At 66.9% G+C, this 55975-nt stretch carries 56 protein-coding genes and 4 pseudogenes (1 of these 60 cut by a window edge); 16 read left to right on the forward strand and 44 right to left on the reverse strand.

The window, feature by feature from the left end:
- The 7 genes from FV233_RS04245 to FV233_RS04275 form a co-directional block, all read right to left on the reverse strand.
- On the reverse strand, positions 1 to 708 hold a 708-nt coding region (locus FV233_RS04245; RefSeq protein WP_147896692.1), incomplete at its 3' end, for a 3-deoxy-7-phosphoheptulonate synthase.
- A gap of 448 nt (positions 709 to 1156) precedes the next feature.
- Positions 1157 to 1477: an RNA polymerase sigma factor region1.1 domain-containing protein gene (locus FV233_RS04250; protein WP_147854254.1), complete on the reverse strand. Its 321-nt coding sequence runs from the start codon at positions 1475 to 1477 to the stop codon at positions 1157 to 1159.
- Positions 1478 to 1531: 54 nt separating this feature from the next.
- Positions 1532 to 2914, reverse strand: coding sequence for a glutathione-disulfide reductase (gene gor, locus FV233_RS04255; RefSeq protein ID WP_147896693.1), 1383 nt, complete (start codon positions 2912 to 2914; stop codon positions 1532 to 1534).
- Entirely contained in the window at positions 2911 to 4197 is a 1287-nt protein-coding gene (locus FV233_RS04260) for an O-antigen ligase family protein (protein WP_147896694.1), read from the reverse strand. The genes gor and FV233_RS04260 overlap by 4 nt, the downstream gene beginning before the upstream one ends.
- A gap of 342 nt (positions 4198 to 4539) precedes the next feature.
- Positions 4540 to 5103 carry a DUF2059 domain-containing protein gene (locus tag FV233_RS04265; RefSeq protein WP_147854258.1) on the reverse strand — a complete coding sequence of 188 codons (564 nt, stop codon included), beginning with the start codon at positions 5101 to 5103 and terminating at the stop codon, positions 4540 to 4542.
- Positions 5104 to 5134: 31 nt separating this feature from the next.
- Positions 5135 to 5848, reverse strand: a complete 714-nt coding sequence (rpiA, locus tag FV233_RS04270) for a ribose-5-phosphate isomerase RpiA (protein WP_147896695.1) — start codon at positions 5846 to 5848, stop codon at positions 5135 to 5137.
- Positions 5849 to 5978: 130 nt separating this feature from the next.
- The gene (locus tag FV233_RS04275; protein WP_147896696.1) at positions 5979 to 6443 is read right to left on the reverse strand and encodes a hypothetical protein; all 465 of its coding nucleotides are present in this window, start codon (positions 6441 to 6443) and stop codon (positions 5979 to 5981) included.
- Between the two features lie 128 nt (positions 6444 to 6571).
- On the opposite strand from FV233_RS04275, the gene gph reads away from it, so the two are divergent.
- Positions 6572 to 7270: a phosphoglycolate phosphatase gene (gene gph / locus FV233_RS04280; protein ID WP_147896697.1), complete on the forward strand. Its 699-nt coding sequence runs from the start codon at positions 6572 to 6574 to the stop codon at positions 7268 to 7270.
- Positions 7271 to 7274: 4 nt separating this feature from the next.
- On the opposite strand, the gene FV233_RS04285 is transcribed toward gph, so the two are convergent.
- Complete coding sequence (locus tag FV233_RS04285; protein WP_147896698.1) at positions 7275 to 8429, reverse strand: aminotransferase class I/II-fold pyridoxal phosphate-dependent enzyme; 1155 nt, start codon at positions 8427 to 8429, stop codon at positions 7275 to 7277.
- A 78-nt stretch (positions 8430 to 8507) separates the two neighbouring features.
- The gene (locus FV233_RS04290) at positions 8508 to 9167 is read right to left on the reverse strand and encodes a DUF1345 domain-containing protein (RefSeq protein WP_147857419.1); all 660 of its coding nucleotides are present in this window, start codon (positions 9165 to 9167) and stop codon (positions 8508 to 8510) included.
- A 135-nt stretch (positions 9168 to 9302) separates the two neighbouring features.
- On the opposite strand from FV233_RS04290, the gene FV233_RS04295 reads away from it, so the two are divergent.
- From FV233_RS04295 to aat, 4 genes are all read left to right on the forward strand, one after another.
- Positions 9303 to 10097, forward strand: coding sequence for a DsbA family protein (locus FV233_RS04295; protein WP_147896699.1), 795 nt, complete (start codon positions 9303 to 9305; stop codon positions 10095 to 10097).
- Positions 10098 to 10256: 159 nt separating this feature from the next.
- Positions 10257 to 10724: an acetyl-CoA carboxylase biotin carboxyl carrier protein gene (gene accB / locus FV233_RS04300; RefSeq protein ID WP_147896700.1), complete on the forward strand. Its 468-nt coding sequence runs from the start codon at positions 10257 to 10259 to the stop codon at positions 10722 to 10724.
- 196 nt (positions 10725 to 10920) lie between these two features.
- Entirely contained in the window at positions 10921 to 12273 is a 1353-nt protein-coding gene (gene accC, locus FV233_RS04305; protein ID WP_147855417.1) for an acetyl-CoA carboxylase biotin carboxylase subunit, read from the forward strand.
- Between the two features lie 289 nt (positions 12274 to 12562).
- On the forward strand, positions 12563 to 13246 hold the full coding sequence (gene aat, locus FV233_RS04310; protein ID WP_147896701.1) for a leucyl/phenylalanyl-tRNA--protein transferase: 684 nt from the start codon (positions 12563 to 12565) through the stop codon (positions 13244 to 13246).
- 3 nt (positions 13247 to 13249) lie between these two features.
- Here the strand turns inward: aat and FV233_RS04315 are convergent, their stop codons facing one another.
- Positions 13250 to 13906, reverse strand: coding sequence for a DUF2155 domain-containing protein (locus FV233_RS04315; protein ID WP_147855415.1), 657 nt, complete (start codon positions 13904 to 13906; stop codon positions 13250 to 13252).
- A 209-nt stretch (positions 13907 to 14115) separates the two neighbouring features.
- On the reverse strand, positions 14116 to 14532 hold the full coding sequence (locus FV233_RS04320; protein WP_147855414.1) for an NADH:ubiquinone oxidoreductase subunit NDUFA12: 417 nt from the start codon (positions 14530 to 14532) through the stop codon (positions 14116 to 14118).
- Between the two features lie 515 nt (positions 14533 to 15047).
- Between FV233_RS04320 and FV233_RS04325 the strand changes: the two genes are divergently transcribed.
- Positions 15048 to 18779, forward strand: a complete 3732-nt coding sequence (locus FV233_RS04325; RefSeq protein ID WP_147896702.1) for a vitamin B12-dependent ribonucleotide reductase — start codon at positions 15048 to 15050, stop codon at positions 18777 to 18779.
- Positions 18780 to 19188: 409 nt separating this feature from the next.
- Here the strand turns inward: FV233_RS04325 and FV233_RS30860 are convergent.
- Positions 19189 to 19380 (reverse strand): annotated as a pseudogene (locus FV233_RS30860) (transposase); the annotation flags it as partial.
- 49 nt (positions 19381 to 19429) lie between these two features.
- Between FV233_RS30860 and FV233_RS04335 the strand changes: the two are divergent.
- Positions 19430 to 20655: pseudogene (locus FV233_RS04335) on the forward strand (IS701 family transposase).
- A 507-nt stretch (positions 20656 to 21162) separates the two neighbouring features.
- On the opposite strand, the gene FV233_RS04340 reads toward FV233_RS04335, so the two are convergent.
- Positions 21163 to 21633: a regulator gene (locus FV233_RS04340; RefSeq protein ID WP_147896703.1), complete on the reverse strand. Its 471-nt coding sequence runs from the start codon at positions 21631 to 21633 to the stop codon at positions 21163 to 21165.
- A gap of 495 nt (positions 21634 to 22128) precedes the next feature.
- Here FV233_RS04340 and FV233_RS04350 point away from each other — a divergent pair, with 495 nt between their 5' ends.
- On the forward strand, positions 22129 to 22419 hold the full coding sequence (locus FV233_RS04350) for a LysR substrate-binding domain-containing protein (RefSeq protein WP_147855753.1): 291 nt from the start codon (positions 22129 to 22131) through the stop codon (positions 22417 to 22419).
- Between the two features lie 30 nt (positions 22420 to 22449).
- Here the strand turns inward: FV233_RS04350 and FV233_RS04355 are convergent.
- The 3 genes and pseudogenes from FV233_RS04355 to FV233_RS04365 all read right to left on the reverse strand — a co-directional run bounded on the left by FV233_RS04355 (position 22450) and on the right by FV233_RS04365 (position 24484).
- Positions 22450 to 23591: pseudogene (locus FV233_RS04355) on the reverse strand (IS3 family transposase).
- A 58-nt stretch (positions 23592 to 23649) separates the two neighbouring features.
- On the reverse strand, positions 23650 to 23871 hold the full coding sequence (locus FV233_RS04360; protein ID WP_147896704.1) for a hypothetical protein: 222 nt from the start codon (positions 23869 to 23871) through the stop codon (positions 23650 to 23652).
- 1 nt (position 23872) lies between these two features.
- Complete coding sequence (locus tag FV233_RS04365; protein WP_147854759.1) at positions 23873 to 24484, reverse strand: heme-binding protein; 612 nt, start codon at positions 24482 to 24484, stop codon at positions 23873 to 23875.
- Between the two features lie 1131 nt (positions 24485 to 25615).
- On the opposite strand from FV233_RS04365, the gene FV233_RS04370 reads away from it, so the two are divergent.
- Positions 25616 to 26251: an NAD(P)H-binding protein gene (locus FV233_RS04370; protein WP_147896705.1), complete on the forward strand. Its 636-nt coding sequence runs from the start codon at positions 25616 to 25618 to the stop codon at positions 26249 to 26251.
- Positions 26252 to 26391: 140 nt separating this feature from the next.
- Positions 26392 to 27594 (forward strand): annotated as a pseudogene (locus tag FV233_RS04375) (IS3 family transposase).
- A gap of 409 nt (positions 27595 to 28003) precedes the next feature.
- On the opposite strand, the gene FV233_RS04380 reads toward FV233_RS04375, so the two are convergent.
- From FV233_RS04380 to FV233_RS04435, 12 genes are all read right to left on the reverse strand, one after another.
- Positions 28004 to 29764: a LysM peptidoglycan-binding domain-containing protein gene (locus FV233_RS04380; protein ID WP_147896706.1), complete on the reverse strand. Its 1761-nt coding sequence runs from the start codon at positions 29762 to 29764 to the stop codon at positions 28004 to 28006.
- 154 nt (positions 29765 to 29918) lie between these two features.
- Positions 29919 to 30194 (reverse strand): hypothetical protein, encoded by a 276-nt coding sequence (locus tag FV233_RS04385; protein WP_147896707.1) that lies wholly within the window; start codon positions 30192 to 30194, stop codon positions 29919 to 29921.
- A gap of 75 nt (positions 30195 to 30269) precedes the next feature.
- On the reverse strand, positions 30270 to 31403 hold the full coding sequence (locus FV233_RS04390) for a chromosome partitioning protein ParA (RefSeq protein WP_147896708.1): 1134 nt from the start codon (positions 31401 to 31403) through the stop codon (positions 30270 to 30272).
- Between the two features lie 104 nt (positions 31404 to 31507).
- A complete protein-coding gene (locus FV233_RS04395) occupies positions 31508 to 32008 on the reverse strand; it encodes a YidB family protein (protein WP_147896709.1) in 501 nt (166 codons plus the stop codon).
- Between the two features lie 118 nt (positions 32009 to 32126).
- Complete coding sequence (gene aqpZ / locus FV233_RS04400; protein WP_147896710.1) at positions 32127 to 32900, reverse strand: aquaporin Z; 774 nt, start codon at positions 32898 to 32900, stop codon at positions 32127 to 32129.
- A gap of 142 nt (positions 32901 to 33042) precedes the next feature.
- A complete protein-coding gene (locus tag FV233_RS04405) occupies positions 33043 to 33489 on the reverse strand; it encodes a BA14K family protein (protein WP_147896711.1) in 447 nt (148 codons plus the stop codon).
- Positions 33490 to 33662: 173 nt separating this feature from the next.
- Complete coding sequence (locus FV233_RS04410) at positions 33663 to 34100, reverse strand: CsbD family protein (RefSeq protein WP_147896712.1); 438 nt, start codon at positions 34098 to 34100, stop codon at positions 33663 to 33665.
- A 65-nt stretch (positions 34101 to 34165) separates the two neighbouring features.
- Positions 34166 to 34369, reverse strand: a complete 204-nt coding sequence (locus FV233_RS04415; protein ID WP_147830027.1) for a CsbD family protein — start codon at positions 34367 to 34369, stop codon at positions 34166 to 34168.
- 76 nt (positions 34370 to 34445) lie between these two features.
- Positions 34446 to 35366 carry a PhnA-like protein gene (locus FV233_RS04420; protein ID WP_147852828.1) on the reverse strand — a complete coding sequence of 307 codons (921 nt, stop codon included), beginning with the start codon at positions 35364 to 35366 and terminating at the stop codon, positions 34446 to 34448.
- 129 nt (positions 35367 to 35495) lie between these two features.
- Positions 35496 to 35999, reverse strand: coding sequence for a CsbD family protein (locus tag FV233_RS04425; RefSeq protein WP_147896713.1), 504 nt, complete (start codon positions 35997 to 35999; stop codon positions 35496 to 35498).
- Positions 36000 to 36056: 57 nt separating this feature from the next.
- On the reverse strand, positions 36057 to 36218 hold the full coding sequence (locus tag FV233_RS04430; protein ID WP_238259566.1) for a CsbD family protein: 162 nt from the start codon (positions 36216 to 36218) through the stop codon (positions 36057 to 36059).
- A 92-nt stretch (positions 36219 to 36310) separates the two neighbouring features.
- Complete coding sequence (locus FV233_RS04435) at positions 36311 to 37771, reverse strand: helix-turn-helix transcriptional regulator (protein ID WP_147852829.1); 1461 nt, start codon at positions 37769 to 37771, stop codon at positions 36311 to 36313.
- Between the two features lie 205 nt (positions 37772 to 37976).
- Here FV233_RS04435 and FV233_RS04440 point away from each other — a divergent pair, with 205 nt between their 5' ends.
- Positions 37977 to 38648: a sigma-70 family RNA polymerase sigma factor gene (locus tag FV233_RS04440; RefSeq protein ID WP_147896714.1), complete on the forward strand. Its 672-nt coding sequence runs from the start codon at positions 37977 to 37979 to the stop codon at positions 38646 to 38648.
- 41 nt (positions 38649 to 38689) lie between these two features.
- On the opposite strand, the gene FV233_RS04445 is transcribed toward FV233_RS04440, so the two are convergent.
- On the reverse strand, positions 38690 to 38947 hold the full coding sequence (locus FV233_RS04445) for a hypothetical protein (protein WP_147896715.1): 258 nt from the start codon (positions 38945 to 38947) through the stop codon (positions 38690 to 38692).
- 201 nt (positions 38948 to 39148) lie between these two features.
- Between FV233_RS04445 and FV233_RS04450 the strand changes: the two genes are divergently transcribed.
- Positions 39149 to 39355, forward strand: coding sequence for a hypothetical protein (locus FV233_RS04450; protein ID WP_147896716.1), 207 nt, complete (start codon positions 39149 to 39151; stop codon positions 39353 to 39355).
- A gap of 1059 nt (positions 39356 to 40414) precedes the next feature.
- On the opposite strand, the gene FV233_RS04460 is transcribed toward FV233_RS04450, so the two are convergent.
- Together FV233_RS04460 and FV233_RS04465 are read right to left on the reverse strand one after the other, a co-directional pair.
- The gene (locus tag FV233_RS04460) at positions 40415 to 40717 is read right to left on the reverse strand and encodes a DUF3862 domain-containing protein (protein ID WP_147896717.1); all 303 of its coding nucleotides are present in this window, start codon (positions 40715 to 40717) and stop codon (positions 40415 to 40417) included.
- Positions 40718 to 40782: 65 nt separating this feature from the next.
- Positions 40783 to 41994: an efflux RND transporter periplasmic adaptor subunit gene (locus FV233_RS04465; RefSeq protein ID WP_238259564.1), complete on the reverse strand. Its 1212-nt coding sequence runs from the start codon at positions 41992 to 41994 to the stop codon at positions 40783 to 40785.
- A 136-nt stretch (positions 41995 to 42130) separates the two neighbouring features.
- Between FV233_RS04465 and FV233_RS04470 the strand changes: the two genes are divergently transcribed.
- On the forward strand, positions 42131 to 45280 hold the full coding sequence (locus FV233_RS04470) for an efflux RND transporter permease subunit (protein ID WP_147896719.1): 3150 nt from the start codon (positions 42131 to 42133) through the stop codon (positions 45278 to 45280).
- Positions 45281 to 45535: 255 nt separating this feature from the next.
- On the forward strand, positions 45536 to 46522 hold the full coding sequence (locus tag FV233_RS04475) for a DUF808 domain-containing protein (RefSeq protein WP_147896720.1): 987 nt from the start codon (positions 45536 to 45538) through the stop codon (positions 46520 to 46522).
- A 247-nt stretch (positions 46523 to 46769) separates the two neighbouring features.
- On the opposite strand, the gene FV233_RS04480 is transcribed toward FV233_RS04475, so the two are convergent.
- From FV233_RS04480 to FV233_RS04510, 6 genes are all read right to left on the reverse strand, one after another.
- Entirely contained in the window at positions 46770 to 47498 is a 729-nt protein-coding gene (locus FV233_RS04480) for an SDR family NAD(P)-dependent oxidoreductase (RefSeq protein ID WP_147896721.1), read from the reverse strand.
- Positions 47495 to 48130, reverse strand: a complete 636-nt coding sequence (locus FV233_RS04485) for a DUF938 domain-containing protein (RefSeq protein ID WP_147896746.1) — start codon at positions 48128 to 48130, stop codon at positions 47495 to 47497. Before FV233_RS04485 ends, FV233_RS04480 begins: the two co-directional genes overlap by 4 nt.
- 591 nt (positions 48131 to 48721) lie before the next feature.
- Entirely contained in the window at positions 48722 to 49012 is a 291-nt protein-coding gene (locus FV233_RS04495) for a hypothetical protein (RefSeq protein WP_147896722.1), read from the reverse strand.
- Between the two features lie 188 nt (positions 49013 to 49200).
- Positions 49201 to 49452: a PilZ domain-containing protein gene (locus tag FV233_RS04500; RefSeq protein WP_147852864.1), complete on the reverse strand. Its 252-nt coding sequence runs from the start codon at positions 49450 to 49452 to the stop codon at positions 49201 to 49203.
- Between the two features lie 236 nt (positions 49453 to 49688).
- A complete protein-coding gene (locus FV233_RS04505; protein ID WP_147896723.1) occupies positions 49689 to 49904 on the reverse strand; it encodes a hypothetical protein in 216 nt (71 codons plus the stop codon).
- A gap of 267 nt (positions 49905 to 50171) precedes the next feature.
- Positions 50172 to 50396, reverse strand: a complete 225-nt coding sequence (locus FV233_RS04510) for a hypothetical protein (protein ID WP_147852839.1) — start codon at positions 50394 to 50396, stop codon at positions 50172 to 50174.
- 628 nt (positions 50397 to 51024) lie between these two features.
- Between FV233_RS04510 and FV233_RS04515 the strand changes: the two genes are divergently transcribed.
- Entirely contained in the window at positions 51025 to 51261 is a 237-nt protein-coding gene (locus FV233_RS04515) for a hypothetical protein (protein ID WP_147896724.1), read from the forward strand.
- Positions 51262 to 51826: 565 nt separating this feature from the next.
- On the opposite strand, the gene FV233_RS04520 is transcribed toward FV233_RS04515, so the two are convergent.
- The 4 genes from FV233_RS04520 to FV233_RS04535 all read right to left on the reverse strand — a co-directional run bounded on the left by FV233_RS04520 (position 51827) and on the right by FV233_RS04535 (position 53165).
- Positions 51827 to 52123 carry a hypothetical protein gene (locus FV233_RS04520; protein ID WP_147852841.1) on the reverse strand — a complete coding sequence of 99 codons (297 nt, stop codon included), beginning with the start codon at positions 52121 to 52123 and terminating at the stop codon, positions 51827 to 51829.
- A 61-nt stretch (positions 52124 to 52184) separates the two neighbouring features.
- Positions 52185 to 52397, reverse strand: a complete 213-nt coding sequence (locus FV233_RS04525; RefSeq protein ID WP_147896725.1) for a hypothetical protein — start codon at positions 52395 to 52397, stop codon at positions 52185 to 52187.
- Positions 52398 to 52495: 98 nt separating this feature from the next.
- Positions 52496 to 52879 carry a VOC family protein gene (locus FV233_RS04530; RefSeq protein WP_147896726.1) on the reverse strand — a complete coding sequence of 128 codons (384 nt, stop codon included), beginning with the start codon at positions 52877 to 52879 and terminating at the stop codon, positions 52496 to 52498.
- A 46-nt stretch (positions 52880 to 52925) separates the two neighbouring features.
- Complete coding sequence (locus FV233_RS04535; protein ID WP_147852843.1) at positions 52926 to 53165, reverse strand: 3',5'-cyclic-nucleotide phosphodiesterase; 240 nt, start codon at positions 53163 to 53165, stop codon at positions 52926 to 52928.
- A 1195-nt stretch (positions 53166 to 54360) separates the two neighbouring features.
- Here FV233_RS04535 and wrbA point away from each other — a divergent pair.
- Positions 54361 to 55002, forward strand: a complete 642-nt coding sequence (wrbA, locus tag FV233_RS04545) for an NAD(P)H:quinone oxidoreductase (RefSeq protein ID WP_147896727.1) — start codon at positions 54361 to 54363, stop codon at positions 55000 to 55002.
- Here the strand turns inward: wrbA and FV233_RS30155 are convergent.
- From FV233_RS30155 to FV233_RS04560, 3 genes are all read right to left on the reverse strand, one after another.
- Complete coding sequence (locus FV233_RS30155) at positions 54999 to 55175, reverse strand: hypothetical protein (protein ID WP_187278048.1); 177 nt, start codon at positions 55173 to 55175, stop codon at positions 54999 to 55001. The two genes, wrbA and FV233_RS30155, sit on opposite strands and share 4 nt — an antisense overlap.
- 302 nt (positions 55176 to 55477) lie before the next feature.
- Entirely contained in the window at positions 55478 to 55744 is a 267-nt protein-coding gene (locus FV233_RS04555) for a hypothetical protein (protein ID WP_147896728.1), read from the reverse strand.
- On the reverse strand, positions 55701 to 55975 hold the 3' portion of the coding sequence (locus tag FV233_RS04560) for an ATP-binding protein (protein ID WP_147896729.1). Its footprint extends 1771 nt past the window's final position; 275 of the gene's 2046 nt are visible here — the last part of the coding sequence; its start codon lies off the right edge, out of view; its stop codon occupies positions 55701 to 55703. The genes FV233_RS04555 and FV233_RS04560 overlap by 44 nt, the downstream gene beginning before the upstream one ends.

The raw sequence follows: 55975 nt of genomic DNA on the forward strand, positions 1-55975 counted from the left end.
CTCGTGGCTGGTGTAGAAGTCGGTGGTCCGCACCTCCGGATGGGTCTCCGGATTGATGCCGATCGCCCGCATGAAATCGAGCGCGTCGGTCATGCGACCGGCGACATCCTGGTAGCGCGAGGATTGCGGCGAATCCTTCACGAAGCCCAGCATCCAGCGATGCGCGTTCTCCAGGTTGGCGTAGCCGCCGGTGGCGAAGGCGCGCAGCAGGTTCAGGGTCGCGGCCGATTGCCGGTAGGCCTCGACCTGACGGCGCGGATCCGGCGTGCGGGCCTCCTCCGTGAAGCCGATGCCGTTGACGATGTCGCCCCGGTAGCTCGGCAGGCTCACGCCATCGAGGGTCTCGGTGGGCGAGGAGCGCGGCTTGGCGAACTGCCCGGCGATGCGCCCGACCTTCACCACGGGCGAGCCGCCCGCGAAGGTCAGCACCATCGCCATCTGCAGGAACACCCGGAAGAAGTCGCGGATGTTGTCGGCCGAATGCTCGTCGAAGCTCTCGGCGCAGTCGCCGCCCTGGAGAAGGAAGGCCTCGCCCGCCGCGACGCGCCCGAGCGCCGTCTTTAGCTTGCGCGCCTCACCGGCGAAAACCAGCGGGGGAAAGCTCGCGATCTGGGTCTCGACCGCCTGCAGCGCCGCCGAATCCGGATAGGCGGGGACCTGCTGGATCGGCAGGTTCCGCCAGTTCTTCGGTGTCCAACGCTCGGCCATGACCTCTCTCCGCGCACGTCCTTCGTGCGATCGCGCATGACGCGCGAAGCGCGGCTTATAGAGGGGTTCCCGAACGCATGCGAGGGGCGGATTCCTGAGGGCTGGCAGGAGCCTGAAGCAGAGTTGGGGCGCGGGCGATCGGGTGATGCGCTTGCAGCGGGTGGTTCGGGCGTCCCGCGATCCAATCAGAAAATCCGAGCCCCGACGGGATTGGGGTTTCTCCGAGCCCAAAGATTTCGCTCCGTCATCCCGGGGCCGCACAGCAGAGCCCGGGAGCGAGAAACAGAGGTGGAGCAAGATCTTGCGCCGTCGGCGGTTCGAGATTCCGGGCTCGCCTGCGGCGCCACGGAATGACGGGGTGGTTTAGCCTGCGGCGTCAATGAGTGTCGAAAAGGCAACCGCCACGTTCGCGGATGCATCAAGGCGACTGCCTACGGCCCGCGCTCGATCAGGCTTCGCCGTCCTCGACCTCGATCCCGTGCTCGGCCAGGATCCAGAAGATCGCCTCCAGATCCTCCGCGGAGACGTCCCGCGGCGGAAGCGCCTCCTCGAGGTCGTCGTAGGTCAGGCAGCGGCTGCGCTGAGTCTCGGCCTTGGCGAGCAGCCGGTCGATCGCCCGGCGGATATCGGCGGGCAGCGCGTCGTGGCTCGGTACCCGATAGCTGAAGGCCGGCCGAAGGGCGTCGGCCAGGAGGCCGTCGATGATCGCCTGACGGCGCGCGTGCGCGTCGTCCTCGCGATTGCCCTTGCCTGCGTCCTGCTTGCCCATGACCCTGATATGGCTCGGCCGCGCACCGCGTCGAGACCCCGCGACGCGGGGAACTTACCCGACGCCGACCGGATGCTTGGTCACCTCCGGCACCCGCATGGTGACGAGCTCCTCGGCGGCGGTGGGATGGACCGCGATGGTGCGGTCGAAATCGGCCTTGGTGGCGCCCATGGTGACGGCGATGCCGATGGCCTGGATCACCTCGCCGGCATCGTGGCCGAAGATGTGGACGCCCACCACCCGGTCGCTGGCGCAATCGACCAGCACCTTCATGAGGATCCGCTCCTCGCGGCCCGAGAGCGTCGCCTTCATGGGCCGGAAGCGCGCCTTGTAGACGTCGATCTTGCCGTAGATCTCCCGGGCGGCGGCCTCGGTATGGCCGACGATGCCGATCTCGGGGGTCGAGAACACCGCGGTCGGGATCAGCCGGTGATCGACGCAGGACGGCTTGCCGCCGTAGACCGTGTCAGCGAAGGCATGGCCCTCCCGGATCGCCACGGGGGTCAGGTTGGCGCGGTTGGTGACGTCGCCCACCGCGTAGATCGACGGGATTGCAGTCTGTGAATAGGCATCCACCGGGATCGCGCCGGCGGCGTCGGTCTCGATCCCGACCTTCTCCAGGCCGAGCCCGGCGACGTTCGGGCGCCGGCCGGTGGCCACCAGCACCTGATCGACCAGGATCTCGGTGCCGTCGTCGAGCTGCGCGCACAGGCCGGCATCGCGCCGGTCGATCCGGATCAGCGTACGGCCGAGCCGCAGGTCCATGCGCTGGCGATAGGCCTCGGCGAGGGCGTCGCGGACCTCGTCGTCGAAGCCGCGCAGCAGCCGGTCGCCCCGGTGGAGCAGGGTCGTTCGGCTGCCGAGCGCTGCGAAGACGCCGGCGAACTCCACCGCGATGTAGCCGCCGCCGATCACGAGGATGCGCTCGGGCAAGTCTTCCAGCTCGAACACCTCATTCGAGGTGATTGCCAGCTCGATCCCCGGCACCGCCGGCTCCTTCACCGGATGGGCGCCGACCGCGACCAGGATCCTCTCGGCCCGCACCGTCCTGTCCGAACCGATCAGGCGGATCGTGTGCGGGTCCTCGATCACCGCGCGCTCGGGCACGATCTCGACGCCGGCGCGCAGCAGGTTGGTGTCGTAGATCCCTTCGAGCCGGGTCACCTCTGCGTCGCGGCGCCGCTTGAGGACGCTCCAGTCGAAGCGCGGGCGCTCGACCGTCCAGCCGAAGCCCGCGGCATCCTCGAACTCGTCGGCGAAGCGGCCGGCGTAGACTATCAGCTTCTTGGGCACGCAGCCGCGGATCACGCAGGTGCCGCCAACCCGGTACTCCTCGGCCAGCATGACCTTGGCGCCGTAGCCGGCCGCGATCCGGGCGGCCCGGACGCCCCCGGAGCCGGCGCCGATGACGAAGAGGTCGACGTCGAAAGCGCTCATGCGGGGCCGTCCATCTCGCGTCTCGTATCCGTGCGGGACGTCGCCGCCTCACGCATCCAAGTGGCTTCGCGCATCCACGTGATGGCAGCGCCGAGCCCGGCCGTCCACCACGCCGCCCAGCCATTGTGCTCGACGAACGCGATGGCAGCCGCGCAGGCGACGAGACCCAGTGCCGCGGCGCGGTCGGGCTGCCGCATCCCGGCGATGCGGCCGAGCATCAGCATCAGGACTAGCGCGGCCAGGAGCGCACCGGGCAATCCCAGTTCGGCCCAGACCTGCAGGAAGCTGTTATGCGGGTGGCCGACTCCGAGGAGGACCCGCATCTCGGGCGCGACCGCCCCGGCCACGGGAGCCTCTGCGAAGCGCGCGCTGGTGCCGAATCCCGCCCCGCGCCACGGATCGGCCGCCACGGCCGCGCCGAAGCTGCGGGCGATGGCGACTCGGGCCCGGGAGGAGGATTGCACCAGGCGCTCATGCGCGGCCTCCGGCATGACCCGGGCGAGCAGGTCGCCCTCCACGGGGGCGAGTGCGACGGCAAGGCCGAGCCCGAGGCCGGCAAGCGCGATCCCGACCCGCATCGGCAGCAGCCGGGCCAGGCCGAACAGCCCGGCCCCGGCGAGAAGTCCCAGCTGAGCGGCGCCGCTGATCGAGCGCAGCACGCCGAAAGCCGCGAAGACGAGGCCGGCCACGGCGAGGCTCCGGGAGCGGGCGCGCCACAGCACCAGAGCGACGGGGCCGGCAAGGAGGTCCAGCGTCAGCGCCGGGCGATTGTGCACGAAGGCGGCGACCCGGCGTCCGAGCGCCCGTTCGAGGGCGAGGTCCGAAGCGAGGTCGACCGCGATGACGAGGCCTGCCAGCACAATCGCGGCCGCACCGAGGCGGGGCGCGAAGGCCGGGATCCGCCCGGGGGCGAGGCAGATGATCAGGTAGGCGGCGGCCAGGGTCGGCAAGAATTCGCCGAGCACCTTCAGCGACGAGCCCGGGAACGGCGCCCAGGCGAAGGAGACGAGGCACCATCCCAGGAAGGCGAGCGCCGCGACGCCGAGCGGCTTGCTGAGAGGGATGAGGAGGCAGGCTCGCAGCGCGCGAGGATCTTCGACCCAGCGCCCGGCGAAGAAAGCTAACGCTGCGAGGCCGAGGACGGCCGGGCTCGACCGGTTGGCGAGCACCATCGCCAGCGGCAGGACGGCGAGCAGGGCCGCCCCCGCCGCGTAGAGGCGGTCGGTCGTCCGCGCGGAACGTGTCTGACCGAGCGTGATCGCCGGCCTGGGATTCAACGGCATCGGATGTCCAAAGCATCCCCATCCTGCGGCGGAGACGATCACACATCTCCGGTCGTGACGCTGGTCCCCTCTCCCGTACGGGAGAGGGACCGGGTGAGGGATGCGCCCTCTCCGGAAAACCCCGATCCCTCATCCCGACCTCTTCCCGCACAGGAGAGGGGGCGCGTCCCGGCTTACGTGATTCGAGGTGTCAGCTCAGCGAGCCTCGTGGGAGCCCTCGAGTCGGCTACGGGATCCCTGGAGGGCTCCCACGAGGGCTCCGCTTCGCTCCGTCGACTCGGGATGATGGCATGGGTGGGGCAGTCGGAGCCGAAAACGACCTCACGACCACCCGCGCCCCTCTCACTGCATCTGGTGGCCGCGCTTGCCCATCTCGGCCCGCACCCGGACCATGACGTACTCGGACACTTCCTGCGTCCAGTCCTGCATTTCCTGCACCATCTCGTCGAGGAGCTGCGGCTGGGCCTCGACGTAGTGCTTGCCGGCCGGCGAGCGGAAGAAGGTCGCGATCTCCTTCAGCTCGGGCTCCGGGAATTTCGCCGCGTAGGTGCGGGCGGCGATGTCGATCATGCGCTGCTTCTGCAGCTCCATCTCGGGCTGGAGGGCGGTCAGGACCTCGTCGAGATCCTTGGCGAGTTCGGGCCGCGTCACCGTCTGCTTCCGGATCTGGTCTGCGAAGGCCGGCAGGACCGAATCGAACGAGCGGGCGATGCCGGAGCTGAGCATCACCTCGCGGGCGAGGGCGAGGTGGCTCGCCGTGTAGGTCGGCGTCGCGGCGGCCGGCGTGTTCGGCTGCGCCGCCGGCTTGGCCGGGGCCGGCTTGTTCGCCTGGGCCGAAGCCGCATGCGGGAGAATCGTGGCCGCGGCGAGCGCGAGGCCGAGCGCGGCTTTGAGGCGTCGGGACATGCTGAATGATCCTGCGAAAGGGTTTGGCGCTTCAGACCAAGCTGCCGAGAATGGTGACCTCGGCCTGGCCGTCGCGGTCCGCCGCCAGGATCGCGGCGTCGGCGATGCCGAGGAACAGGCCGTGCTCGACGACGCCCGGCACCGACCAGAGGGCGGCCCCGAGGGCGTCTGGATCCGGGATGGCGCCGAGATGGGCGTCGAGGATGTAATGGCCGCCATCGGTGAGGAGCGGCTTGCCGGCCGGATCGCGGCGTAGCCGCACCGGGCCGGTACAGCCGACCCGGGCGATAGCCGCCTCGACCGCGCCGTGCGTGGCGGTGAGGCCGAACAGGTTCACCTCGATCGGCAGCGGGAAGGCGCCGAGCCGGGCGACGTGCTTGGCCGCGTCGGCGATCACCACCATGCGGCGGCTGGCGCAGGCGACGATCTTCTCCCGCAGCAGCGCGGCGCCGCCGCCCTTGATCAGGCGCAGCTGGTCGTCCACCTCGTCGGCGCCGTCGATGGTCAAGTCGAGCTCGGGCTGCTCGTCGAGCGTCGCGAGGCGGATGCCGAGGCCCTCGGCCTGCACCCGCGTCGCCTCCGAGGTCGGCACGCCGACGATGTCGAGCCCGTCGCGGACGCGTTCGCCGAGCAGGGCCACGAAGGCCGCCGCGGTCGAGCCGGTGCCGAGGCCCAGCCGCATGCCGGGCTCGACCAGGTCGAGGGCGCGCGCCGCCGCCGCCCGGCGCAGGTCCGGTCCGCTCACCGCGGGGGCGCCCGGTCGGCGGGGTGGAACGAGATGTCGCGCATGCGGAGCAGCCGGGCTTCCTGGGTCGGTCGCGCGGCCCCTAGCATGCCGCAGGGCGGACCGGAACGGCTCCGCGGAGCTGCTGGCTTCAAAAGCGGCCGCCCTGTGCGGGCGTGGCGCTGGCCCCGGCCCGGCCGGGTGCGGGCCCGGTCAGCGGTGCGTCCGATGCGCCCTCGGCGCCGGGCTTGGCCTGCTGGGTGCAGACCACCTGCTCCTTCTTCACCAGCACGAAGCAGATGCTCATCTCGCCGGTCCGGTAATTGACCCGGAACACGCCGGCCTCGCGGGTGTGGCGGCTGGCGACCAAGCCGTATTCCGAGGGCGCCTGTGCGCCGGCGCCCTCCCCGGGGCCGAAGCACACGGTTTGGCCGATGCCGCCGGCCGATTCCTGCAGCCCGTACTGGCAGGAGGTCACCTCGCCGGTGACCTTGTCGACTCGGTACATCCGGTTCAGGTCGGTCTGCGGCGCGGGCACGAATTCGAACGAGGTCGCGGCGGCCGGCACGCTGGCGAGTGCAAGGCAGGTGGCAAGCAGGGGCAGGGACGGTTTCATCGCGGGATCCGGGAGCTGACGCGCTCCGCCTTTCGCTGGGCTTTCGGGCGAGTGTGGGGCGCCGCGTCGCCTTGCCGCCGACGCCGGCCGGCTTTAGCGAGGCCGTATCCCAGCTGGAGTTCGACCCGATGCCGCCCGAATCGACCGCTCGTCCGCCGATCGCCGTGTTCGACCTGGACGGGACCCTGGCCGAGACCGCGGGTGACCTGATCGGCACGCTCAACGTGCTGATGAAGCGCGAAGGCCTGGCCGAGCTGCCCCTGTCCCAGGCCCGCGGCCTGATCGGAGCCGGCGCCAAGGCGCTGATCCGGCGGGGCTTCGAAGCGGAGGGCCGCGCGCTCACGGCGGAAGACCACGAGCGGCTGTTCGAGGCCTTCATCGCCCATTACGGAAAACACCTAGCCGACACGTCGCACCTTTATCCCGGCGTGGTGGAGGCGCTGGACACGCTGGAGGCGGCGGGGTTCCGGCTGGCGGTCTGCACCAACAAGTTCGAGGGCCAGTCGGTGGAGCTGCTGCGCCTGCTCGGGATCGGTCACCGCTTCGCGGCGATCTGCGGGCGCGACACCTTCCCGGCCTACAAGCCCGATCCGAGCCACCTCACCGGCACGATCGAACGCGCCGGGGGCGACCCGGCCCGGGCCGTAATGGTCGGCGATTCGCGCACCGACATCGACACCGCCAAGGCCGCCGGCATCCCGGTGGTGGCGGTGACCTTCGGCTACACCGACGTGCCGGTGACCGAACTCGGGCCCGACCGGGTGATCGAGCATTTTTCGGATCTGGCCGAGGCGGTCCGCGCCCTGGTGCCGGTGGAGGCCGCCTAGGGGGTCAGCGCAGCCAGGTCCTTAACCGCGCCACCGCCTCCCGGCATTCCGCCTCGGAGCCGGCGAACGAAAACCGGACGTGGTGGTGGCCGAGATCCGGATCGAAATCGAGCCCTGGGGTCGCCGCGACGTTGGCTTCGTCGAGCATGCGCCGGCAGAAACCGGTGGCTTCGTTCGTGAGATTCGCCACGTCCGCGTAGAGGTAGAAGGCGCCGTCGGCCGGGTGCACGCGCCCGAGGCCGAAGCCGGGCAGCGCGTCGAGGAGGATCGCCCGGTTGCGGGCGTAGCCGTCGCGCACCGCGTCGAGTTCGTCTGCGGCGTCCAGCGCGGCGAGCGCGCCGACCTGCGAGAGGTAAGGCGCCGAGATGTAGAGGTTTTGCGCCAGCCGCTCGATCGGGCGGACCAGGACCTCCGGCACCACCATCCAGCCGACCCGCCAGCCGGTCATGCAGTGGTATTTCGAGAACGAGTTGATCACCACCGCGTCGGAATCGAATTGCAGGGCGGTGACGGTCGGCACGCCGTAGCTGAGGCCGTGATAGATCTCGTCGGAGATCAGCGGCAGGCCCAGCTCGCGAGTGGCCGCGCAGAGGTCGCGCAACGCGTCTTGCGTGATCACCGTGCCGGAGGGGTTGGCCGGGCTCATCACTAGGGCGCCGGCCAGCGACGCGCGGGCATGGGTCTCGCGCAGGAGCGCGGCCGTGGGGGCGAACCGGTCCTCGGCGCGCAGCACCATCGGGGCCGGCACGAGGTCGAGGGCGGCTAGGATGCTGCGATAGGCCGGGTAGCCGGGCTGCGGTACCGCCACCCGGGAGCCGGCATCGAACAGGCTCATGAAGGCGAGTACGAATCCGGCCGACGAGCCGGTGGTGATCACCACCCGCTCCGGGCTCACCGCGACGCCGTGGCGCTCGGCATAGTCCCGGGCGATCCGCTCGCGCAGGGCCGGCAGGCCGAGCGCCTCGGTGTAGGGCACGCGGCCGGTGGCGAGCGCCGCCTGCGCCGCCGCGATCACCGCCCGCGGCGCCGGCGCGGAGGGCTGGCCCACCTCCATGCGCACCACGTCGTCGCCGCGCCGGGCCTTGGCGGCGGCCGCGGCCATGACGTCCATGGCGAGGAACGGCTGGACGGCGGCGGCCCGCCGGGAGATCGGGATCATGCTTTCCTGACGGGGCGCGAGGGCGGAGGCGGTGCGGTGCTCGGGGTTACCCCCTGACGGCCCTGCCCTCAACCGGTGTCAGTGCGGCGCGAAGCCCGCAGCCATGTTGACCACCAGCGCCAGGATGCCGGTGTTGAACAGGTAGGCGCCGACCGTTTGCGCGGTCGCGATCCGGCGCATCCTCTTGCTGGTGAGATTGGTGTCGGAGGTCGCAGCCGCAGCCCCGATGGTCACGGTGAAGTACAGGAAATCCCAGAAGTCCGGCTCGGTCTCGCCGTGGAAGTCCAGCCCGCCGCGCTCGGCGCCGGCTTCGTCCCCTGTGCCGTAATAGACGTGCGCGTAGTGGACCGTGAAGATCATCTGCACGAAGACCCAGGTGCAGAGCAGGCTCGTCCCGGCGAGCGCCAGGGCGTAGCGCTCGCCGGGTCCGGCGATGCGGCCGCCGACCACCAACACCGCCACCGAGCCGAGGCTCGCGGCTGCCGCCAGCAGGGCGAAGACGGTGATCACCCCGGCGCTGTCGTCGAGCCGGGCGGCCTCACGCCGCATGGCGTCATGGGTCTGGCCGGTGGCCCGCCGTATGACCAGGCCGGCATGGACGATCACGCCGGCGCACCAGCCGACGAGCAACCGCATCCCCGGATCGAGGCCCGGCACCAGCAGGGCGGTGGCGACCGCCACCAGGATCGCGCAGAGCAGGTGCGGGCGCAGCCAGAAGGCGCGGAACAGCTTGGGCATGACGAACCGGATGACGCGCAGCGGGCGGGATCTCCCGGCCGGGATCGTGATTTGACCCGGCGCCGCGAAAACGCCTAACCCACCCTCTACCGCTCGCGCCACGCGCGGGCCGGCTTGCCGCGCAAGCGAGGATCCATGCTCTTCAACCGCTCCCTGCCCGCGCTGGCCCTGGCGCTCGGCCTCGCCGCCGTCCCGGCTTCGGCGCAGGACGCCACGCAATCCACCGCTCCGGCATCCGCCTCGTTCACGGACGCGCAGCGCGCCGGCATCGAGGCGATCGTCAAGGACTACCTGATCAAGCACCCGGAGGTGCTGCAGGAGGCGCTGGCCGAGGCCGAGAAGCAGCAGGCGGAGACGCAGCGCCTCGCCCAGAGTGCGGCCCTCAAGGAGGCCCGCGAGGCGCTCATCAACGGCCCGCACGACGTCGTTGCCGGCAATCCCACCGGCGACGTCACGCTCGTCGAGTTCTTCGACTACAATTGCGGTTATTGCCGCAAGGCGCTGATCGACGTGCAGACCCTGATCAAGACGGACCCGAAGCTGCGGGTGGTGATCAAGGACTTCCCGGTGCTCGGCCCGGAATCCCTCGAAGCGAGCCAGGTCGCGGTCGCGGTGCGCCAGCAGCTCAAGGGCGACAAGCTGTTCGAATTCCACCAGAAGCTGCTCGAGACCAAGGGCCGGGTGAACGGCGCCCGGGCGATCCAGGTCGCCAAGGATCTGGGCGCCGACACGGTCAAGCTGCAGAAGGACATGGCCTCCCCCGAGGTGAAGGCCGCGTTGAGCGAGAATCGCGGCCTGGGCGACCGGCTGGGCCTGTCGGGCACGCCGGCCTTCATCATCGGCGACGAGGTGATTCCGGGCGCCGTCGGGGTCGACCCCATCCGCAAGACCATCGCGGATGTCCGCCAGTGCGGCCACGCCTCCTGCTGAGGCGTCAGGCCGGAGCTTCCCACCGGCGGATGGCGGACTGCGCGGCCTTGTCGCGCCAGGCCGCCTTCGTCTAAGAGCCGCCAGCCATGAGGCTGTGATCGAGTGCCAGCGCGCATGCCGGATGAACCGACCGCCGCGGCGCGATACGAAGAAGGCCGGATGCCCAAGAACGATCCCATCGATTCCGAGCTCGTCCGCGAACTCGCCAACCTCGTCACCGAGACCGGCCTGTCCGAGATCGAGGTCGAGAAGGGTGACCTGCGGATCCGCGTCGTGCGGCGGCTTGAGCCCGTCACCGTCCAGGTGGCGGCGCCCGCGCCTGTCGCGGCCGCCGCGCCGCCCGTGGCGCCGCCGACGGGGGCCCTCGCCCCGGCCGAGCCGGCCCGGACGCATCCCGGCTCGGTGCCGTCGCCGATGGTCGGGACCGCCTACCTGCGTCCTTCGCCTGAGGCCAAGGCGTTCATCGATATCGGCTCGAAGGTCGAGGTCGGCGACAAGCTGCTCCTCATCGAGGCGATGAAGACTTTCAACGAGATCGTGGCGCCCCGCGCCGGCACGGTGACGGCGATCTTCGTCGAGGATGGCCAGCCGGTCGAGTTCGGCGAGGCCCTGCTGGTCATCGCCTGATCGACGCGCGGGGCGGCCCGTTCGCTTCGCCGTTCGGGTCGCGTGCTACGAGCAGGCGGCGATGAGTCCCGTGCAGGCGATGTCGGGCGTCTTCCGCCACGTCGACCGTCACGTCAGGCCTGGAAAACGGCGCGCAACAAGAGGATAGATCATCCTGCGCGGTCCCGTCGGATCGCCTGGACGCTCTAAGGGTTCGATGTTCGACAAGATCCTGATCGCGAACCGCGGCGAGATCGCCCTGCGCATCCTGCGGGCGGCGAAGGAACTCGGGATCGCCACCGTGGCGGTCCATTCCACCGCCGACGCGGACGCCATGCACGTCCGGCTGGCCGACGAGAGCGTCTGCATCGGGCCGCCCGCCGCCCGGGACAGCTACCTCAACATCCCGTCGATCATCGCGGCTTGCGAGATCACCGGGGCGGACGCGGTGCATCCGGGCTACGGCTTCCTGTCCGAGAACGCCCGGTTCGCCGAGGTGCTGGCACACCACCAGATCGGCTTCATCGGCCCCAAGGCGCAGCACATCCGCACCATGGGCGACAAGATCGAGGCCAAGCGCACCGCCGTGAAGCTCGGCATCCCGTGCGTGCCGGGTTCCGAGGGCGGCGTCGAGGATGCCGACGAGGCCAAGCGGATCGCGGCCGGGATCGGCTACCCCGTCCTGGTCAAGGCGGCGGCCGGCGGCGGCGGGCGCGGCATGAAGGTCGCCCGCTCGGAGGCCGAACTGGAGCAGGCGCTCGGCATGGCCCGCTCCGAGGCCAAGGCGGCGTTCGGCGACGACGCGGTCTACCTGGAAAAGTACCTGGAGAAGCCCCGGCACATCGAGGTGCAGGTTCTGGGCGACGGCCGGGGCGGCGCGGTCCATCTGGCCGAGCGCGATTGCTCGCTGCAGCGCCGCCACCAGAAGGTCTGGGAGGAAGGCGGTTCGCCCGCGCTCAACGAGTCGATGCGCGCCGAGATCGGCGGCATCTGCGCCAACGCGATGAAGGAGCTGGGCTATCTCGGCGCCGGCACGGTCGAGTTCCTGTACGAGGACGGCCGGTTCTACTTCATCGAGATGAACACCCGCATCCAGGTCGAGCATCCGGTCACCGAGATGATCACCGGGATCGATTTGGTGATCGAGCAGATCCAGGTCGCCTCGGGCGGCCCGCTCTCGGTGTCGCAATCCGACATCAAGGTCGAGGGTCACGCCATCGAGTGCCGGATCAACGCCGAGCACCCGGAGACCTTCCGGCCGTCCCCGGGCCAGATCACCCATTATCACACCCCCGGCGGCCTCGGGGTCCGGGTCGATTCCGCGGCGTTCCAAGGCTACCGGATCCCGCCGCATTACGACTCGCTGATCGGCAAGCTGATCGTGCACGGGCGCACCCGCAACGAGTGCCTGATGCGCCTGCGCCGGGCGCTGGACGAGTTCGTGATCGACGGCATCGACACCACGCTGCCGCTGTTCCGCACCCTGGTCCGCAACCCGGACGTCCAGAACGGCCTCTACGACATCCATTGGCTCGAGCACTTTTTGGAAGATGGCGGCATGAAGGTGTGAGCCCGGCCGGAGACCGCGAGCCAGTTCGACCGGTTCTTCCCACCCTCGCCCTCCTCCGGAGGCGACGGAGCGAAGCGGAGGCGTCGAAGGAGGGCTCCAGCCAGCTGCGCGATCCCTTGGGGGCTCCTTCAGGGCTCGCCGCGCTCGCACCGCGGGATGAGGGGGGTGTTTCGGAGAGCTGTCGTCTGACCGAGATCGTGTCTCCAATCCGACTTTGAAACTGCGCTTGCGGCGATCAGGTCCGGCGCCGGCTCTGGCATTTGGACCGGCGCCGCGCGACACTCGTCCCATGCACGATCCGACCCGCGTGGACATCACCCCCGAGATCCTGCTGAAGGCCTACGCGGCGGGCATCTTTCCGATGGCGGAGGATGCGACCGACCCGACCCTGTACTGGGTGGAGCCGCGGGCGCGCGGCGTTCTCCCCCTCGACGGGTTCCGGGTGTCCCGGCGCCTGGCCCGGACGGTGCGGTCCGACCAGTTCGAGGTCCGGTGCGACACGGATTTCGACGGGGTGATCAGCGGTTGCGCCGCACCCCGCCGGGACAGTGAGAAGACCTGGATCAACGGGCGGATCCGCGAGCTCTACGGCGCGCTGTTCGACCTCGGGCATGTCCACACCGTCGAAGTGTATGCCGGTGCGGACGGGCGTTTGGTGGGCGGCCTCTACGGCGTCTCGATGGGGGCGGCCTTCTTCGGCGAGAGCATGTTCCACGAGGTGCGCGACGCCTCGAAGGTTGCCCTGGTCCATCTGATGGCGCGCCTGCGCGTTGGCGGTTACCGTCTCGCCGACACCCAGTTCGTGACCGACCACCTCACGCAGTTCGGCGCCGAGGAGTTGCCGCGGCACATCTATAAGCGGCGGCTCGCCGTCGCCCTCGACGCGGTCGCCGACTGGAACGTCTGGCCTTGCGACGGGACCGTCCCGGGCGCGCGGGCGCTGGACGCGCTGGGCGTCGGCGCGGCCGACTGAGCCTCAGCGGAACAGCGCGTCGAACAGGTTCTGCGGCTGCGGCGGGGGCGGCGGGGCTGGAGCTGGCCCTTCGTTCGACGGGAAGAACTTTCGCGAGGGCTTCTGTCGCGGCTGCACCGGCACCCCGCGCGGCGCCTCGACATCGACCTGGCCGGCGGCGTTGAGTTGCTGGGCGGTCTTGGTCGAATCCCGGCCGGCGCGTTTCGTCCGTTCCGGCTTGGCGGCCACCGCCGGCACGTCCTCCTGCTCCTTCGCCTCTGCGATCACGTCGCTGCCGCCTTTGCAGTCGACCAGCCAGACGTCGTAGATCGGGTGCTCGATGGCGTGCAGGCCGGGGCTCGACGCGAACATCCAACCGGTGAAGATGCGGCGATACTTGTTGTCGAGGGTGACCTCATCGACCTCAAGGAACGCCGTGGTCTTGGCGCTCTCGGTCGGCGGCCGCGTGTAGCAGACCCGCGGGGTCATCTGCAGCGACCCGAACTGCACGGTCTCGTCCACCGCAACCTCGAAGGACACGATGCGGCCGGTGATCTTGTCGAGGCCGGAGAACACCGCGGTCGGGTTCTTGATCTTGTCGGCCGCGGCCGGGCCGGCCCCGAGGGCCAGTGCCAGGCCGAGGAGCAGTCCGGCGCGTGCGAGGGCTTTGGTGCGGCTCAAGGCTCGGACCCCTAATGCATCGCCCCGAAACGTGGGACCGTCTCTCGGAAGACGACGATGCGGAACAAGGACCCCAGGGCAGCGGCCCGGATTCGGGACGAGGCTCTAGAGGAAGGCCGGTCACGCCGTCACGGGCGCGGCGGTCGGATCGGATAGCCCCGAGGTGAACACTGGAACGGTGGCGGTAAAAGGGCGCCGCAGCCGCAAGCCTACTCGCCGGGCGTCCAGGAGACGTAATCGCCGGTCGCGGCCGGTCGCGAGCCCCAAGAGAGCTGCGAGCCCTGCGGTCGGTATGCGTTCGGCGTGCCGGTCTGGTTCTCGACATGCGGCTGCTGCCAGGCGCGCGGCGTGTAGGTCTCTTCGCTCGGGGCGAGATCGACGTTGTGGCACAGCCAGCCGCGCCAGCCGGGCGGAACCTTCGAGGCGTCGGCGTAGCCGTTATAGACCACCCAGCGCCGTTCCGAGCCGACCGAGCGGTCGATCAGCGCGCCTTCGGCCTTGTAGTACTTGTTTCCGAAATCGTCCTCGCCGACGAAGATGCCGGTGCGGGCGGTCTGGAGCGCGAGCGAGACGGTCTGTCCGTTCCACCACGTGAAGACGCGCAGCAAAGTGTCCTTCAGCGCCATCGCCGGTCCCGGATTCAAGCCGCGCCACGCCGGCGCTTCGTGGCGTCGTTATGGTGAGCGCACGCGCCCGAGTCCAGCGGTTCGGCCCAACTGTCGCTGCGCGGCAACGCCCACGCCGGACATCAGCCGGCTATTCAAGAACCGCGATAAAGTGCCTCTACTTCAGGGTGTGGATCGAAAATTTTTCCGCTCCGAATCCCGAATGCCGGAAGGGCACTTATCCGAGTCGCCGTCGATATCCACAGGTTTATGCGAGCCGGCACAACATCTAGCGGGGAACCGCACCGACGCACACTACTTGTTGACGTGAGAGCGATGGCGGCGGTATTGTCCCTGCATCGGTCGCGCCGCCCCCCGTGGTGCGTTTCGGCAGGTTCGACCGGCCTAAAATCATCTTCGCTGAGTCGCCTCGCGTCCGGTTTCCGGGCCCGAGCGAACGCGACCCCCTTATTGGGAATCGACCCCGCGTCCAGCGGGGCCGGGACATTCGTGTCCCGACGGGAGAGGTGTGTCTTATGCGGTTCGAGCGTCGCTACACCACGGCCGGACAGTCGCCCTATACCGGTATTCCGTTTCGCAAGGCCTTGAGCGAGATCCGCAATCCCGACGGCTCGGTGGTGTTCCGCCTGGATGGCATCGACGTGCCGGAAAGCTGGAGCCAGGTCGCCAGCGACGTGCTGGCGCAGAAGTACTTCCGCAAGGCCGGCGTTCCGGCGCGCCTGAGGAAGATCGAAGAGAACGACGTCCCGTCCTTCCTCTGGCGCTCGGTGGCCGACGAGGCCGCCCTGGCCGAACTCCCCGAGGAGGAGCGGATCGGCTCGGAATCCTCGGCCACGCAGGTGTTCGACCGGCTGGCCGGCTGCTGGACCTACTGGGGCTGGAAGGGCCGCTACTTCTCCTCCGAGGAGGACGCTTCGGCGTTCTTCGACGAGCTGCGCTACATGCTCGCCAAGCAGATGGTGGCGCCGAACTCCCCGCAATGGTTCAACACCGGCCTGCACTGGGCCTACGGGATCGATGGCCCGAGCCAGGGCCACTTCTACTGCGACTACCGCACCGGTGAGCTGACCCGCTCGGCGTCGAGCTACGAGCACCCGCAGCCGCATGCCTGCTTCATCCAGGGCGTGCAGGACGACCTCGTCAACGACGGCGGCATCATGGACCTGTGGGTCCGCGAGGCGCGCCTGTTCAAGTACGGCTCCGGCACCGGCTCGAACTTCTCCGCGCTCCGCGGCGAGAACGAGAAGCTCGGCGGCGGCGGCAAGTCGTCGGGCCTGATGAGCTTCCTCAAGATCGGCGACCGGGCGGCCGGGGCGATAAAGTCCGGCGGCACCACCCGCCGGGCGGCCAAGATGGTGATCGTCGACATCGACCACCCGGATATCGAGGCGTTCATCGACTGGAAGGTGAAGGAGGAGCAGAAGGTCGCCGCCCTGGTAACCGGCTCCAAGGTCGTGTCCAAGCATCTCGGCCTGGTCATGAAGGCCTGCACCCAGTGCGAGGCGGAAGGCGATGCCTGCTTCGATCCGGACCGTAACCCCGCGCTGAAGCGCGAGATCAAGGCCGCCCGCAAGGCCTCCGTGCCGGATGCCTACATCAAGCGGGTCGTCCAGTTCGCCCGCCAGGGGTTCACCAAGATCGATTTCCCCGTCTACGACACCGATTGGGATTCCGAGGCCTACCTCACGGTCGCCGGCCAGAACTCCAACAACTCCGTCTCGTTGACGGACGACTTCCTCCGGGCGGTCGATGCTGACGCCGACTGGCACCTGACCCAGCGCACCACCGGCAAGGTCGCGAAGACCATCCCGGCCCGCGAGCTGTGGGAAAAGATCGGCGAGGCGGCGTGGGCCTCGGCGGATCCGGGCCTGCACTTCAACACCACGATGAACGACTGGCACACCTGCCCGCAGGGCGGCCGGATCCGGGCTTCGAACCCGTGCTCGGAATACATGTTCCTGGACGACACCGCCTGCAACCTGGCCTCGGCCAACCTGCTGACGATGTACGACCGGCAAACCAAGCGCTTCGATGTCGAGGCGTTCGAGCACCTGAACCGCCTCTGGACGGTGGTGCTCGAGATCTCCGTGATGATGGCGCAGTTCCCGTCGAAGGAGATCGCGGAGCTGTCGTTCCGGTACCGGACGCTCGGCCTCGGCTACGCCAATATCGGCGGTTTGCTTATGACCATGGGCCTGCCCTACGACTCCCATGAGGGCCGCGCCCTGGCCGGTGCGCTCACCGCGATCATGACCGGCGTGGCCTACGCCACCTCCGCCGAGATGGCGGCCGAGCTGGGTCCGTTCCAGGCCTACGACGACAACGCCGACGCGATGCTGAAGGTGATCCGCAATCACCGCCGCGCCGCCCACGGCGAGGCCGAGGGCTACGAGTTCCTGAGCATCGCCCCGGTGCCGCTGGACCACGCCAATATCCCGCAGGACAACCTCGGTGCCCATGCCCGCGCGGCCTGGGACCGGGCACTCCAGCTCGGCGAGACCCACGGCTACCGCAACGCCCAGACGACCGTCATCGCGCCCACCGGCACGATTGGCCTCGTCATGGATTGCGACACCACCGGCATCGAACCCGATTTCGCCCTGGTGAAGTTCAAGAAGCTCGCCGGCGGCGGCTACTTCAAGATCATCAACCAGGCGGCACCCGACGCGTTGCGGGCGCTGGGCTACCGCGAATCCGAGATCGCCGAGATCGAGGCCTACGCGGTCGGCCACGGCTCCATGGGCCAGGCCCCGGCGATCAATCCGACGACGCTCCGGGCGAAGGGTTTCACCGACGACAAGATCTCCGCGATCGAGAAGGGCCTGAAGTCGGCCTTCGACATCAAGTTCGTGTTCAACCGGTGGACGCTGGGCGACGACTTCCTGATCCAGACCCTCAAGGTCCCGGCAGAGATGCTGTCGGACCCGACCTTCGAGCTGCTGCCGTTCCTCGGCTTCACCAAGAAGGACGTCGAGGTCGCCAACACCCATATCTGCGGGGCGATGACGCTCGAGGGGGCTCCGGGCCTCAAGCGCGAGCACTATCCGGTGTTCGACTGCGCCAATCCGTGCGGCCGCATCGGCAAGCGCTACCTGTCGGTGGAGAGCCACATCCGCATGATGGCGGCAGCCCAGCCGTTCATCTCCGGGGCGATCTCCAAGACGATCAACATGCCCAACGACGCCACCGTCGAGGATTGCAAGGCGGCCTACCGCCTGTCCTGGACCCTGGCGCTGAAGGCGAACGCCCTCTACCGCGACGGCTCGAAGCTGTCGCAGCCGCTCAACGCCGCCCTGATCGCCGATGAGGACGACGAGGCCGACGACGCCCTGGAGGCGCTGATCCAGGCGCCCGCCGCGGCCAAGGCCGCCCAGATCGCCGAGAAGATCGTCGAGCGGGTGATCGAGCGGGTCGAGCACATCCGGTCCCGCGAGAAGTTGCCGGCCCGGCGCAAGGGCTACACGCAGAAGGCGGTGGTTGGCGGCCACAAGGTCTACCTGCGCACCGGCGAATACGACGACGGCCGCCTCGGCGAGATCTTCATCGACATGCACAAGGAGGGCGCGACCTTCCGGAGCCTGATGAACAACTTCGCCATCGCGATCTCGCTCGGCCTCCAGTACGGCGTGCCGCTCGAAGAGTATGTGGAAGCGTTCACGTTCACCCGGTTCGAGCCGGCCGGCTTCGTACAGGGCAACGACGCGATCAAGAACGCGACCTCGCTCCTCGACTACGTGTTCCGCGAGCTGGCCGTGTCGTATCTCGGCCGCGCCGACCTGGCCCATGTCAGCCCCGCCGAGATCGGCGGCACGGTGCTCGGCGGCGGCGAGGCCGGCGACACCACGCGCGACGGAGCCAAGCCCGCCCCGGCCTCCTCGGTGGTCTCGCGCGGCCTGCTGCGCGGCTCGGCCGACCGCCTCACCCTCATCCAGGGCGGCCCTGCCGGCGGAACGGTCGGCGTCGGCGCCGCAGGCACCGGCCAGACCTCTCCAGCTGGCGGGACGGTTCACGCCATCCACGGCACCTCGGCGCTCAAATCCGAGCCTGCGGTGGCGCGTCAGACCGAGACGATCGCCGACACCCTCCCCTTCACCAAGGTCGAACGCACCGTCGCCGACCGACGGGCCGAGGCGAAGATGAAGGGTTACGTCGGCGAAGCCTGCCCGGAATGCGCCAACTTCACGCTGGTCCGCAACGGGACCTGCCTGAAGTGCGACACCTGCGGCTCCACGACCGGTTGTTCGTAATCGACGCGACGGAGCTGCTGTTGCGGCGTGAGGCAGAAGATAGTCGAATTTGCTTCTCGGTTAGTCGTCATTGAGAAGCATAATTTGTAAAAAACGATTTGAGGTTGGTTCCTATGATCGCTATGGAGGTAAGATTTGTGCATCGCTCAAGGTAAAAGTCGAAAAATTGCCTTGAGGGTCGGTACCTGACGATTTCCAACCTTACCTGCCCAAATCCGGATTGAACCTACGAGCGTATGGACCGGGAGATGACATGGAGGACGTCGGACCGGCGTCCTCCCCGCGCTACGGGGAGCAAATTGAGTACTTCTAAGCTTGTGGCGAGCGTGGCCCGTCCCCTGAAGAGTGATCCTCCCTGAGATATGGCTTCGAGCCATGTTTGGAATTGACCCCGTTTGTGGCCCACGGCCTATGCAAGTTCCCGGGCTGTGACAGCTTGGTTGGCGAAGGCTCGGGGTGTCACGCCGCCCAGGGCCGCAGGGGGTCGATGTTAGTTATAGTGGCGCCTCCAGTCCTCGATGCGCTCGCGGGCTTCGGCCAGCGACAGGAACCACCAGGCGTTCAGGCACTCCGCCCGTAGGCGGCCGTTGAACGCTTCGATTTAGCATTACAGTTGCATTTTCGACGAGGTTCTGACTCTCTGCGTCACCATGATTCGCGCATCATGGACATCGGGGACCTCGATTGAGGCGACGCTGGAGTTGTGGGCCTCGTCGCTGCGGGAGGTGAAGGGACGCTTGCGCCCGCTGTTTACGCAGGAGCGGGTCGCGGCCTCGGCCGGGGCATTCCTGGACGGGCTGCTCGGCGCGGAGCGGCGCAAGACGGGTTGGATGCGGGCGGAAGCCGCGGGCGATCCCGGGCCCTGGCGTCAGCAAGCGGTGCTCGGGCGCGGACGCTGGGATGCGGATGCCCTGCGCGACGTGGTGCGGGACTATGCCCTGGAGACCCTGGCTGACCCGGACGCGGTTCTGGTTCTCGACGAGACCGGCTTTCTCAAGCAGGGTAAAGCCTCGTGCGGCGTGCATCGCCAGTACACCGGCTCGGCCGGCAAGATCACGAACTGTCAGATCGGCGTGTTCGCGGCCTACGTCTCGCGGCACGGTCATGCGTTCATCGATCGGGCCTTGTACCTGCCCAAGACCTGGACCTCGGATCCGGCCCGATTAGCCGCCGCCCACGTGCCGGAGGGAACGAGCTTTTCGACCAAGCCGGGATTGGCGCTGGCGATGATCGAGCGGGCGATCGCCGCCGGCGTGCCGTTCTCCTGGGTGGCGGCCGACACCGTCTACGGGGTCGGCGACATCGGACAAGCGCTACGCCGCGCGGGCAAGGGCTACGTGCTTGGGGTCAAGACCGATCACAGGTTCAATTCCTGGGTCGGCAAGCCGCCTGTGGCCGGCACCGCCGAGGTGATCGCCAACAGCCTCGCTCCGTCGGCCTGGGCGCGCCTGTCGGCGGGAGAGGGGACCAAGGGGGCACGACTGTACGACTGGGCCTATTGCGCGAGTTGGCCGACCTCGCTGGCGCCGACGACGACCAAACCAGCGTGTGGACGCGCGGGCTCCTGATCCGCCGCAGCCTGAGCGATGGCGAGCGGGCATACTTCACGACCTGGTGCCCGGCCGGCACGCCGATCGCGACCCTGGTGGCGGTCGAGGGCCAGCGTTGGACGATCGAGGACGCGTTCGAGACCGCCAAGACCGAGCTTGGGCTGGCTCACAACGAGACCCGCTCCTGGCACGGCTGGCACCGGCACGTCAGCCTGGTGATGATGGCCTTCGCCCTGCTGGCGGTGATCCGCCATCACGCCAACGCGCCGCCCCCAAAAAGCCGAGCCAGGACGAGATCACGCCCCCCGAGGCTGCGCGCCCGCTGATCCGCTGGTCGGTCCAGGAGAGCAGCGGCGCATCCACCCCGCCCACGTCATCGCGTGGTCGCTCTGGCGACGCGCGCATCAGGCGGCTGCCCGAAACGCCCATCTCAAACGCCGAGCGTCAGACGCCAAGGGGCGTCACCGCCGTAAGCCCAGCAAAACACGCCGACGACGGAAAAGCCAAAAAACGCAACTGTAATGCTAGAGTCCACGCCATGACGCCCACCGTCGGCGGTGTCGCGTCGGAATGGCGCTGGCCGCCGCGCGTGACGGTGACATCTTGCCGGCGACCGACGAGGCCCACGCGTGGCGATGGCGTTCCGGGGGGAGGCGAAGGCGCCCTCGTATGGCACCGCTTGTCAGGCGGCAGCGTAAACCTGCCGCAAGTCCTTTGAGACGGCAGGTTCGGGCATCGCCTCGCACCCTGCTGTCCCTGGTATGCCGATCCGGCCGGCCGACCATCGGCGCGGGCGTCGAGGATGTCGTTCGCTCCCTCAGCGCCCGGTAGGCTCACGCCGCCTTGGAGGTGACCTTCTCGTAGGTCCCCGTCGCGACCTGCTCTTCAAGCTCCGCCTTGAAGTCCGCGATGCCGAGGACCTGGACGGGATTGCCCGAGTCGTCGAGGAACTCGTAGAGCGCATCCTTGATGTTGCGATTGCTGAAGAACACGATGGCGTCCTCGTCGCCGCCGCCTTCCAGATGCGGCTCACCGTTCGCCACGCCCGAGACGTAGCTGCCCGTGGGGCGTGTCTCCTTGTGGGTGCCGTCCTGTCGGTAGAACCGGAGTTCGCCCTGCATCACGAGGGTCACGTAGGAACTCTTATGCCGGTGCAGCATCACGCGCTGGTTGGCGGCGAACTTGAACACGACATCGACGATGCGGTTGTCCTCGTCAACCTTGTAGACGAAGAAGGCGATGTGCGGCAGCCAATCGAGCGTCCGCCAGGTGATGTTGCTCTCGTCGAACTTGGGAATTTGCATTTGGTTTCCTCGGGATTCGATAGGCGACCGTTTCCGGGTCGGCGCACGGCTTTCTGCCGCGTCTTATGTTTGAGGGGCTCGTCGACGACCCCGAATACGAAACCGGGTTACCTTGTCATCGGTTCGGTGATCCGAGGCATACGAGTTGCGAGGAGCCGAGCTGTTCCGCTTGAGGACCGCCGCACGAACCTCCGCGGAATCGAGGTTCAGCCGAACACGCTCGGCCAGTCCGTCCTCTCCAGCCTCGAAGGTCTTGCTGCGCGCACGCCCACCGAGAGCCGGGAAGAGCACCAGGCTGATCTCGTCCACCAGCTCGGCCTTCAGGAACGCGGCGTTGTTCCGGGCGCCGCCTTCCAGAAGCAACCGGCGGACGCCAAATCCGAGGCGAGCACCTCAAGCGCTGGCCGGAGGTCGATCTCCGGCCTGTCCGAAACGACGCAGGAGACGCCGTCGGCGGCAAGCTCGGCCACCTGAGCGGAGGGATCGGCGCGGGCCGTGCGCGGGCACCGGCGGATCAACACCGATGCAACCGTCAGGCACTTTGTGCTCGCCCAACGACTCGGAAAATTCCTGCAGCGATATCCGGACCTATCCGTCGAGGTGGCGGTCCGGGACCGCATGGGCGACCTCGTCGCGGACGGCTTCGACGTCGCCGTCCGGTTCGGCGAGCCCGAGCCGTCTGCGTTTATCGCCGCGCTACGTCTGCGGACCCGGGTCCTGACCCACGAGGCACCCGAATGTGTCGCGCGCCATGGCTGCCCCGAGCATCCATCGGGATTGACCTGACCGGTATTTTGGACCGAGCCGATTGAGAGGCTACTGCATGGTGGCGGCCATGGGTAGCGGGAAGGCCAGATCCGGGTAGCTGACGGGCGCGGGCGGCCGATAGCCCAGCGACGAATGCGGTCGGACGCGGTTATAGGTGTTTTGCCACAGACCGATCACGATCTGCGCCTCCTTTAACGAGTCGAAGATCTCCTGGCGTAGGCACTCGTCACGAAGCTTGCCGTTGAAGCTCTCACAATACCCGTTCTCCCACGGCGATCCTGGTGCGATGTACTGGATCTGTGAGCCAGTTTTGGCGACCCATTTGCGCGGCGCCTTCGAGATCATCTCGGGGCCATTGTCGCAGCGGATGTGTTCCGGGATGCCGTGTAGGCACATCGCCTCCGCCAGCGCCTCGATCACGCCCACGCTGTTGATGCGTCGCGCCACCTTCAGCGCCAGACAAGCCCGGCTATGCTCGTCGATCAGCGTCAGGATCCGGAGCGAGCGTCCGTCGTGGGTCCGGGCCTGGACGAAGTCAAAACTCCAGACGTGGTTGCGATGGAGCGGGCGCAGCCGCACGCAGGATCCATTGTTCAGCCACAGGCGACTGCGTGGTCGGTGCTTCTGCGGGACCTTTAGCCCCTCGCGACGCCAGATGCGCTGAACCCGATCCTTACCCACCTGCTATCCTGCTGCCTGCAGCAGCGCGGTGACGCGGCGGTAGCCGTAGCGCCCATACGCGGACGCCGAGGCGATGATGGCACGGGTCAGCGCATCCTCGTCGGCCGGCAACGTGGACACGTAGCGCTGCGTGCCCCGATGCTGGCCGACGATCCGGCAGGCGTGACGTTCCGAGAGGTCGTACTTCTCCCGGATGCCGTCCACCGCCTGCCTGCGTCGCTCGGGGGCTACAAGTTTCCCGAGGCGACGTCCGCCAGCACCTGACCCGCCAGAGATAAATCGGCTACCAGGCGACGAAGCCGGGCGTTCTCGCGCTCCAGATCCTTCATCTTCTTGGCCTGATCGACCTTCAGGCCGCCGTACTCCTTACGCCAGCGATAATAGCTCTGCTCGGAGATTTCCGCCTCTCTGCATGCAAGGGCCAAACTCTTGCCCTGAGCTGTCTGCACCTCGATCTGGCGCAGCTTGAGCACCGCCTGCTCCGCGTTCGTCTTCTGACCTCGCCGCATGTCCGACTCTTCCGGTCCTGGCTGATCCTCTCAATCAGCCCGGTCCAAAGCCAGCCGGTCAGGTCACCGGATGGCCGTCCGCGCGCCTGTGCCAGAGGAGATGGAAATCGAGCGGGGCGAGCGGGACCGGCACGGGTCGGACCGTGAGCTTCCCGTCCAGACCCGATCCGACGACGACGCCGTTCGTCAGGGTCGCGACGAGGTCTGTTCCGGCCACGAGCGCCGGAGCGGCGTACATCTGCGGAAACACGACACCGAGCCGTCGCTCCAGGTAGCGCAACTCAAGACGAGGGGGATTTCAGTCGTACCGCGACCTCGTTCCGGCGCAGGAATGGCACCGAGAACGGCGGATCGTAGCCCATGAAGACGGGTTGATCCGCTGGATTTCTTCCGGCGGCTTCCACCACCATCGTCAAGGTACGGGCTTGCTCGTCCCTCGCCGCGGGCGATGCGGTGCCGGAAAAGCGCAGGACGGCCAACCGTTCCGGCGGGATGCGAACCAGTCTCACACCGCGTTCGGTCGGCTCCGGCGCACCGGATTCGACGACCGCCTTCGGCAGGTAGAACCGCATCGTTCCCCGGGCGCCCTGCTCGACCGGGACCGTCATCGCGATCAGGCGGCCTTCGCTCTCGACGGGCGTCGTCATGGCGATCCGCTGACCACCACCATTCGCTCCGGTTATGTACCGGAACAGCCGACCGAACGCCTGTCCGTCCTGCTGTCCGCTGGCATCCGTCTCGACGGCAACGCGTCCGTCGTAGGCCCGGACTTCGACCCCACGGTCGAGCCGCTCGACGACCGCGTAGCGCGGCTCTTCATAGGTCCCGCGGATGCCCACGACCGACAGCGCGGACTCAAGCAGCGTCACGAAGTAGTAGAGGAATTTGTCCATCGTCGAGGCATCCGTCGGTCGTGGGTTTTACGCACGGAGTCTGCGGTCGTCTGCGTTCAGGTGTACAACGCCCGGCATGTCAGACATCTGCTTGTGCGGTTTTGCCTCAAGCCCCGCCTGCGTCGCGATCGAGCTTGGCGACCTAATTCAGTTTGCGTGGGCGTTGATTTCGGGCGCGCGAGTTTGCTCATAGCAAGCTTCTGGCACAAACCGCCTCCGAACACACCGCAAGGCTATGATCCTATTTTCGGCAGTTCGGGGCAATCACGATGAACCGCATCCTTGCTGGTGTACTGTTTTCCATTCTATTGGCGGTTCCTGCCTCAGCACTCGATGCCGGGGATCGTATGAAATCCTGGGCTGCAGCGACACCGACAGATAAAGACGATCTCTTGCGCACAATGGAGGCAGCGAACGCAGGCGCCGCATCCCGGAACAGTGTGCGTTCTTGCCTCGATGATACGTCTACATTGTCAGGCCACTCAGATCTACTGATCTCGGAAGTGTTCAAGGCATGCTACGAACAAGCGGAGCGGGACAACATATAGTCACGTAGGCTCATTGCCTAATCTGTCCTCCGAAGCGTGAGGTTGCTTCAAAAAACACGATTGAGGGAAGACCGAGCCATAGGCCGAGTTGATCCGTTCGATTTCGAGGACGCGCGAGTTCCTTGTACACCTCTCGCAGCCATGCGCTCGCACCGGCTTCCGGTCGAGGGAACGGATCGAACCGCTGCAGATGTTGCCCAAGACCCCGGCGACCCGAGGCTTTGTCGACGCGGAGTTCGCCTGACCACCGATGGACCGACCGTTGTCGAGACCCCCCATATCCCGCAGTCCGAAAGCCTTGCGTCTCTGCAGGCCCATCTGTCCTCATGCGAAGCATGGGACCTGCCGGGCCTGATCGAGCTGTGAGGACCTGACCACCGGTGCCGCGGGCACGACCATTGACGTGTCGATTACCGCGTTGGGCGCACGCGAATCGTCTTCGACGCCCACTGCCATCTCGACGAGGGTTCGGGCTTCCAGTCCGACGCGGTCAACTGTGCCCAGATTGGTCGGTCAAGGGGCCGCATGGCGCGTCGGCGGCTGATAGGATCTTGTCGCGCGACCCACCACCCAGGAAGCGACCATGGCCCATGTCCTCGTCATCGGCGCCAGCAAAGGCATCGGCCTGGAAACCGTGAAGGCGTCCCTCGCGGCCGGACACCGCGTGCGGGCCTTCGCACGTTCGGCCACGGCCATGACCCTGTCAGGTGCTGGCCTGGAACGCTTTCCCGGGGATGCCTTGAACGCCGGTGACGTCGCCTCGGCGCTCGACGGCATCGACGTCGTCGTCCAGGCGCTTGGGGTGCCGACGAAGAACCTGCTCGGGCCGGTGACATTGTTCTCCGACGCGACCAACATGCTGGTGCCGGCCATGGAGAAGGTTGGGGTCAGGCGCCTGCTGGCAGTTACCGGCTTCGGCACCGGCGACAGCCGCGACGCGATTGGACTTCTGCAACGCGTGCCGTTCCGCCTCGTCTTCGGACGCGCATACGACGACAAGGACGCCCAGGAGATGCGTATCCGCAAGAGCGGCCTGGAATGGACGTTCGTTCGGCCAGGGGTTCTCACCCCCGGATCGGCGACTGGCCGCTACAAGGTTCTCACCGAGCCCTCGTCGTGGCGGAACGGCCTCATCTCACGGGCCGACGTCGCGCACTTCATCGTCGGACAGATCGACCGGCCGGCCTACGAGCGGAAGGCCGTCGTCCTGATCAGATGATCGATCTCGGCCTGATTTTGGCATCGCGAAATTCATAGCCCTTAGCGGTTGCCGATACGCGTCAACGTCGGAGTTGATCGTCCCCCATTGAACTGGTCCGCCCTGAAGTATGGCTTTTGAGTCGACAGAGGACGGAACCGATGGCCCAACGACCCAAGCCCGAGGAGATCGTGAGCAAGCTGCGTCAGGTCGACGTGCTGGTCTCACAAGGACAAAGCGTCGCCGCTTCGATTAGGGCGATCGGCGTGACCGAAGTGACCTACTATCGCTGGCGCAAGGAGTACGGCAGCCTCAAGTCGGATCAAGTGAAGCGGATGAAGGATCTTGAGACGGAGAACCAGCGTCTCAGGAGAGCGATTACCGATCTGACGTTGGACAAGCTGATCCTTCAGGAGGCGTCCCGGGGAAACTTCTGAGCCCCGCGCGCCGACGCGCCTGTGTCGAGCACATCATGCTGACGATGGTCGTCTTTGAGCGCCGCGCCTGCCGGGCGCTCGGTCAGCATCCCTCATCCTGAGCCTGCTGAAGGATCGACACAGCGCAAAGCGCCGCGGGGCCGCGACGATGAGGAGGCGCTGACGGCTGATCTCATCGCGCTGGCGGAGCGGTACGGTCGCTACGGCTACCGAAAGATCAGCGCGTTGCTGAAGGCGGCGGGTTGGTTCGTCAACGACAAGCGCGTCGAGCGGATCTGGCGGCGCGAGGGCCTGAAGGTCCCGGCCAAGCAGCCCAAGCGAGGGCGGATCTGGGACAACGACGGCTCCTGCATCCGCCTTCGCCCGGAATACCGCAATCACGTATGGTCGTATGACTTCGTCGAGGCGCGCACGCACGATGGACGCAAGATCCGGATGCTCAACGTGATCGATGAGTTCACGCATGAATGCTTGGCGATCCAGGTCGCCCGCAAGCTCGAGGCGGTCGATGTGATCGACGTGCTCTCGGATCTGTTCATCCTGCGTGGCGTGCCGGGCCATGTCCGTTCGGACAACGGGCCGGAGTTCGTCGCGAACGCTGTACAAGCTCGGATCATCGGCGTCGGCAGTAAAACCGCCTACATCACTCCGGGTTCACCGCGGGAGAATGGCTACGTCGAAAGCTTCAACGCGCGGCTTCGCGATGAACTTCTCAACGGCGAGATCTTCTACACACTCAATGAGGCGCAGATCGTCATCGAAAGTTGGAGATGTCACTACAACACCGTGCGCCCCCACGCCTCACTGGGATACCGGCCGCCGGCACCGGAAGTGTTCATGTCAGCCTTCTCCGCTTGGCCGGCCGCGCTCGCCCGACCCGCTCCGCCAGTCAAGCCACCCGTGGTGGAGCGGCCTACCGCGCACTAACTTGAACCTTGGACCACCCTGTGGGGGCCGATCATGCGGATGCGCCCGTTTTTCCCTGTGCTTGACCGGCTCGAACTTTGCCAACCTGAAAACATAGTCGAGATAGACGGCATGATACGCATGGACGCCTCCGGCTTAAGCTTAAGGACGAGAAACATCCTTGCGACGATACCGTTCCTACACCATCCCGTTAGCGTAAGAACTAAAGACCACTAGGTTCGAACAGGACCTATTTCAGCATGCTACCGACCGAGGTCGATCGTAGAGGGAACCTCCCGGCCATCGGCGTCCTCATGAACTCGCCAGCATGCTCGTCGATTGCAGGACGACGATGACGAGCATGAAGACGGCCGCGGCGGCGAGGACATAGGTCACGGTCTTGGTGAATTTGGTCATGATTTGCTTTTCCTTAACCGCGTTTTCCGTATAGACTTGCATCGATGGGGTCTTCGGCCGGCAGCACGAAGACCTGGCCGGGATAGATCAGGTCAGGGTCCCGAATCTGGTCATGGTTGGCGTCGTAGATCGCCGTGTAGCGGTCGCCCTCGCCGTAGGTCCGCCGGCTGATCGCCCAGAGACTGTCGCCGCGCTCGATCCGCGCGGTCCTCACTTCCCGTACGTAGACGGCGCCCGGGGCGGCCTCGGGCCTGAGCGGATCGCTCATCGTATCCGGTGATGGCTTGGTCGCAGACGTGCCGGGTATGGAATCCCGAGGGCCATCAGACGCGTCTGCGTTCTCGCCTTGTCGCCCGACCGCCGCCGAGGATGCGTTCGACGCCACCTTCCCGGCGCCGTTCCCGCCGGGTGATGCCTCGGGCGGTGCCGGGATCGAACGGTCCGGCCCCGCGATCCGGGCGTTATGAGGAACCGAGAAGGGTACCTCCACACGACTGAAGACCTTCCCCGAGGCGGCATCGACCTGATCGAGCCGGACCTTGTAGTCCCCCGGCTTGACGCCTCGGCCGATGGTGAAGCTGACGATGCCGTCCCGACCGACCGTGGCGGGGGCGATCAGGGTATCGTTGAGGTAAAGCCGCACAGCCGCACCGGCTGGAGCCTTGCCGCTGACGTACAGCCGGCCGCCTTCCTGCGCATCGATGCTGACGACCTTGGTGGGGGCCTCCGCCGATCCCGTCACGACGGCCCGCTCAGGTGGCGGGGCCTGATGCGCCTCCGAGGAACGGGACTCAATCCCGTTGGATGCGGCTCGATCCGATACCATTGCGTCGGGGCCGACGCCCGCTCCGGTCCGGCTAGACCGGACCGCATCGTCGGCGCCGATGGCGTTCGAGGCGCCATCGCTCGGAGCAACTTCGCCGGACCGTTGCCGGGTCGGGGATGCGGTGTCCGCCGTCGTCCGTCGAGTGGACACGGCCTCGGGAACGGAGCGGATCATCGTCCGTGACGAACCTGGTTGCGACGACACCACGGTCGCTTTGTCGGGCGATGTCAGGGCAACCAACGGCTCGGCATCGTGCGATGGCGCGACCGCCACCGCGACGCTGTCGCGCGATTGGCGAACGATGCCCTTTGCATCGGTCGCCCGAAGGCCGACTTCGCTGTTACCGGCCGGAAGGGCCGGCGGGACGATAGCGAAGTGGCCGTTCACATCGGCAACGGTCCTGGCGGTTGGTTTGCCGTCGACCAAAAGTTCCACGGCGCCGTTCGGCGTCGTCCGCCCCGCGACGACGAGCTCCCCATTCGGCTCGACGCGGACGGTATCAAAGGACGGGGCACCCGGGTCAGAGGCACCGGGGGCCATCGCCACGCCAGGTTCGCCCGGCGGCCGCTCAATCACCGGCTCATCCGGAGCGACCGCTTCCAAGGGATTTCCTGTGCTGGCGTCGACTTCCGGCCGCGATAGGACCGCCACCGGTCGCCCGCCTTCGCCGTTCGAGGACGGAAGCAGGGACCCGAGCCGCCAAAGCACGCCATCACCGCCAACCAAGGCCAGTATCAGCCCGCCCCCAACGAGGAGGGCAAAGAGCGCGATGACAGCCCCGCGGCGTCGCACCGGAGGCGCAGGTTGCCTGGCGGGTACCGGGGCGAGCGGCGTCGCCCCCCCGCGGGAACCGCCACGTCCGCGGAACAGGGCGGCGAGCAATCCCACGACGACAAGAAGGATTGCAGGGAACACCCGGAGGAAGGCGCGGTTCAGGCGGGTCAGCATAGTGTTCTCGTCTCCCATGCCGCCGTGATCACCGTCGGGGCTCCCGGTCATCGGGCATTCGTTCGGTCGGAGCGGATGCCCTGGAACACGCCCTGGGGCAGGGGCACAGCGACCCCTGGTTTTCCGAGACACCCGCTTTCGTTGTCGGGGACGGTTAGTCGTCGGTTTCGCTGGACGATCCGGCACGGGACCGCTCGTAGGCGGCGATGGCCTGCGAGCATCCCGGCGAAAGATTCTGGCGATTGCGCTTGAAGCAGGCCTTCACCTCCGGCCCGCCCGGCTTCATGCCGGCGCACAGGCGAAGGTAATCACCTCCGCAGTTCGCCCTCATGGCCTCCATCTCGGGACCCTCCTGCGCCACGGATGGCCGTGACGCGACCGGGGCGCCCGCAAGGGCGATTGCCGTCAGGGCGAGGATACGGATGTTCATCGAGCAGTCTTTTCGTGCAGGAGGGCCGGACGGATGACCCACGCGGGTGTTTGCCCACGGAGGGCCGACGGTGTCTCAGCGAGCCGGCTGGCTCTGCGAAGCGGCGGGCGGGTTTGCGAGTTGCTGACGGACCTCGGAAAGCTTCGCCTGGGCCGTGCTCAGGTCCTGGCGGGCCGCAGCCAGCCGCTCGTCGAGGGTCCCGGCCTCCCTGTTGCGGCTCGCCAGGGTCTCGGTCAGCGTGGCAAGCTCTCCTTGCGCGTCGGCCTGGCGCTTCCGTAGGCTGTCGAGGGCCGCCGTACCGGCATCGCGGTCGGCGGACAGCTTCTGCAACGCCTGCTCAGCCTGACCCCGCTCGGACACGACGCGGTCGCGCTGGGCCTGAGCCTCGGCGAGTTCCTTGCGGACGTTCGCGAGGGCGTCGCGGGCCTGCTGGGCGTCGCGGTTCGCCTGCTCGATCTCTGAGGTGAGCTTGTCCTTGTTGGCAGTCAGGGCGGTGATGGCCTGATCCGTGTCCGTGCGCTCCTTCGTGGCCTGATCGGTCGCGGTCCGGGCGTCGGCCAGTTGCTTTTGGGCGGCGGCGGCGGCCTCGCGGGCGTTCTGCTGGAGCTCCTCGGCCTTGGCGAGGTCGGCGGTCTTGGCGGTCGCCTCCTGGGTCATGGTCGCGAGATCGGCGCGGAGCTTGGCCTCCTGCACCCGGGCGTCCTCAAGGCGACGTCCGACCTCGGCGAGATCCTGGGTGCGGTCGACGGCGGCCTTCTCGGCGGTGGTGATGGCCTCGCGCAGCGGGGTCAACTTTCCCTCGGCCTGGGAGACCTGGGACTGAAGATCGGTGAGCTTCTTCGACTCGGCCTCGGCCGTCTTCTTCGCCTCGGCCGCCTTGGCCTCGGCGGCCTGCTGCTCCTGGGTCAGGGTCGCGGCGCGGGACTTCGCCTCCTCGGCGGCCTTGCTTGCCTGCTGGTCCTGCTGCTGGGCGGTGGCGATCTTGGCCTGGAGCGCGGTCAAGGTGCCGGCTGTCGAGATCTGCCGGTCCAGGTCGGTGCGGAGGGCCGCCTGCTGGGTCTGCAGGTCCTCGATACGATGGTCCCGGGCGCTGCGCTGACGCGCGCCGGCGATGGAGCCGACGATGAGCCAGACCAGCAGCACGGCCGCCACGACCGCGAGGCTGAAGGGCAAGGGGCGTCTGAGTTCGGAGCGGTAGTCGATGGCCATGGGGGTCTCGCAAGCTCGGGGAAAGGCGGTGGATCGAACCCCGGCGCGGCGTCGCCCGGCGTCGTGTGCGGCCCGCGCCCTGGGGCACCGGCCGCATCGTGGGGTCAGGCCGGCGAGCGGCCGTCTGTTGCGTAGCGGTCAATGGCCGAGGGCAGCTCACGCGACAGGCGGGACAGGAGCGCGCCGCGGCTCAGGCCGGTCTGCTGGGTGAGGTGGTCGAGGGTATCCGGGCCAATGGCGCGTTCGAGGTCGGCCTCGGGGATGGCGCGGTTTGCGCCCTGGTTGACCCAAGAGTTGGCCGTCTCGCCATGGCCGCCCTTGGTAAAGTGGTCGACGAGCTCGCTCAGTCCACTGGCGATCAGGCCACCGACGCCAGCCGTGCCGAGGCCGCCGAGCAGGCTGCCGAGATTGCCGATACCGCCCGTGGAGCCGGTGTTGGAAGCGGTGTTCGGGATCGGCGGGACGGTGCCGTGGTTCGGGCTTAACGAGGGGCTCGACGATGTGTCGTGGCCCTTCAGGAGTTCGGCGAGCTTGTCGCGGTTCTGGTAGCCGGCCACGGCCAGCAGGCCCAGCAGCGCGGTCATCGAGGGGTAGCCCTTGCTCATCGGTATTCCTTGTCGGTTGGGAGGGTCGGACGGGTGTCCACCCGCGGGGGCTCGGCCGCCGTTCCGGCAACCGTGATCCGACCTGGCACCAGGTCAGGTAGGTGTGGGGAAAGGGCTGTTAGAACTCGGTCGGCTTGATGCCGGCCTTCTCCATCCGCTGTTCGGTCTCGCCCGCCAGCGCCTGCAGGCCCTGCCGCTCGGGCATCTGGAGCACCGGGTCGAGGGCGCGCATCGAGGCATAAAGGCCGGCGGCGGCTGCACCGCCGAGCAGGGGCGCGACGACGAACAGCCATACTTGCTGGATCGCCGCCCACCCTGCGAACAGGGCCGGGCCGATGCTGCGTGCCGGGTTGACCGAGGTGTTGGTCACCGGGATCGACACGAGGTGGATCACCACGAGCACGATGCCGATGGCGACGCCCGCAAACCCCACCGGAGCCTTGAGGTCGGTCGAGCCCAGGATGGTCAGGACCAGCAAGGTCGTCAGGACGAACTCGGCGATGAAGGCCGCGGCCAAATTGTAGTGCTCAGGCGAGCGCAGGTCGTAGCCGTTCGAGGCAAATCCGGTGGCGATGGCGTCGAAGCCCGGCCGCCCCTGCGCGATCAGGTACAGGATGTAGGAAGCCGCGATGGCGCCGAGAACCTGAGCCGCGATATAGGCCGGCAGCCGGGCGGCATCGAACTTACGGCTCAAGGTCAGGCCGAGCGTAACGGCCGGATTCAGATGGCAGCCTGAGATCGGTCCGACCGCGTAGATCATCGCCAGCAGCACGAAGCCGAAGGATAGCGACACACCAACATATCCGATGTGATCTGCCGCGAGCACCGCGCTGCCGCAGCCGCAGAAGACCAGGACGAAGGTGCCGAAGAATTCGGCGAGATACGGGCGCATGGACGTTCAGCTTTCGGATCGAGGTCGAGGATGTCTGCGGGGTGTCGGCAACACGAGACACCCACGGATCCGCGAGTCGTCCGGGAGCTATGCCGTCCTGGCACCGGGCCCGCTGCCGTGGCGGGCCCGGGGGTTCGAATGGTTACGGGCAGGCGTGACGGTCGCCATCGTTGCCGAGGTACGTGCCACTCGACGCGTCGTAGGACCGGAAACGACGGGCGCAGTATGCCACTGCCTCCGGGCCCGGGCCGCCCTGCACGACCACCGGCGCGGGCCGCGCCTGCGAGTTGGCGATGGCGCCGCCGATGATGGCACCGGCCGCGAGGCCCGCCACGCCCGCACCCACCGCGGCGCCGACCCCGGGTCCCCGGCGATAGCCGTAACCGCGACCGTAGCCATAACCCCGCCCGTAGCCCCGTCCACCGCGCCAGCCGTAACGGTGACCGAAGCGTCGGTACTGGACGTAATCGGTTGGCAGGTCACCGCGCACCAGCGCTTCGATGGGCGCTGCGGAGGCCGATGCGGCATGGGCCGGCAGACCGGCCAGGGTGGCTGCGACGGTGGCGGCGAGGGCGAGGGTCAACTTCATCGTGGAGGGTTTTCCTGAATCGGTTTTGGTTCGGGGGACGGTCAGTAGCGCCGACGGTTCGGCGGGATGCCGGAGCGGCCGGAGAACCGGCGGCTGACGTAGGCGATGACCTTCGGGAGCAGGAAGGCGGTGAGGAGCTTGCGGATCATCGGACGATCTCCGAGGTCGATGAGTCAGTGCTTGGAGCGAGACAGCCAGCCCACGGCGAAGGCGACGGCGGCGAGGCCGAGCAGGGTGGAGGTGCGGTTGTCGTCGGCGTAGCGAACGGCTCGACGGCCATAGGTGGTGCCGCGCTTGCGGGCGTGGCGGGCGAGGTCACGGCCGTCCGAGATGAGGTTCCCCGCGCGGTCGCGCGCCTCGCCGACGAGATGACGGCCGTCGTCGATCAAATTGCCGGCGCGATCCCGGACCTCGCCGACGATGTCGCGCCCGTCGTCGATGAGATCCTCGGCACGGTCGCGGGCACGGCCGTAGGCATACTGCGCCCCGCCTGCGACTTGGTTCACGGCGCCGCGCACCTGGCGGGCCGGATCACCGGTGAGGCCGCCGACGGCGGTCTGCGCGCGACCCTTGAGGTGGCGGGACGCGCCCCTGAACTGGTCTTCGTTCATGGGATTCTCCTGCGTTCGAGTTCAATGGGGGCGACGGGACCCGAGCGGGCCGCCGCCGTCTCGGTTCAGCGCTTGCCGGTGACCTTGTCGACGACCGAGGCGACGCCGTCCTTGGCCTCGCCGACGGTGCGCTGAGCCTCGCCCTTGAGTTCCTGGGCCTTGCCTTCAACCACGAGCTTGTCGTTGCCCGTGACCTTGCCAGCGGCCTGCTTGACGTTGCCGGCGGCCTCGTTGGCGAGGCCCTTCAGCTTGTCCGTGGTGCTGCTCATGGGATGTCTCCTTTGGTTTGAGGGGGCGGATTGTCAGGGAGGAAGGACCGGTCATGGTGACCGGCCGGGGATCGGCTCAGACGCGACGGGCGTCGTAGCTGTCGGCGAGGGTGTGGAGCTTCGGGGCGCCTAGGCGGCCGCCGAAGAAGCCCGCCAGGGCGCCGAGGATCAGCGCGAGCGCGCCGTAGAACGCGCCCTGGGTGGCGGCCGATTTGGCGACGACGGCGGCGGCCTCGGCCTTCTGCTTGGCCGTCGCGACGGCTTCGGTGTACTGCTTTTCGTAGGTCTGGATCTGGGTCTTGGCCTGGTCGACCGGGATGCCCTGGGCCTTGGCCAGCGCATCGGCGGCGCGGTTCTCGGCCTGTGCCTTCTGCGACGCGTCACCCGTGAAGATGGCGCGGATCGCGGCGACGGCAGCCTCCTTGGCGGCCTGCGGATCCTGGCCGGCGGCCTGGTTGCGGACCGACTGCTCGATGCCGTCGAAGGGATTCGAGATCTTCGACAGCGACGGGGCGGCGGCCTGGGCCGCGGTCTGCACCGTGCCGCCCACGAGCGAGCCGGCGCCGCCGAGCGTGCTGGTGACACCCGAGAAGGCGCCGCCGATGAGGCCACCGGCCGCCGAGGTCAGCAGGTAGAGCACCACCAAGGTCGTCACCGCCCAGGAGACGAGGCCATGCAGGCCGGCCGCGCCGGTGACGGGCTTGCCCGACAGGCGCCCGGCGATGAAGCCGCCCGCGAGTGCGGCGACGATGCCGGAGCCAACGAACCAGATGCCGGCGCTCAGGGAGAGGGTCGAGGCTGCCGGGTTGTCGGCGGCGTTCGCCCCGACGCTGGACAGGCCGACGCCGACGCCGACCATGTTCAGGATGACCTGCGTCACCAGCGCGGTCACGGCCCCGGCGAAGATGGCGCCCCACGACACCTGGTTCAGCAGGATGGTGCGGGTGTCGGCCGAGGCCGCGACGGGAGAGGTCGCCAGAAGGGGAGAAGTAGACACGTACAGATGCTCCGGGTGGTCGGTCGTCCGAGGTAATCGGTCGTTCGAGAGGTTGGTCGGCGGGGTGGAAAGCCGCGGTCCGGCCGCGCAGTCCCGGCGCGGTCGGACCGATCAGTCGCGGACTAAGGTTCAGTCGCGGCCGTGGATGAGCAGGCCGATGCCGTAGCCGAGGAGGCCGGCCACCAGCAGCGCGGCGACCGGGTGCTCGGCGATCTGGCTGGTGGCCTCGCGGCCACCCGCACGCAGGGTGCGGCCGCCGTTCTCGTAGGCGTCCTCGGCCCGGTCGTAGGCCTCGCGGCCGGCGCTGCGCACGTAGCGTTCGCCCCGCTCGTAGGTGTCGCTGGCGGCACCCTGGGCGCGGCGCGCGCGATCCTCGACGTCGTCGGACCCGATCAGGTTGCCGACCGTATCGCGGACCCTGCCGCCGATGTCGCGGGCGGTGTCGGAAACAGTGTCAGCGGCGTCGCGCACGGCGTCCTTGGCTTGGCCGTAGAGGTTCTCGGCGGCGCCCTGTGCCTCGCGGGCGCGGCCCTCGACCGAATCCCGCCTCGACCCTGTGAGGTCGCCGACCGTGCCCTGAACCTTGCCGCCGAACTCCTTGGCGGCGCCCGTGATGCGATCCGTATCAACCATAAGGTGTGTCCTGTTCCAATTCGAAGAATGTTCGTCGGGTGCGACGCGTGATCGAGGCTACGGCTTAGGGGTCGCCTTCGGTTTCACGACGGACTTCGGTAATTTCTGCTGGGACTTGCCCTCAGCCTCGACTTTGGGGTCGCCGACCAACTTTCCGATGGCTTCCTTGATCGAGCCCTTGAGCTTGTCGGATGCCTCGGTCGTCTTCTGCGCGCTCACGGGGTGCTCCAAAGCCTGGGCGTTTGACACCCCTCATCAAGTGGCCCGTCGCTCCCGGCGAGCAATGATGCAGATGTACCAGTTGAGGGATTTTATTTGCTCGGCTGATCTAACGGAAATCCGTTGTCGCGCCCCCATACGATGGCTTCTGCGCGCTTGTGGACGTCGAGCTTCCGGTAGAGCGACGCCGAGTGGTTACGCACCGTGTTCCGGGACAGGTTCAGCCGCTTGGCGATGGCATCGTCCCCGAGCCCCTGGCAGATCAGGTCGAGGATCTGACGCTCGCGCACCGAGACGTTGGGGACGATGCCGTCCTTGTGGTCGGTCCCCGGCCGTCGCAGGTTGGCGAGCTTCTCGATCAGCCCCCGGCTGAACCAGGACGTATCGGCCATCACCGTCTCGATGGCCTCGAACAGCTCGCGCTCGGTGCGCTTGCGCTCGGTAATGTCTTGCAGGACCAACAGGGCGAATGTCTCGGAGCCGATCTCCACGCGCTCCGCAGAGACCAGGCAATCGAAATTGGTGCCGTCCTCGTGCTTGAGGCAGACCTCCAGGCCCAGGACGTAGCCCGTGCGCGCCACAGCCGACTCGAACTTGCTGCGGGCCGCATCGTGAACCCAGAGCCCGAGGTCCGCCGGCGAGCGCCCGGACACCTTGTCGGCGCCGTATCCGAACACCCGGGTGAACGCCTCGTTGACCCCGGTGATGGCGAAGCCGTCGGCACGGGCCAGCAGTGTCGGAACGGGGGTGAGCCGGAACGCCTTGGCGAAGCGCTCCTCGCTCTGACGCAGGGCCGTCTCGGCCTTCCGGCGCAGTTCCAAGTCCGCGAAGGTGAAGAGCATGCAGGGCTCATCGCCGAGTTCCATCGGCTGGCCGGCGACGATCACGTAGCGGCTGCCTCCGTCGGGTAGGTCGAGGCAGGCTTCCATCTGCGGGATGGTGCCGCCGCTGTTGAGGCGCGAGATCGCGAGATCCCGACTGCGGGCGCCAGACAGCACGTCGACCTCGTAGACGCTGCGGCCGATGACGGCGTCGCGGGTGTACCCGGTCATCTCCAGGAAGCCGAGATTGACCTTGACGTGGCGCAAGTCCGAAAGCCGGCAGATCACCGCCGGTGCAGGGTTGGCGTTGAAGGTGGCCTCGAAGCGCTCCTCGGCTTCGAACTGGTCCGAGACATCCTTTAGGATGAGCGCAAGGCAGCTCGGATTACCCTCGCGGTCTGTGGCGACCAGGCTGCGCAGGGAATGGACGAAGTCGACGTCCGGCCGGTCAGTGCGCTTCACGTCGACGATGACATCGTGGAAGCGCTCACCCGAGACGACGCGCTCCATCGGATACTGGTTTGGCGTGTGATTGTTGCGGTAGCGAAGGGCGAAACGCTCGCGGTATTGCTCGACCGTTTCGCCGAGTTCGCCGACGGTCTCCGCCCCGTGCATCGCGAGCGCGGCCTCATTGGCGTAGGCGATGGTCTGATCGGGCTCGACCAGAATCACGCCCTCGCTCAGGCCGGCGATAATCTGCCGAAGCTCATGCCTGTCGACGCTAACTGTCACCTCCGACCATCCTCCCGTTGCCCGGATCAAGCCAAGCCGTAACAGGCCGCGGCACAAGAGGGTTCCAGTCGATTCTGGCGCTGGATTGGTATATCTGGATCATTGACGTGAACGTGATCGATCAGTCAAAACCACAAGTGAGTTTTCCGGCGTAGAGGGGCGGATACAGCCAGTCGTTGCCTGCAGGAAGGTCGAGTCCCCTCGCATGTACTTAAGCACGATCTCTGAAAAACCTTCGCCGAGCGAGGGATCGCTCCGTCACGTCCAGGATGCAATCGGACGGCGACTGGATCAGCTCATCCCTAAAACAGAGGCGATCGATAACGACACGCGGCTCGGCCAGGTTTTGCTTCGCCTCCGTGCCGCCTTGCTCGACGCTGAGGCGGAGCGACAGGTCACAAAAACGTTCGGCGACGAGCTCATCGCCCTCGTGCCGCGCCTGCGCCGCTTCGCCCACGTGCGGACAGACGGCGCCGCCCAAGCGGACGACTTGGTTCAGGCGACCCTGCTCAAGGCCTGGGAGCACCGGTTTCGGTTCGAGGACGGTACGAATCTCATCGCGTGGTTGTTCACGATCCTGCGCAACACGCATCTGAACCAACGCCAGCGCATGCGCCGCGAGGTCGAGGATGTCGACGGGGCCATCGCAGGTACGTTGGCATCGGCACCCGACCAGGAGCATCGGATCGCCATCTCCGAGTTGCAGTGCGCGCTGGAGACCCTTCCCGAAGACCAGCGCGAGACCTTGCTGCTGGTGACAGTGGACGGGCTCCGGCACGAGGAGGCGGCCGCCATCCTCGGTTGTCAGGTGGGAACAGTGAAGAGCCGGGTCAGCCGGGCACGAGAGCGCCTTGCCATCGCCCTGGGCCCGTCATGACTGAGCAAGTGCCTGCGTTCGACGTCGAGGGAGCCGCCCCGTCATTCGATCCCGCGCCCACCGCCGCTCAGGTCCAGGCTGCCCTCGACAGCTACCTGCGGGTTCGCGCCCCCGATCAACGGTTGGCGTTCTGGAAAGCTGTCGCGCTCGGCTACGGCGGAAATTTCCAGATCCTGGCCGGATGCCCGATGCCGCCTACCGCCGCGACGTCGCCATAGATCGCGCGCGGGTGAGGACTGACGCGACACACGCTGAATTTTACCGGAATATAGCCTGTCGAAATGATACATCTGCATCATTGAGCGGTCTCGCGGCGATCATATCTCACGGTCATCGCCAAACGCATCGAAGCAAACGGCACGCGAATCCCGAAGTTATGCCGGGCCCAAAGAGTCCCCCCGATCAGGTCCGGCATGGCCGCAGGGCCGGACGTCGTGCCGCTCCGGGCGCACGTCCGGCCCGTAGGCCACCCATCGCGAACAATCATGGAGGATCCCACGATGGCCAATCCCGGCATGCCCGATCCGATCCCCGGCGGTGACATCCCCACCGAGATGCCGCCGCGGCCGTTCCCGGGCGAACGTTCGCTCGGGCCGGACGAGCCGTCCGCGCCCTACGAGGACGCGCCTATCGACGAACCGGTGCAGCCTGGTATCGGCCCCGATCGCCTGCCTGGGGCACCCACGGACCCGGGGATACGGGCCTGAGCATGGTCCCGCATGCCTTCGAGGCGCAGGCCATCCAGGAAGCCATAGAGTCCGGGATGGCGCGTTTCGAGCTCATGGCGATCCTGGGCGGCCTGCGCATTACGGATCTCATCCCCCCGCGGCAGACGAGCCGCCGGCAGACTATGCGGCCGGGGCCACGGGCGAACTCATGGTCCGCTACCTCGGCCGACTTGTCCTTCAGTAAGCCGCGCGCGAACTGCGCCGACGGCACCTTGCCGGGCGATCGTTCCAACACGCGATTCCTGCGTCGCCTCCGCATTGCCCATTCCCCGACCACCCGCAGGCTGCCGGACGCAGTGTCGAAACTCAGTCGGCCGGAGTTCTCAGACTAAACGAAGCGATCAATCCGGGGGGGTGAACGTTCAGCAACCCGGGTTCTGTGTAGGGAAAGCGCGGATTTGGTTCCGGGCAGTGCTCGGGCTCACAGGCTTTAACCTTGGATCACCCCGTTTCGCCCGATGATACGTGGCGTCCACTGACATAGGCGGTACGGTGCGCGAACAGCGCACGTTTCCGGCAGCCACGGCATACCTGCAGGGTCGAACTCAGCTTAACTTGAATGTACCCGACCATATTATTCAGGACATTTCCGACCCTACCGCATGCTCTCCGGCAAATGCTGCATCGGATTCGTGCGGCTCGGCGCACCTTGGCCCTGAACTGCGCCCTGCGATTGCATCACATCGGTCGAGGACTGGATCGCGCTCGGGGGAGAGACCTGATCGTTACGACCGCCTCGCCCGGATTGGTTCCGGTCCGGCGCTGCCGGCATCGTCCCCGGAGTCGGTTGATCGATCCGGCTCGCGGCTGATTGGGACAGCGCGTGTGGGGGAGCAGCGAGGCCAGCGGCCAAAACGCCCACGGCCAAGCTGAGACTCAGCGGGTAAGACCGAACGATGGCTGCGAAGGATCTGGCGGTCATCGCTCGATCATATCCTCTCGAAAGAACGTGGGTGCATGTGCGTTGAGCCGGCAATGCACCCGCGCCATCGTCGTTCCCTGTGATTCGGTCCGTCGACGCGAACAAAATCAGCACGTTCAGTGCAGGCCGAGCTGCGACTTGCTCGTGAGCCGACCGTTGCGGAAGGACAGGTTCAGGTTGGCGCCGGTGCTGCCGGTTCCGCGCCAGGAATACGTCGCCCGCTGAACCGTGCCGATCTCCATGTGGGTCATCCGACGACCCGGGCAGCCGAGGATCTTCACCGCCTGATTGTAGCGCGTCCCCTGCTTCAGCGAAGCGTAGGCGTCGCGGGTGACCCGGCACTCGGCCGTGCGCGCGGTCGCGGGCAGGCCGCCGACGATCAGGAGAAGGGCAGCGAGGGCAAGACGAGGCTTCGACATGGAGGCGTTGTCCCGAGACGACGGAATTGGGATGCGGCGCGATACGGGATCACGTAGCGCCGACCTCAGCCGGGCTTGCCCGAGGCCGGTGCGTCCCCGGTCCCGAGCTTCCGATCGGGCTCGACCTCCCCTGCCGACCGGGCGACGACCTTCAGGTTCTGCCGCATCTCCTGCAGGTGATCGACGACCACTTGGTCGCCATCCGAAAGCCCCTCCAGGATCGCGGTGTTCTCGCCGTAGGTGTCCCCGGTCGTCACGGGCTTCTGCTGAACCGTGCCGTTCGCGTCGACCGCGTAGACGATCTGTTGGGCCAGTTGCGAGTCGAGGGCGACGGTCGGCACCAGCAGCCTGTCCTTCGTGCCCGTCCGGATGCTGGCGCGGACGAACTGGCCCGGCAGGAAGCGCTCGTCGTCGTTCGGCATCAGGGCCCGGACGAGGCGGCGGGCCGTCCGGGGATCGAACCGGTTGTCGAGCTGGTAGATCTTGGCCTCGCGCACCGGCTTTCCGTCTTCGCCGAGCACCGACACGGTGACGCCCCCGTCCCGCATCGCCGCCCGGACCGCTTCGGAATCCTCGGAGGACAGGGCCATCTGGATGTCGATGGGATCGAGCTGGACCACGGAAACCAATTGGGTCTGGTTCTCGATGACGAGATCGCCGGGATTGATGGTCGACAAGCTGGCGCGCCCGTCGAAGGGGGCGTTCACGACCGCGTAATCCAGGTTGAGGTTCTGCCGGGCGATGGCGGCCTCCGCACCTTGCACCTGGGCCACGGCAGAGGTCCGGTTCGCCTGGAGCTGCTGGAACCGCTGCTCGGTGGCGTAGCCCTTGTCGGCGAGCGTCTCGGTCCGGTCCACCTCCGCCTGGGCGAAGGTGAGCTGGGCCTGGGCCTGGGCCTGCTGCGACTTGGCAGTCTGCAGCGCCACCTCGAAGGGCCGCGGATCGATGTGAAAGAGCACCTGCCCTTTCTTGACGTGGCCACCCGGTTCGAACGGGCGCTCCGTCACGTTGCCGGTCACCCGCGCCTGCAAGGTGGCATCCTGTTGGGAGATGATCGTGCCGGTATAAGTGACGGCGATCGGGACCTTCACTTTGCGGACGGTGATGGTCCGGACATCCAGCGGCGGCTCGGCCGGCTCCGTCGTCGCCTTGTCACCGGTGAAAGGCAGCGCGGCGGCGATCCGCTCCGGCGTGGGTCGCCCGGCCGCGTACCAGCCCCCTGCGCCCGCCAGGACGATCAGCCCCGCTCCGATACCAACCTTGACTGCTCTCCGCACCACTGACGCTCCCAAGACCGGCGGCTCCGCCCCCCGCGAGCGCGAGCGCCCCGGCGGCAGAGGAACACGCTCATCGGCCAGACGTTGCAACGCGGCCTCCACGTCGGCGGCGCACGACCGGAAGTCACGATCCCGCATGTTCGCCCGCTTCGTCGATCGGCCGGTACTGGCCGGCGTCATCTCCGTGTTGATTACGCTGATCGGCGCGGTCGCCGGCCTGACCTTGCCGATCGCCCAGTTTCCCGAGATCGCCCCACCGATCATCAACATTCAGGCGACCTATCCGGGGGCCAGCGCGCAGCAGGCCTACGAGGCCATCGCGATCCCGCTGGAGCAGGAGATCAACGGCGCCCAGAACCTGCTCTACATCAACTCGACCAGCAACACCGACGGCAGCGTCAGCATGGACGCAACCTTCGAGGTCGGCTCGGACCTCGACGCCGCGGCAGCCGAGGTCCTCACCCGCGCCAACCGGGCGGAGGCCAAGCTCCCGCCCTCGGTCAACGCGCAGGGTCTCGAAATCACGAAGAGCTCGCGCCAGCGGCTCGGCAACATCGTCCTCTACGCAGAGGACGGCGCGCCCTACGACGAGCTGTTTCTGGCCAACTGGGCCGAGACGCAGGTGATCAAGCCGCTGCGCCGGGTGCAGGGCATGGGCCGCATCGTCAACTTCTCCAACAAGCGCTACGCCATGCGGATCTGGCTCGATCCGTTGAAGATGGAGGCCCTCGGTATCAGCCCGGGCGCGGTCACCACCGCCATCACACAGCAGAACGCCCAGATCACCACGGGCACCCTCGGCAAGCCGCCGGTCGATCAGGCGACCGCCTTCGAGCTGCAACTCGTGACCCAGGGGCGCCTGCGCCAGCCCGAGGAATTCGGCAACATCCTCCTGCGCGCGAACCCGGACGGCTCCGTGGTCCGCATCCGCGACGTGGCGCGGGTCGAGCTCGGCTCCGAGCAGTACGGCGTCCGATCGAGCTTCGACGGAGCCCCCTCGGCCACCCTCGGGCTCTATCAGAACCCGGATGCCAACGCGGTTCAGGTGATGGACGGCGCCCGCGCCACGATGGTGGACCTCGCCAAGCGCTTCCCGCCGGGCTTGAAATACAAGATCGCCCTCGACCGCACGGAATTTGTCAAGGAAGCGATCTTCGAGGTCGTGCGCACTCTGTTCGAGGCGCTCGTCCTGGTGGTGATCGTCACCTACCTGTTCCTCCAGAACTGGCGGGCGACCCTGATCCCGGCCATCGCAGTGCCGGTGGCGCTGATCGGGACCTTTGGGCCGATGGCCCTGCTCGGCTTCTCGTTCAACACCCTGAGCCTGCTCGGCATGGTGCTGGCCGTGGGTCTCGTGGTCGACGACGCGATCATCGTAGTCGAGAACACCGAGCGCCTGATGGACGAGGGCATGGCGCCCCCTGAGGCCTCTCGCGAGGCCGTGACCGAGGTCGCCGGCCCCGTCATCGCCACGACCCTTGTCCTGGCCGCCCTGTTCGTCCCGGTGGCCTTCATCCCGGGCCTCACCGGCAAGCTGTACAACCAGTTCGCCCTGACCATCGCCATCTCGGTGATGATCTCGGCGGTGGTCTCGCTGACTCTAACCCCAGCCTTGTGTGGGCTGATCCTTAAGCACCGCGAGACGGACGCCAAGGACGAGAGCCGCTGGCGGGCGCCCCTACGCCGGTTCAACGCCGGGCTGGAGGGCGCGAGCCGCCGCCTCGTGGCCGCGATCGGCTGGCTGACCGGCCACATCGCCCTCGTCGCCATCGTGTTCGTGCTTTTCGCTGCCGTGACCGTGTGGATGACGATGCAGCGGCCTTCCGGCTTCGTGCCGGACGAGGACCAGGGCTACTTCTTTGCCGACGTGGTCCTGCCGAAGGGCGCTTCCGTGGCGCGCACCGACCGGATGGTCGACCGTGTCGGCGAGGCCCTGCGCGAGATCCCGAGCGTGGAGCACACGATCGGGGTGACCGGCCGCAGCATCCTCGCGGACGCGATCGCGCCGTTCTACGGTTTCCAGATTCCGACGCTGAAGCCCTGGGGCGAGCGCGACCAGAGCGTCACCGATGTCATCGCGACGGTCCAGAAGCACTTCAAGCACGACCCCGATGGCCAGATCCGGGTGGTGAACCCCTCCCCGCTCCCCGGGCTCGGCTCGCGCAGCGGCCTCACCCTGGAACTACAGGACCGCAGCGGTACCGGCGGGCTCAAGCTCGCCGAGGCCGCCCAGCGCTTCATCGCCGAGATGGAGAAGCTGCCCTCGGTCGGCCGCGCAATCCCGACGACCAGCTACGGCGTCCCGCAGATGCGGCTTGAGATCGACCGGGCCAAGGCCGAGCAACTCGGCGTGCCGCTCCAGAACCTGTTCGACGCGCTGGGGACCTATGTCGGATCGAGCTTCGTCAACCTCTTCAACCGCTTCGGCTACGTCTACCAAGTCTACGTGCAGAGCGAGGCCTCGGGCCGCCGTACGATCGAGGATGTCGAGGCGCTCACCGTGCTCAACAACCGCGGTGAGCCTGTCCGCGTCGGCTCGCTGATCCAGACGCACTTTGTCACCGGCCCGACCGCGGTCCTGTCCTATAACACCTACCCCACCATCGAGATCGCAGTGGACACCGCGGCCAACGCCAGTTCGGGCACCGCCATTGCGGCGATCGAGGCCCTGGCTGACTCCAAGCTGCCGTCCACTTACGCGGTGGAATGGACCGACGTCGCCTACCAGGAGAAGATCGCCGGGGGCTACGCGCCGCTGATCTTCGGCCTCGGCACGCTGATGATCTTCCTGCTGCTGGCCGGGCAATACGAGTCCCTGCGCCTACCCTTCGTGATTCTGCTCGGCACGCCGATCGCGATCTTCGGCGCGGTGGGCTTCCTGGCCATCCGGGGGCTCGCCCTCGACATCTTCGGGCAGGTTGGCCTCCTGCTCCTGGTCGGGCTGGCGGCCAAGAACTCGATCCTGCTGGTCGCGTTCGCCGAGGATCTGCGCAAGCAGGGCGAGGACGTGCTCAAGGCCGCCCAGGACGCGGCGCGTCTGCGCATGCGCCCGATCCTGATGACCTCGTTCGCGTTCATCATGGGCTCGGTACCGCTCGCCATCGCCAGCGGCGCCGGCGCCAACGCCCGGGTCTCGATGGGCACCGTTGTGATCGGCGGCCTGCTTGTGGCGACCTTCATCACCCTGTTCGTGACGCCGACTTTTTACGTCGCCTTCGAGCGGCTCCTGGGTAAGCCCGCCGCGTCCCAGGAGCACGAAAGTGCGGCACCGCAACCCGCCGAGTGACATGGTGGTTCGGACAACCGAGACGGCGGTCGAAGGCTTGATCCCGCTGAAGGCCATTTGGCTCGCGTCAGCCTGAGCGCCCGTTCGGACAGCATCTTTGCAACCGAACCACACTGTGCCCCTGGAGATCCAGGAATTTCCAGGCCATAGGCGAGCATCGCTGGCTGCCCTGCCGCTTCGATCTTTTGGTGTGACGGATCAAATCCGGTCGCGGATTGTCAGTTGGGCGAAATTCTTGCGGACGAGGACAGGCCTGTGAGCGTTGGATTGATCGCCCTGCTGGACGATGTCGCGTTCATGGTCAGGGCGGCGGCGGCATCCCTCGACGATGTGGCGGGTCAAGCCGCCAAGGCCGGAACGAAGGCGGCCGGCGTCGTCATCGACGATGCGGCGGTTACGCCGCGCTACGTCGTCGGTTTTGCGGCGGAGCGCGAACTGCCGATCGTCGGCAAGATCGCCGTGGGATCGCTCCGGAACAAGCTCCTGTTCCTGTTGCCGGGCGCGCTCGCGCTCAGCGCCTTCGCGCCCTGGGCGATCACACCGCTCCTGATGCTGGGCGGCGCGTACCTCTGCTACGAGGGCACCGAAAAGGTCTACGAGGCCCTCTTTCCGCATCACGGGCATGATGCGGAAGGCGGGGGCGACACCGGGAGCGACCAAGCCCGGGAAGAAAGCCGGGTGGCGAGCGCCATCAAGACCGACTTCATCTTGTCGGCCGAGATCATGGCGATCACCCTGGCAGCCCTGCCAGAGGGCAGCTTCTGGATGCGGGCGGCCGTGCTGGCCATCGTCGCCCTGGGAATCACCGTTGGGGTCTACGGCGTGGTCGCGCTCATCGTGAAGGCCGACGACGCGGGCCTTGCGCTCGCCCGCAGCACGGCGGGACCACCGTTCGGAGGCCTCGTCCGCGGTCTCGGGCGCGGCGTGGTCCACGGCATGCCGATCCTGCTCAAGATCCTCGCCTTCGTCGGCACGGCGGCGATGATCTGGGTCGGCGGCGGGATCCTGATGCACGGGATGGAGGCATACGGCCTGTCAGCGCCGGCGCATGCCGCGCACGAGGCCGCGGTGGGTGCGGCCTTATCCGTTCCGTTTGCCGCGGGCATCGTCGAATGGTTGGTCACCGCACTGGCGTCGGGCCTGATCGGCTTGGCGGTCGGCGGATTGTTGATTCCGTTGACGAGCTTCGTCCTGGCACCGGCGTGGCGGACCCTGCGGGGCCTGTGGAGGCGGAGCGTTTGAAGCGAAGCTGCAGTCAGTCGTAGAAGACTTCTTGACGCAATTGGCCGTCCATCTGCCTTGGAAGCATTGAGGTATCGCACGCTTTGAGGGTCTGCCGCGACGTTTGCTTTAAGCCTTACTTGTGAATGGTACCGATAGCAGTAATGGTTGCTCGGCGATCGATAGAAATCGGTATCGAGATGATGCCTGCCGCGGTTGCCGGCCCAGCAGTCAGGTACCACCGGGCGTATCTTGGTCGGTACTGCGCTCAGGCCGGGATACGCATGCCATTCCAGGCGAAGACGCCGCCGGTGTCTTTCGCCCCGAGGCTGTCGAGCACGCGCAGGAGATGGGCTGCGCTCACGTCGGGCTGAACGACACCCTGGGCGGTGGGATCTGACCGGAAAGGCCGCGACAGGTTCGAGGCGACCGTCCCCGGATGCAGGCCGACGACGAGCGCCTCCGGTCGGTTGCGCGCCACTTCGATCGCAAGGGTCCGCAGGATCTGGTTCAACGCCGCCTTCGACGCGCGGTAGGAGTACCAGCCGCCCAAACGGTTGTCCTCGATGGAGCCGACCCGCGCCGACAACGCCGCAAACACGCAGCGTCCCCGGCGCGCCAGCAAAGGCACGAAATGCTTGGCCACGAGGGCCGGGCCAATCGTGTTGACCGAAAAGACGGCGGCCATCGCGGCGGGATCAAGGGCCTTGAACGACTTTTCGGGTGAAACGCCGTCCTGATGAAGGATGCCGGTTGCGACGATGACCAAGCCGACAGGTCCGGTCGCGCCCACACTCTCCGCAGCCGCAGCGATCGTGGCCTCGTCGCCGAGGTCGATCGGAACGGTGCGGACGCCGTGCGGCGCTGACGGCTCCGAACGGGAAAGCGCGAAGACCGGGGCGTAAGCCTCGCTGGCCGCGAGGGCGCACACCAGAGCCCTGCCTATCCCGCCGGAGGCGCCGATGACGACGGCGCTGGTGGATGCGGAAGCCGTCAATGCGAGGCCCCGCCGACGTTCGCGGAGGGTGGGTTTAGCTTGCGGAAGATCAAGCTGAGGTTGTTGGCGGGCATCGCAACGCGCTCGGCGAGGTGGAGCCCGTACGCGCCGGCGGCAGCCGAGACGGCCTCGATGTCGCGCACCTCCCAGGATGGGTTCCGCATGCGCAAGCTCTCGTCGAACGCGGCGTTGCTCGGCGCGGTGTGGGCACCGTCCTCCCGAAACGGACCGTAGAGGTAGAGAATCCCACCCACGGGAAGCGTCGCGCCCGCGCCGGCCATCAGCCCGGTGGCCGCGTCCCAGGGGGCGATATGGATCATGTTGATCGCGACGATTCCGTCCGCCTTGGCCACCGGCCACGGCTGCCCGGCCGCGTCGATCGCCAACGGGGACCGGAGGTTCGACAGGCCGGAGGCTCGCGCATGGGCGAGGATGCTGCGGCGCGCCGCCTCGTCCGGATCGCTGGGCTGCCAGTCGAGGTTTGGCATCGCCCGGGCGAAGTGAACGGCGTGCTCGCCCGATCCGCTGGCGATCTCCAGAACGACGCCGCCGGGCGGAACGACGCGCTTCAGGACTTCGACGATCGCTGCGGCATTGCGGGCAACGGCCGGCGAGTACAGGGCATCCGACATGGGGGGCTTCAAGCGACGATCCCTTGAGGCCGAATGGCCTGCCATCGCAGCATGGCTGTTTTCAGCGGCTCGCGCACCTGCATGATCGGCAGAGGTGTGCTGTTGCCTGGCCACTTCGGTAGCCCCTCAGCGCCTCCGCCAGGATGAGCGCGTCCTCCCCGTCGACGCCGATGCTACGCCCCATCATGCCGATATTCGTAAGCTCGAGGGAAATCAGCGCGGCGCTCAGGCCGCAAGCCGATACCGATCAACCATGCATCCACCGGCCGGACGTACATCACGCGTGCAGATGTGCGCCGCGTGGTCGAGCCGACTTGTCCCACCGCTGGCCTCCGACCGCGCCAGGAGGCAAGTACGAGCTGGTTCAACCAGATCGAACTGGACGGGCTGGCCGGCCCTGCGCTAGACGACGAAGGTTCGCGAGCGAACGCGACCGCCGCTAACGCGCTTGCGGCCTGCGTTCCGGAGTCGTCGGTCCCACCAAACGGGGCGGTGTCCTGAATGCCCCGTCCGGTACGTCACAACCGGACCATGCCGGAAGTGAGACGAAGGCCGCGAGGTCCAAGGCCCTGTGGTCGTTGCTCTGGAACGCTACGCGACCTTGTTGCGACGCGACGTCGATTTCTCAGGCGTGGGCGACACGGCCTTGGCGTGGTCGGCGACCACACGGAGTGCCGCCACCATCGCATCGGCCTGTTCGTCGAGGACCGTTACCGTCCGGCCGTCGCGGGCGCTGCTCCACCCGATGAGCAGGCACGCAAGCCCGGTCGCGACACTCGCGACCAGAGGTGCCGTGAGGAGCGCCGCCAGGGGACTCAGCGGCGCGAGGACGATGGCCGTCACGAGACCGCTACCGATTGCGGCCGCTACCAAGAGGATCATCGGAGGCTCGCCCGACATGCGCGGTAGACCACCTCCACCGACCACCCATTAACCACTATGGCGAAACCGTTAACGAGTGGTTAACGACAAGGTCTGCAGCGACCATCTGCTCTAGATCCCTTCCTATGGCCAAGGTTCGATCAACATCGATCTTCAGCGATTGATAGAGATAGGGGTCGGGTGTCCGGTCACTCCATCAGGTCGGTCAGGGCGCCGATCTCATCGGAGCTTTTCCAGACCGTCTCGCATCCGATCACCTTGTCGGTGGCGTCGAATATCAGTGTGAACTTGTCCGGCACGCGCTCGGTACCGTCGAGCCGGACCCGCACGCCCCACTTCGAGATGTCGTGGATCACGCACGGGATCGCTGCCTCATCGGGTACGGTGATGCGCCCCATCATGTTGATGGAGACGCGACGAGCGGATCTCTGATTGTCCATGGGATCACTCAAGGCGGGCTTACGTTCAGTATAGGCTCGTGATCCTTCGCTGGCGATTTGCACATTACATCAAATTGGACTTATTCGCTTGGGCTGCGGACGATCGACGCGGTGACAGCCTCACCAATTGAGCATAGCATCGAAACGACGTCAGCCTGTGCGCCTCATGGAGGCAGATGTTCGTCCCTCCCGATCAGCGACCTGTCCCGCCCCGGTGGGAGCCGCCGCGCAAACCCTCACGGGATGCCAAGCGGGCCGAGAACGCTGCCGTCACGCTGATCATCCTGATCTCGATCCTCGGTTTGTTCGCGCCGATTGCGGGCGGGACGCTGATCGCCGTGGTAGCCGCCTTGATCAGGCACCTCTCTCCTCACTAAGTTTGAAGAAAACCGGTGTTCCGGCTGAAGCTCGCGACCGATCTGGCCCCTGCCATTTTGGATCGCCCACAGCATGATCGGGTTTCAAGCCGCGGACATCCGTAGCGACCGGTAGGTTGCCCCGCTCGCCACCCTCGGCCGCCTACGCCATGACCCGCACAGGTGCGGCCGGGCACGCGGTCCGTGGCCCTCTGCGTCTGCAACGCGGAGTTGCAGGCGGCATGGCAGGTCTTGGGACCGCCGACGATGGAGCGCACCATCGACCGCCCGTCATTCAAACTTCCGTCGCCGCCTCGCTGGCTGGAGAAGAGCGACCCTGCACGCTGCTTCGGTCAATGCTCGCTACCGCTTGGCGTCGAAAGCGCGTGGCCCTATCGGCTCGCATGAGACGAACAGGCTCGCGAGCCAGAACAGCGTCATAGCCGCAATCGCTGCCCCAGTTCCGACCAACGGGCTGACGATCAGCGCGGCCAGCACGCCGTGTTTCCACATCAGGGCGAGTGCGATGAGCCAGCCGAGGCTCGCTGCGATCGTCACGCGGAAGATGCAGCATTCGGATGCCTGCATGAGGATCTCCTTCCATGTTGCAACCAGTACGTGCAATCATGGATCCCTCACTCAATGTGTTGGATTACTGAGGCGCGGACATCTCGCAAACGCCGTGTTGATCCTGCCACATCGACCCAGGCCGTCCGGGCATCATCGTGCCCCATAGCGCCGTGCGAGGCTTGATATCCCTCCAGTCGCCGCACCCTCAGCCCAGGACGTCGTCCCCGCCATTGCAGCTTCGGCCGTCGCTCGACGAGCGGGAACGAGCTAATCGCGACGGTGAAAACCGATCACGACCGCCGTGTCCTTCGGTGACAGCACCGTCGAACCGGAATCCTTCATTCCCGCACGTTGTTCGGCCGCCGAGCTCGAACATCTCGGTGCGGCCGGTATCGGGTTGATTCTCCGGCGCTTCACGAGCGGCCTCTGGCGCGCTTGAACATGTTGGATCGCTCGACAGATCGCCTCAGTCATCGCGGCGCTGTCGTGAGGAACCTGGCCCATCGGGCGGCCCGCTCACGGGTGGCTGAAATGCGCTACTGAATTGTGGAAACAAATATCTGGCGGTCGCGTGTCCCGTTAAACGCACCTTTACCCTGCCGGAGCCCCCATGAAACGCAGTGCGGCCCGGGCTCGTACTAAGTGAATGATCGACGTGCCCATCGTACCGGCCGAGCCGATGTCCCAGAGCGAGGACGCGCTCACCCACATGTCGCAGGCCGCATTCGTGGCAGCGTGGGAAATTTTTGTGGGAGAGCCACCGGCCATGATGCTTGAAAGCCGATCCGCGATGATCCGGCTTCTGGTCGAAAGCACGCCGGCAGCGCAACTGGAACAGCTCAGCGAGCCTTCACAGACCCATCAGACCCATCAGACCGATTAGACGCCAGTGCGCGCGATTCCCTGACACGCATATCAAGCCCGGGAGCCAGATTCTGGCGCGTAGGCCGTGACGCTAAGCGATACCGGGTCACTCGAAGCCAGGGAACAGACAAGGCCCGCCCGGGTGTTCCCGTAGCGGGCCTGATGCGAGCGCGTCGGCGATGCCGTTCCATTGGCGCTCAGCCCCCCAGCCGATCGCCAGGATCAACCTGCGGTGACATAGTTAACGGTCCGTTGACTATGGCCGACCGACAGATAGGCGCAGGCCGCTGGCGGTTCGGACGACGATCCGGAGCGTTCCACCGTGACCCAACAGCATAATTGCGAGCTACGGCCCGGCATGAGGGCACTGACGTTAGCCGCCCTCTGGAACGTCAACCAACCCAGCGATGGGCCCGCCCAGAATTGATGCGGCGCCGTCGGCTTCACCTCGGCTTGATCCCACTCGCAAGGTTGGATCAATGATCGCCCAGGTCAGCGTCGTGCTCGTCGTCGGCGCCATGACGGGAACGATCTCTGAAACAGGGTAAGCCCGCAGGCCGATCGCCTACGGGCCAGGAATCATCTCAGCAGTTGTCGTCACCCGGCTTCACCGGCTGGCCCTCGGGGGCCTTCTTCTCGCCCTTGTCCGCCATCGTGCCAACTCCGGCGTTGTTCATGGCGCCGACCGTACCAGGGGATTCACCCTTGGCACCTGGCGTCACCTTGGCGGTCGAGCCACCTTCGACGTTCGAGCTGGTATCCTTGGTCGTGGGGCCATTGGTGCTGGTGGTGGTGCCCACCTTGCACGGGGCCGCGAAGGACGTCGTCGCAGTCAGCGCAATGATGGCGACGGCGCCCGTCAGCGTAGCGATGCGTGGCATGGTTCCTCCTGATTTGGTTAAGGAGGAAGAGGCAAGATCGAGCAATAGTTCCGTCGGAGCTTCAGTCTTCGCGGCCGCCTTCGACAGCGCCGTCCGTGGGCTCCAGGAGCCAATCGGGGAGGATCGGGACCAGCTCTCCAGCCACCTCGCCGGCGGTCGTCAATGCCTTTTCCGCCTTAGCTTCCGGACTTTCGGCCCGAACCTCGGCGAACAGTTTACGCGCCAGGCGGTCCAGCTCTTCGTCCGACAAAGTTTGGCTTGGCTCGACCGACATGGGCTTCCTCGTGAAAAGGGTTCCGCCGGCTCTGCCCCGCCGCCCGATCTGAATGCGGGTGGGCGGGACAGTCGCCTATTTCGCCAAACGGACGGGTATCAGCCTGCGATCCGATGAAGAGCGCAGAGTTTGTTGCCGTCCGGGTCGCGGAGATACGCCAAGTACAACCGGCCGGAGCCGCCTTGGCGTTCACCCGGCGGATCTTCCACCGAAGTGCCGCCGTTCGCGACACCTGCAGCGTGCCAGGCTTTTGTCTCCTCCGGGCTGTCCATTGTGAACCCGATGGTGCCGCCATTCGCGCCACTCGCCGGATTTCCGTCGATCGGCTTGCTGATCATCAAGCGTGCGCCTTTGTGCGTGTAGATCAGCCGTCCCCGCGCATCCTCTACGCCGGAGCCCGCTCCGCTCGCGGCGAAGAGTGCATCGTAGAACGCTTTTGATCGCGCCAAATCGTTGCTGCCGACCATGATGTGGCTGAACAAGATTTATCTCCCGACTATGAATGTATGTCGTATCTTGTTGAGAAATTTACTTGCCGCCGCCGCTCTTGTACGCATCGATCGCGCTGCGGCAATTCGGCGACATCTGGCTCATGTTTTTCTTGAAGCAGGCGTCCATCTGCGGGCTATTCGGATCGATGCCGGCGCAGAACGTGATGGCGTCACCCGCACAATAGGTCTGTAGATCCGCATTGCCGCGCTTCGGAGCCTGCGCCGAGGCGGGGACGGCAATGGCGACGAGGCCGAAGGCGATGATGAGCGTGCGCATTTTTGATCCCTAACCGAAGCGGTTCGTAGCGCCCTAACGAACTCAGCGCAGGTTTTATCCCTCCCCGAAGCGGATCTCGCCGCCGCCGCCCTTCCGGGGACGGCATCCAATGGCAATTGCCCCCCCAGTCGATCAGGGTTCGCGCGCGCATCGCGCCCTCGGACAGGCGGCTGCGCCGCGCCCGACGGCCGCCGCCCTAGCCAGCCGACCTTCGCGCCGCGGACCGGTGCTGCGATCTCCTACCGGTAGCCGCCTCCAGGCAACCGGCCATGGAAGGGCGTATTGCGGCAATGTCCCCACGGGCCGCGCCAGTAGCCCGGAGGGCACCCGTTCCCCGCGCGGACCTGATACCAACCGCCCGGGAGAGGACCGGAGTACGGGGTGTTCCGGCAATGCCCCCACGGACCACGCCACGCACCTGGTCCGCAACCACCCGCGACACGGGTAACCGGAGCAGGGCCGCCGAGGTCGGCCGCGATCGGCATCGCATGGGCCGCCGCCAGCGGTAGGGCCGTGAGAGCTGCGGCAACGATCAATGTGCTCATCATTGCCATGATTGATTTCCTCTCTGTCCAATCACTGATGTGCTCGCGCAAGCCGTCGGAACAACCTAAAACTTTGGCGGGCGATGCATAAAATATTGCCCATGCAACGGAATGGTTTTGGAAAAGCAGACAATGCAATGCGATTCAGACAAATAACCGGGCCGGATCGATCGATGATTTTTACGCTCCGAGCCTTGCCGGGCGCTGACCAGCAATCCGAAGGGCCATTTGCCGTCATGTTGCATGCCAAGCCGCCGGAAGGCTCCGCCGGGGCCCTGTAACAGTCACGTCTGCTGGGACCGGCCAGGGAGCCATGGCGCCACAGGGGCGGACCTATCGGGTAGAGCATCTGTTGCCACCTCGGATCCGCCATTGTGGATCAGCGAGGTTTCCAGGTGGCAGAGCGGCATTCCAGTCAAAACGGACAGCACGGTGGTCCCAGCATGCCGATGTTCTGCGGAATCATTGGCGCCACCGGTCTGATGCTGGCAGCGCTAACCGTGCTGATGGCGGGCCAGATGGCGACTTCGCATCGAACCACCGGCCAAGTCGTCGTCGCGTCAGCAGACTCAGGAATGCCTCCGCGGCCTGACGGCCTTTCGTCGAACCTGCAACCGCCAGCCCATGGCACCCGTCCGTAGGAGCGTGCTGTGACCGATTCGACCCGATTGTTGATCGTCTACTACTCACGCAGCGGCAGCGTGGAAGCGCTCGCAGGTGCTGCAGCGGACGCTGCGCGAGAGGCCGGCGCGGAGGTGCGCGTACGCCGCGCGCGCGAAGTCGCCGACGCGGCTTCCATGGCGAAGGTTGACGGGTGGACCGCGAGCGCCACCCGGCAGAACGTCCTGTACGAGGCTCCCACGCATGAGGATGCCGAGTGGGCGGACGCCATCCTGTTCGGCACACCCTGCTATTTCGGAGCGATGGCGACCGAGTTGAAGAATTACCTCGATCTACTCGGTCCGCAATGGAAACGCGGATCGTTGGCCGGCAAGGTCGGCGGTGCCTTCGCAGCCGCATCCTGGCCGCACGGTGGATCCGAAGTCGTCACGCTGTCGCTGTATGCTCCGATGGCGCATCTGGGCATGGTGATCCTCCCGACCGGTTACACCGACGAGGTGATGCTGGAGGCAGGATCACCCTATGGAGCGTCGGCCATCGTAGGTTCGAAGAACCGGCCGCCCCGGATGGAAGACCTCGATGCGGCCCGCCATCAAGGTCGGCGGATGGTGGCGATCGCCGGTGCGTTGATCGCGGCCGGCGAGATGCCGAACCGTCATTCAGGCAGCTAGGCCAAGCCGTCCTTGGCGGCGTGATCAGGGTCGTCCGGTTGGCTTTCGGCGTCCTCGACCACGTCTACGCTTGCGCCCTGGCGCCCAGTGGTGGGATCGGGAGCGTTGACGTTTCGGATCTGCACCGTGGGCGGCACGACGCTCACACCTTGGGATTCGTCGGTTTCCGCCATCACATGCCCTCGAATGTCTACTGAACTCAGCGCTTTGGTGACCGGACCGCTCGGTCAAGCCGATTGCTGCGTTCGGTGGCGCTCATGCCGCCACAGCGCGACGGCGACGCGACGCGCTTCATAGGATCGCCGAAGCGGGGTCCCGAGCCCGCCCTGGCCCTCCGGGGCATAGGCGTACATCAAGACGCCCTCCGGACCGTAGTTTCGACGCATCTCGGCGCGCCAGAGACCGTCTGCGGTCGCAAGGGCCGCCTCAGTCAGAGCGAGGCGGGCACGGTCGGGTGAAGCGGGGGGCTGAGCGATCATCTCGCCCAACGCGCCGATCCTGCAGAGGGTCCCACGATACCGGCCTCAATGGCTTCCGTTTCGATGGCAGGCTCAGGCCGTCCGTCCGATCCCGCGATCGGCAGCAGAAGCTGCCCTGCTTTTCGCGTGCGGACTTGATCGGCGAAGACAAATTTCAAATGAAATAAATATTTTTCATCAATGAAAACAAATCGCACAAATATCAGTTCGCCGTTGCTTTCAGCAACGCCTTCCTCCGAGAACGAGGCGGAGCGAGTGGGCAAGTTCATCCCGCCGGTACGGTTTGTTCAGGACGGGAAGGTCGCCGCGCCCGATCACCTGCCCCTCATCAAGGTTGGCCACGTAACCCGAGGTCAAGAGGACCTTTAGGCCGGGCCGGAGGCGCTGCGCCTCGACGGCAAGCTGCGAGCCGTTCATGCCGCCGGGCATCATCACGTCTGAGAACAGGATGTCGATCCGCTCGACGCCCTGGAGGTGAACGACGGCCTCCGCGG

The sequence above is a fragment of the Methylobacterium sp. WL7 genome (genome assembly GCF_008040085.1).
Lineage (GTDB): Bacteria > Pseudomonadota > Alphaproteobacteria > Rhizobiales > Beijerinckiaceae > Methylobacterium > Methylobacterium mesophilicum.

Excerpts from the sequence above, each read along its gene's own strand:
- FV233_RS04250 (WP_147854254.1), bottom strand. The coding sequence starts at position 1,477 with ATGGGCAAGCAGGACGCAGGCAAGGGCAATCGCGAGGACGACGCGCAC.
- gor (WP_147896693.1), bottom strand. The coding sequence starts at position 2,914 with ATGAGCGCTTTCGACGTCGACCTCTTCGTCATCGGCGCCGGCTCCGGG.
- FV233_RS04260 (WP_147896694.1), bottom strand. The coding sequence starts at position 4,197 with ATGCCGTTGAATCCCAGGCCGGCGATCACGCTCGGTCAGACACGTTCC.
- FV233_RS04265 (WP_147854258.1), bottom strand. The coding sequence starts at position 5,103 with ATGTCCCGACGCCTCAAAGCCGCGCTCGGCCTCGCGCTCGCCGCGGCC.
- FV233_RS04275 (WP_147896696.1), bottom strand. The coding sequence starts at position 6,443 with ATGAAACCGTCCCTGCCCCTGCTTGCCACCTGCCTTGCACTCGCCAGC.
- gph (WP_147896697.1), top strand. The coding sequence starts at position 6,572 with ATGCCGCCCGAATCGACCGCTCGTCCGCCGATCGCCGTGTTCGACCTG.
- FV233_RS04285 (WP_147896698.1), bottom strand. The coding sequence starts at position 8,429 with ATGATCCCGATCTCCCGGCGGGCCGCCGCCGTCCAGCCGTTCCTCGCC.
- FV233_RS04290 (WP_147857419.1), bottom strand. The coding sequence starts at position 9,167 with ATGCCCAAGCTGTTCCGCGCCTTCTGGCTGCGCCCGCACCTGCTCTGC.
- FV233_RS04295 (WP_147896699.1), top strand. The coding sequence starts at position 9,303 with ATGCTCTTCAACCGCTCCCTGCCCGCGCTGGCCCTGGCGCTCGGCCTC.
- accB (WP_147896700.1), top strand. The coding sequence starts at position 10,257 with ATGCCCAAGAACGATCCCATCGATTCCGAGCTCGTCCGCGAACTCGCC.
- accC (WP_147855417.1), top strand. The coding sequence starts at position 10,921 with ATGTTCGACAAGATCCTGATCGCGAACCGCGGCGAGATCGCCCTGCGC.
- aat (WP_147896701.1), top strand. The coding sequence starts at position 12,563 with ATGCACGATCCGACCCGCGTGGACATCACCCCCGAGATCCTGCTGAAG.
- FV233_RS04320 (WP_147855414.1), bottom strand. The coding sequence starts at position 14,532 with ATGGCGCTGAAGGACACTTTGCTGCGCGTCTTCACGTGGTGGAACGGA.
- FV233_RS04325 (WP_147896702.1), top strand. The coding sequence starts at position 15,048 with ATGCGGTTCGAGCGTCGCTACACCACGGCCGGACAGTCGCCCTATACC.
- FV233_RS04340 (WP_147896703.1), bottom strand. The coding sequence starts at position 21,633 with ATGCAAATTCCCAAGTTCGACGAGAGCAACATCACCTGGCGGACGCTC.
- FV233_RS04365 (WP_147854759.1), bottom strand. The coding sequence starts at position 24,484 with ATGGACAAATTCCTCTACTACTTCGTGACGCTGCTTGAGTCCGCGCTG.
- FV233_RS04370 (WP_147896705.1), top strand. The coding sequence starts at position 25,616 with ATGGCCCATGTCCTCGTCATCGGCGCCAGCAAAGGCATCGGCCTGGAA.
- FV233_RS04380 (WP_147896706.1), bottom strand. The coding sequence starts at position 29,764 with ATGCTGACCCGCCTGAACCGCGCCTTCCTCCGGGTGTTCCCTGCAATC.
- FV233_RS04385 (WP_147896707.1), bottom strand. The coding sequence starts at position 30,194 with ATGAACATCCGTATCCTCGCCCTGACGGCAATCGCCCTTGCGGGCGCC.
- FV233_RS04390 (WP_147896708.1), bottom strand. The coding sequence starts at position 31,403 with ATGGCCATCGACTACCGCTCCGAACTCAGACGCCCCTTGCCCTTCAGC.
- FV233_RS04395 (WP_147896709.1), bottom strand. The coding sequence starts at position 32,008 with ATGAGCAAGGGCTACCCCTCGATGACCGCGCTGCTGGGCCTGCTGGCC.
- aqpZ (WP_147896710.1), bottom strand. The coding sequence starts at position 32,900 with ATGCGCCCGTATCTCGCCGAATTCTTCGGCACCTTCGTCCTGGTCTTC.
- FV233_RS04405 (WP_147896711.1), bottom strand. The coding sequence starts at position 33,489 with ATGAAGTTGACCCTCGCCCTCGCCGCCACCGTCGCAGCCACCCTGGCC.
- FV233_RS04410 (WP_147896712.1), bottom strand. The coding sequence starts at position 34,100 with ATGAACGAAGACCAGTTCAGGGGCGCGTCCCGCCACCTCAAGGGTCGC.
- FV233_RS04415 (WP_147830027.1), bottom strand. The coding sequence starts at position 34,369 with ATGAGCAGCACCACGGACAAGCTGAAGGGCCTCGCCAACGAGGCCGCC.
- FV233_RS04425 (WP_147896713.1), bottom strand. The coding sequence starts at position 35,999 with ATGGTTGATACGGATCGCATCACGGGCGCCGCCAAGGAGTTCGGCGGC.
- FV233_RS04440 (WP_147896714.1), top strand. The coding sequence starts at position 37,977 with ATGTACTTAAGCACGATCTCTGAAAAACCTTCGCCGAGCGAGGGATCG.
- FV233_RS04445 (WP_147896715.1), bottom strand. The coding sequence starts at position 38,947 with ATGATGCAGATGTATCATTTCGACAGGCTATATTCCGGTAAAATTCAG.
- FV233_RS04450 (WP_147896716.1), top strand. The coding sequence starts at position 39,149 with ATGGCCAATCCCGGCATGCCCGATCCGATCCCCGGCGGTGACATCCCC.
- FV233_RS04460 (WP_147896717.1), bottom strand. The coding sequence starts at position 40,717 with ATGTCGAAGCCTCGTCTTGCCCTCGCTGCCCTTCTCCTGATCGTCGGC.
- FV233_RS04470 (WP_147896719.1), top strand. The coding sequence starts at position 42,131 with ATGTTCGCCCGCTTCGTCGATCGGCCGGTACTGGCCGGCGTCATCTCC.
- FV233_RS04485 (WP_147896746.1), bottom strand. The coding sequence starts at position 48,130 with ATGTCGGATGCCCTGTACTCGCCGGCCGTTGCCCGCAATGCCGCAGCG.
- FV233_RS04495 (WP_147896722.1), bottom strand. The coding sequence starts at position 49,012 with ATGATCCTCTTGGTAGCGGCCGCAATCGGTAGCGGTCTCGTGACGGCC.
- FV233_RS04500 (WP_147852864.1), bottom strand. The coding sequence starts at position 49,452 with ATGGACAATCAGAGATCCGCTCGTCGCGTCTCCATCAACATGATGGGG.
- FV233_RS04505 (WP_147896723.1), bottom strand. The coding sequence starts at position 49,904 with ATGCTGTGGGCGATCCAAAATGGCAGGGGCCAGATCGGTCGCGAGCTT.
- FV233_RS04510 (WP_147852839.1), bottom strand. The coding sequence starts at position 50,396 with ATGCAGGCATCCGAATGCTGCATCTTCCGCGTGACGATCGCAGCGAGC.
- FV233_RS04515 (WP_147896724.1), top strand. The coding sequence starts at position 51,025 with ATGATCGACGTGCCCATCGTACCGGCCGAGCCGATGTCCCAGAGCGAG.
- FV233_RS04520 (WP_147852841.1), bottom strand. The coding sequence starts at position 52,123 with ATGCCACGCATCGCTACGCTGACGGGCGCCGTCGCCATCATTGCGCTG.
- FV233_RS04525 (WP_147896725.1), bottom strand. The coding sequence starts at position 52,397 with ATGTCGGTCGAGCCAAGCCAAACTTTGTCGGACGAAGAGCTGGACCGC.
- FV233_RS04535 (WP_147852843.1), bottom strand. The coding sequence starts at position 53,165 with ATGCGCACGCTCATCATCGCCTTCGGCCTCGTCGCCATTGCCGTCCCC.
- FV233_RS30155 (WP_187278048.1), bottom strand. The coding sequence starts at position 55,175 with ATGGCGGAAACCGACGAATCCCAAGGTGTGAGCGTCGTGCCGCCCACG.